The organism is Rothia sp. HMSC068E02 (assembly GCF_001813565.1).
Taxonomy (GTDB): domain Bacteria; phylum Actinomycetota; class Actinomycetes; order Actinomycetales; family Micrococcaceae; genus Rothia.
In genome coordinates, this window is record NZ_KV812882.1 from 446,952 (window position 1) to 501,208 (window position 54,257).

Sequence of the window (54,257 nt, forward strand, 5' to 3'; positions counted from 1 at the left end):
CTTAGCCTTCGAAGACCTTAGCCTTCGAAGACCTGCTTGAGCAGAGCCTCAGCCTCAGCTGCGTGCAGCTTACCGGTACCGGCAGCCGGGGAAGCAGCTGCGGGGCGGGAAGCCAGGCGCATGCGGCGGTCGAGCAGCGGCTGCAGGTTGAGAGCCATGAACGGCCACTGACCCTGGTTAGCAGGCTCGTCCTGAGCCCACACAATGTCGGTAGCGTTCGAGTACAGAGCCAGCTGCTCCTTGATCTCCTGCTCGGGTAGCGGGTACAGCTGCTCCACCGAGACAATAGCGGTCTTGGTGTCGCCGCGGCGCTCGCGCTCAGCTTCCAGATCGTAGTAGAGACGACCGGATACGAAGACCACACGCTCAACCTGAGCCGGGTTGATACCCGAACGGTCACCAATCACCGGCTGGAACGAACCCTCGGTGAAGTCCTCGATGGAGGACGCAGCAGCCTTCAGACGCAGCAGCTGCTTGGGGCTGATCACCACGAGCGGCTTGTACGGACGGTGCTGAGAGTGGCGACGCAACAGGTGGAAGTGCGAAGCCGGGGTCGAGGGGCATGCAACAGTCATGTTGTTCTCAGCGCACAGCTGCAGGTAACGCTCAACACGAGCCGAGGAGTGGTCAGGACCCTGACCCTCGTAGCCGTGAGGAAGCAGCATAACCAGCGAGGAGCGCTGGCCCCACTTCTGCTCGGAGGAAGACACGAACTCATCAATGATGGTCTGAGCGCCGTTTGCGAAGTCACCGAACTGAGCCTCCCACACCACGAGCGAGTCGGGGCGCTCCACCGAGTAGCCGTACTCGAAGCCGAGAACGCCGTACTCAGAGAGGAAGGAGTTGTAGATACGGAACTTGCCCTGGTCCTCAGAGAGGTGCTCCAGCGGCGACCACTCTTCATCAGTGATGTGGTCGTGCAGAACAGCGTGACGCTGAACGAAGGTACCGCGCTGAACATCCTGACCGCTCATACGAACGTCGGTGCCCTCCATCAGCAGCGAACCGAAGGCGAGCAGTTCACCCATACCCCAGTTCACGTTGCCGGTGCGGCCCATCTCAACGCGCTGCTCCATGAGCTTCTTCAGCTTCTTGTGGACGGTGAAGCCCTCGGGCTCCTTACCGAACGCATCAGCGATGTGCTGCAGAGTCTCACGGGAAATTGCAGTCTTACCGCCGTGAACGACCTCGGTGTTCTGCTGGGATGCGGGCAGTTCCAGACCGGAAACGTGCGCGCCAGCAGGAGCCGGTGCCGAAGACTGAGTCTCGACGAAGATAGCGTCCAGCTTCGAGTGGTAGGAGTCCAGAACTTCGTCTGCCTCTTCCTGAGAGACATCGCCGCGACCGACCAGGTCCTGTGCGTACAGGGTGCGGGTCGAGGGCAGGACGTCAATATCCTGGTACATCTTCGGCTGGGTCATCGACGGATCGTCAGCCTCGTTGTGACCGCGGCGGCGGTAGCAAATCAGGTCAATGACAACGTCGCGACCGAAGCGCTCACGGTACTCGAATGCCAGGCGTGCGGCGCGAACCACTGCGTCCGGGTCATCAGCGTTGACGTGGAAGACCGGAGCCTTAGTCATGCGCGCAATGTCGGTAGCGTGGGTTGCGGTGCGGCCGTCGTTCGGCAGGGTGGTGAAGCCAATCTGGTTGTTCACCACAACGTGCACGGTGCCGCCGGTGGTGTACGCCTTCAGGTCAGCCATCTGCAGGGTCTCCATGACGATACCCTGGCCAGCGAACGCTGCGTCACCGTGAATCAGGATCGGCAGAACCGGGTGGCCCTCAACGCCCTGCTCGCGGTAGACGTCCTGCTTAGCGCGGACGATACCCTCGAGCACGGTGTTTGCAGCCTCAAGGTGCGAGGGGTTAGCAGCCACGTAAACCTGGGTCTGCTTACCGGAATCGGAGGTGAAGACACCCTCGGTACCGAGGTGGTACTTCACGTCACCGGAGCCACCCTCGTAGGGTGCTGCGGTGCCGGAGAACTCACGGAAAATCTGAGCGTAGGACTTACCAGCAATGTTGGTCAGCACGTTCAGGCGACCGCGGTGTGCCATACCAATGGCAACGCCCTTCAGGTCGTTGTTAGCTGCCTTGTCCAGAACAGCGTCCAGCAGCGGAATCAGGGACTCGCCGCCCTCCAGGGAGAAACGCTTCTGACCCAGGTACTTGGTCTGCAGGAAGTTCTCGAATGCCTCAGCCTCAACCAGCTTGGAGAGAACACGCAGCTGCTCCTCGCGGGTGGGCTTAGCAACGCCGCGCTCCAGGCGCTCCTGGAACCATGCGCGAACCTCGGGGTCCTCAGAGTACATGTACTCAACGGACAGAGAGCCGGAGTATGCCTCGTGCAGGCGCTCCAGGATGGTGCGCAGCGGCAGACGCTCGGAACCGCCGAAGCCACCGGTCGGGTAGACGCGGTCCAGATCCCACAGGGTCAGGCCGTAGTTCTCCAGCTTCAGGTCCGGGTGCGAACGCATCTTGTAACCAACGGGGTTGGTTGCTGCGGTCAGGTGGCCGTGCACGCGGTACGCGTGAATCAGCTGCTGGATACGTGCAACCTTGGAAATCTCGTGAGCGTCATCGACGTGGTTGTCGCGTGCCCAACGAACCGGCTCGAAAGGAACCTTCAGGTCGCGGAAGATTGCGTCGTAGAAGTCGTCGCCGCCGAGCAGGTAGTGCTCAACCAGCTTCAGGAACTCACCGGAACCTGCACCCTGAATGACGCGGTGGTCGTAAGTGCTGGTCAGGGTGATGATCTTGGACAGACCCTGCTGGGTGATGAGCTTCTCGGACAGACCACGGAACTCAGCCGGGTACTCCAGCGCACCCACACCGATGATGGCTGCCTGGCCCTTGGAGAGGCGGGGCACCGAGTGGACGGTACCAATACCACCGGGGTTGGTCAGCGAAACAGTGGTGCCGCGGAAGTCCTCAATGGTCAGCGCGCCGTTACGGCCACGCTTAACGATGTCGTTGTACGCATCCCAGAACTCGCGGAAGCTCAGCTGCTCAGCACCCTTGAGGTTCGGAACGACCAGGTTACGGGAACCATCGGGGCGGGGCAGGTCAATAGCCAGACCAAAGTTCACGTGTGCGTTGTGGATTGCAACGGGCTTGCCCTTCTCGTCCACACCGTAGGTCACGTTCATCGAAGGCATCGCTGCCACTGCGCGAATTACTGCGTAACCAATCAGGTGGGTGAAGGAGACCTTGCCGCCGCGGGTGCTTGCCAGGTACTTGTTGATGGCAGCACGGTTCTCAATGAGCAGCTTTGCGGGGACCGCACGAACGGTGGTTGCGGTGGGGACAGTCAGCGACTCTTCCATGGTCGTGACAACTGCCTTAGCAGGGCCGCGGAGGGGGACAATCTTGTCTTCAGCAGGTTCCACAGGTTCAGCCTTCTTGGTAGCAGCGGGAGGGGTGGGGTTAGCAGGCGCAGCCGCAGGCTTCGGTGCCGCGGGGGCGGGAGTTGCTACAGGTGCGGCAGGTGCAGCCGGTGCGGCGGGTGCCGCAGCAGGAGCTGCACTAGCGGTACCGGCGCCTCCCAGCGCCTTGTCGATGGTCTCAAAAATGGGCCACCATGAAGGGTCCACGAGGTTCTTGTCCTTCTGGTAACGCTCGTACTGTTCTTCAACGAACCATTCGTTACCGGCAAATTCCTCAGGCACCAGATGTTCTGGCAGATTTGGCACGTTAAACGCCTCTTCCAATTAGTGTGAATTTATCCGTCGCGTCCGGGACTCTCCCCGGCATAGACGACCCGCGTCTTCGAGGGGCGAATCATCACGCTGAGCATGTGCGCATCGCCTAAGATGGTGGCTGTATGTGCGGGGTGTGCACCGTACAAACCTGCCTAGCGTGCCGTGAACGTCGGGGTTCATCCGCTTGCATGGCGGCACACTCATGCTCCTATGTATAAGTGTAAAGAGAAGCACGGTGAACTTTCCAGCTCATCGCGCCATATCCGCAATGCAATTTTTCACTCTTACGGATTAGCAATGAGCCGCGTGTGCAACAAGTGCTGTCTTGTGCTTGTGAGCAGGCACTCTACAGCACTGGGAAGAGACGAAACCTTCGCTAAAATATGGGGTATGGATGACCCTTTGAGTAAGACTCTGACTACTAGCCAGCGCAGAATACTGCCCGCGTACTCTGCACAACACGGCACTGTAACACCCAAAAACACCACCTCCGATGCTCAGCATCTGGACAGCCTGGCTGCGGGGCTACCCCGCCAAGCCCAAGGCGCAGCACACCAGTCGATGGAGGCGGTGGCTGAGTGGATCTAATCCTCCTGCTCATCGGCCTGCTGCTCATCCTGGGAACGGGCTTCTTCGTTGCTGTAGAGTTCTCACTCGTGGCGCTCGAAACCGCCACCGTGCAGCAGGCAAAGGACTCCGGCGATAAAGCAGCCGACGCCGTCCTGCGCTGCCTCAAGACGCTCTCTACTCAGCTCTCCAGCTGCCAGATCGGCATCACCATCACCACGCTGCTGACCGGTTACACCCTCGACGCTGCCATCAAGGCGCTCACCACCGGCGCCATCAGCAGCTTGGGTCTGCCCACCAGCGTGACCGACGTATTCACCCTGGTGCTGGCGATGCTCATCGCGACCCTGCTCTCCATGGTCGTCGGCGAGCTGCTGCCCAAGGGCCTCGCTATCGCCGAACCCTACGATGTGGCGCGTCGAGTCGCCCCCGCGCAGCTCGCCTTCACCCGCGTCATGTCCCCGCTCGTGCGCATCATGAACGGCTCCGCCAACTGGATCCTCGGACGCTTCGGCATGGAAGCCAAAGAAGAACTCTCCGCCGCACGCACCCCCGAAGAGCTCTCCTCCATGGTGCGCCGCTCCGCAGAAGAAGGCACCCTCGACTCCGACGCGGCACGCTTCGTGGACCGCACCCTGCGCTTCTCCGAGCTGACCGCCTCCGAAGTCATGACCCCGCGCGGCCAGGTCGCCATGCTCGAAGACACCGCCCCCGTTGCCGAAGTCATCAAGCTGGCACGCTCCACCGGCCACTCCCGATTCCCGCTCTACAAGAGCGACCACGACAACATCGTGGGCGTCGTACACGTGAAAAAGGCAGTCGGCGTGCCCCCGGAGGTTCGCGAAACCCTCGAAGCCGGCGCCCTCGCAGAAGACGTGCTACAGGTTCCCGAAACCCTGCACCTGGATGCGCTACTCACCCAGCTACGCCAGGGCGCCCTGCAGCTCGCCGTGGTCCTCGACGAATACGGCGGAACCGCCGGCATCGCAACCCTCGAAGACCTCGTCGAAGAAATCGTCGGCGAAGTCTCCGACGAACACGACCGCGGCCGCACCGAACGTCCCCTACGCTACGGCAACGGCGACTGGGTGTTCTCCGGCCTGCGCCGCCCCGACGAAATCAACACCCTCATCCCCGGGCTTGAGGTTGAGGAAAGCCCCGAATACGAAACCGTCGGCGGCTTCATGATGGAACGGCTCGGACGCATCCCCGAAGTAGGCGACAGCGTCCCCGTACCCGGCGGCACCCTGCGCGTTGACACCCTTGAAGGCCGCCGCGTGGACCGCATCCGATTCACCCCCACGCCCGCCACTAGTGCACAGGAACAGACCGAGAAGGGAGGCAACGCATGAACGACTGGGTAGCCATCGCACTGCTCGTCATCCTGCTCGCCGGAAACGCCTTCTTCGTCGCCGGTGAATTCGCCATCATGTCCACCCGACGAGCACAAATCGAACCGCTCGCCGAAGAAGGCAACAAGCGAGCGCAGACCGTCATCTACGCGCTAGAAAACGTCTCGCTCATGCTCGCCACCTGCCAGCTGGGCATCACCATCTGCTCGCTGCTGATTCTGAACGTCTCAGAACCGGCACTGCACCACATGCTGGAGGTGCCCCTGCACCTGGTCGGCCTGCCCCACGCGATCGTGGACGTAATCGCCTTCGGTATCACCCTGATTCTGGTCACCTACTTGCACGTGATTTTCGGCGAGATGGTTCCCAAGAACGCAGCCGTGACCCTCGCCGCCCGCGGCGTGGCTCTCTGGATTGTGCCGCCCCTGGTGACCATCTCCAAGATTTTCGCCCCCGTGGTCGCCCTGCTGAACAACCTGTCCAATAAGCTGCTGGCGCTCATGAAGGTCGAAGCGAAGGACGAAGTCGCCTCCACCTTCACCCTGGGCGAGCTGCAGACCATCGTGGCAACCTCAACCGCGGAAGGCACCGTGGAAGACGACGCCGGCGTGATTGAAAGCGCCCTCGAATTCACCGAGAAGGACGTCTACGAAATCATGGTGCCCGGCGATAAGCTCGTCACCCTGCCCTTCGGCAGCACCCCCGCCGAACTGGAACGCGCTGTGGCACGCAGCGGCTACTCCCGCTTCGTCATTACCGACAGCGACGGAACCTACATGGGCTACCTGCACGTGAAGGATGCCCTCGCCATCGCCCCCGAGCGGTTCGAGGAGCCCTTCCCCTGGTACAAGCTGCGTTCCCTGGACACGCTCACCCCGACCACCGATATTGACGACGCGCTCGCCTCCATGCAGCGCAGTCGAACCCATATCGCGCAGGTTATGGATGAACAAGGCGTAACCCTCGGCGTGGTCTTCCTCGAAGACGTGCTGGAGGAGCTCGTCGGCGAAATCAACGACACCACCCAGGATGCGGTGCGTGAGCGTCTACGCCGCCAGCAGGCGCGCGAAGCCCAGTAGCCGCATGAAGCACAGTAACCGCATCGTGAGATATCCCGAATAAAACGGGAGAATCTTTGAACGCACAGTCCGCCCGGCGCCCTCGTCAAGGAGGGCGCGGGGCGGGCTGTTTTGCGGTCAAAAACGGCTTATGGGTGCTCCCAAGGGGTGGTCTCAGGCGGCGGGATGAAGCGGCAGTATAAAGTAGCGGTGGGGGAGCGCAGTAGGCTGAGCTAACTATCCCTGTTGCATAAGCTACTAACAGGGAAAAGGGTTGCCTAACAGCACCCAAATGACAACAATAAAGAGTTGTTTATACGGGTGTGCGCATGATGTAGTTAAGGAACCTACAGACTAGAACGAACCGAAAGAGAGCCCTCATGTCGCACCCGAAGATCACCCGCAAGCACTTCCTCACCGCAATGGGCTCACTCGCCGCGTCCTCCCTGCTACTGGCAGGCTGCGCAACCGAGAACAGCACCTCCTCCGGTTCGTCCTCCTCGGCTGGCTCCAACAATGGCAAGGTGAAGGTCGTCGCCTCCACCGACGTCTACGCAGACATCGCCAAGCAGGTCGGCGGCGACTACATTGAGGTCACCGCACTCATCGCCTCCACCAGCACCGACCCCCACTCCTACGAAGCCACCAGCGCCGACCGCCTCAAGGCAAAGGACGCTTCCCTGATCGTCATCAACGGCGCAGGCTACGACCTGTTCCTCGAAGACCTCGCCGGCAAGGACAACGCCTCCCAGAAGATCGTGAACGCGGTCAAGGTCAGCGGCAAGCTCACCGACGCCGAATACACCCACCTGGTCGAGGACCACCGCGGCGGCGAACACCACGAAGACGGCGGCGACCACGCCCACGCACACGAGTTCAACGAGCACCTCTGGTACGACTTCGAAACCATGAAGAAGGTCGCCCAGAAGATCGCTGAAGAGCTCGCAGGCCTCGACTCCGCACACGCTGAGACGTTCCGCACCAACGCATCCACCTTCTCCAAGGAACTGGACGCACTGGACACCACCGCCAAGGCAATCGCCGGTGAAGGTAAGAAGTACCTGTCCACCGAGCCCGTGCCGGACTACCTGATTTCCTCCACCGGCGCAGAGAACGCAACCCCCAGCGAATTCGCTGAGGCGGCAGAAGCCGGCAACGACGTCCCCGCACTCGTCCTGAAGGAAACCAAGGACATGGTCACCGAGAAGAAGGTCCAGCTACTCGCCTACAACGAGCAGACCTCCACCTCCCAGACCAACGAGGTGCTGCAGGCAGCTAAGGACGCCTCGGTGAACTACGTATCCTTCACCGAAACCCTGCCGGAAAACACCAACTACCTGGCATGGATGAAGACCAACGTCAGCAACCTCGAAAAGGCGCTCTCCTAAGTGACTGACAACAATAACGGTGCCGCCCCCGCGATTTCCATTCGCGGGGGTAGCCTCGCTTTCGGGGCCCGCACCCTCTGGAAAGATCTAACCCTCGACATTGGCGCAGGCGAATACTTCGCTGTGCTCGGACCCAACGGCTCCGGCAAGTCCACCTTCCTCAAAGTCGTTCTCGGCCTGACCGGACTCAACGCCGGAGACATCTCTGTGCTCGGCAAACCCGCACGTCTGGGCAACGCCGGCGTCGGCTACGTACCGCAGCAGAAGTCCATCCCCACCTCCACCCCGATGCGCGCCCGCGACCTCGTGGGACTTGGCGTGGACGGGCACCGCTGGGGCATCCGCCTGCACGGCCGCAAATACCGCGCCAAGGTTGACGAACTCCTCGAAGCCGTCGGCGCGACCGAATACGCAAATGTGCCGGTGGGGCTGCTCTCCGGCGGTGAGCAGCAGCGCCTGCGTATCGCCCAGGCGCTCGCGAACGACCCGAAGATTCTGCTGGCTGACGAGGCGCTACTCTCCCTGGACCTCAACCACCAGTACGCGGTGGCTGAGCTGATTCACCGGTTCAACCGTGAACGCGGCGTGGCGGTGGTGTTCGTGACCCATGAAATCAACCCCATCATTGAGCATGTGGATCGTGTGCTCTACCTGGCAAACGGTCGTTTCACTGTCGGCTCGGTGGAAGAGGTCATGACCAGTGAGACTCTCACCTCCCTGTACGGAACCCCGGTGAGCGTGCTCAAGTCTAATGGCCGTTACGTGGTGGTGGGTGAGACTCACGCCAGCGACCACTGCCATATTGAGGGCACCGACCAGAACATTCACGGTTCCCACCTGAAGTCTGGTCTCTCCGAACCGCAGCGCACTCTACACCTTCCGGGAGGAACCACACGATGACCATTCTTGCTTCCCTCCCCGCTCTGGCACCGGTTGCCGCCGCGCAGAATGATTTGCTCTCCCGTATCTTCGTTTTTGACCGCTACGGCGAGCTGCTGCAGATGCTGCAGAACTCCATTTTTGCTGGCGCTGTTCTGGGCCTTATCGGTGGTTTCGTCGGTATTTTTGTGATGATGCGCGACCATGCCTTTGCGGTGCACGGCGTCTCTGAAATGTCTTTCGCGGGTGCCGCCCTTGCCCTGTTGCTCGGCTATGACGTGGTGACCGGCTCCATGGTCGGTTCGATTGCCTCGGCTCTGCTGATTGCCTTTCTGGGCTCTAAGGCGAGCAATTCGAACTCGGTCATTGGTGCGCTCATGCCGTTCGGCTTGGGCTTGGGTATTCTCTTCCTCTCCCTGTACCAGGGCCGTAGCGCGAATAAGTTTGGTCTGCTGACCGGTCAGATCGTGTCCGTGGATGCCGACCAGCTGCACACCATGATTATTGGTGCGGTGGTTATTATTTCCCTGCTGGTGATGGTGTGGCGTCCGCTGAGCTTTGCTTCCCTGGACCCGGAGGTCGCGCGCGCTAAGGGCGTGCCGATGCGCTTCCTGTCCCTGGTGTTCATGGTGATTCTGGGTATTGCTGTGGCGCTGTCGGTGCAGGTGGTCGGTTCGCTGCTGGTGCTGGCGCTGCTGATTACTCCGGCGGCTGCGGCGATGCAGGTAACGGCATCTCCGGTACGCACCCTGATTCTGTCGGTGCTGTTTGCGGAGGCGTCTATTGTGGGCGGTATTCTGCTGGCTCTTGCCGGTTCGCTGCCGATTAGCCCCTACGTGACCAGTATTTCCTTCCTGATTTACGTGGTGTGCCGTGTGATTGGTGGCGTGAAGCGCCGCCATAGCGCGTCGGGCCGCCAGCTGGCTGAGAAGGCATAAGACCTATAGAAAGAGCCCCACCTCGGGAATGAGGTGGGGCTCTTTCGTTGTCGTGCTGTGTTAGCGCTACGGGTCATGTACCCGGTGCGCAATGCGGGCTCAACCTGTGTGGCGTTGTGTTGCCTTGTCCTGATGCCCTGTGTGTCGTGCTGTAGCGGCGTCGAAAATCTTTGAAGGCGCCGTATCCTTCGTTGAGAAGGTTTTCCCCGGTGGGGGAGAGCTCCTCAGAATGAGGGGCTTAGAGGTTGCGGCTTAGCCTGCAACGTTAGCGTGCAGCGCCGCCCTGCGATTCTTCCTCGCGACGTGCCAAAGTGCAGTCCGGGCAGTAACCGGTCACTTCAACCACGTGCTCCAGCTCCGAGAAGCCGTGCTGCTTACCCATAGCCAGTGCCCAGTCCTCGAGGGCGGGTGCTTCTAGCTCAATGGCGGTGCCGCATCGGCGGCAGAGCAGGTGGTGGTGGTGATCTTTCACCCGGCAGTGGCGGTACAGGGTCTCACCCTCAACGCCCTTGACCGAGTCGAGCTCACCGGCGTTAGCCAGCGACTGCAGCACGCGGTAGGTGGTTGCGAGAGAGACCTGTTCCTTGCGGTTCGCGAGGGTCAGGTGCAGATCCTGTGCTGAGATGAAATCGCCGAGCTCTTCCATGGTCGCCTTGATGATGCGACGCTGGCGGGTATTTCGGGCTTCGGCGGGCTTCGTAATTCTCCGTACGGGAATATGAGTGTCCATTGCTGAACCTTTCGGGACGGAAATTCGCCTCATTGTGTGGTTGATCTTGTCTTACGACTTTACACCAGAGGCGTTCAAAAGGTGGTTGATTTGCGCTTTATCTCAAAAGTTGAAGCCGCCTCGGGGTAGGTGCGGAGGTTCGCGGTAGACTAAAACTATGAAGATGACGAAGTACACCCACTCATGTATCCGCCTTGAGAATGAGGGGCGCACCCTCGTTCTTGACCCCGGCAACTTTGCCGCAGAAGGCGAACACGCCACCGCGCTGGAAGGCGCCGATTACCTGTTCGTGACTCACGCGCATCCGGACCATTTTGATGGCCCGTCGGTGCTGCCGCTGATTGCTCAGCGCGCCGAGTCGCAGAACCCGTTGAAGATTTGGGCTCCCGAGGCTGTAGCCCAGGTCATCAAGGAGGCTGTGCCTGCTGCCGAGGTTACCGTTGTTTCCTCTGATTCTGAGTTCAGCATCCCCGGTTTTGAGGTGAAGACCTACGGCGGTCAGCACGCCCTGATTCACCCGCTGATTCAGACCATCGCTAACGTTGGTTACCTGATTAACGGTGCCGTGTACCACCCGGGTGACTCGCTGGTGGTTCCTCACCGCGTGCGTGCAAATACCGTCCTGGTGCCGATTCACGCCCCCTGGTCGAAGGTTCAGGAAGTCATCGATTTTGTGATTGCGACCGGCGCGCAGCGTGTGGTTCCGATTCACAACGGCATGATTAATCAGAATGGCACCGGCATTATTGAAGGCCTGGTGACGAACTTCGGTGCGAAGTACGGCACTGAGCTGAAGCACCTGAACCCCGGTGAGAGTATTGAGGTTGAGGCGTAAGCCTGACCGTTGAGCTTCAAACGCGCCGATGACGGCGCATGAAGGAGAGTATTGTGAGCACAATTTTTACCAAGATTATTGATGGCGAAATCCCGGGTCGTTTCGTCTGGAAGGACGATCAATGCGTGGCGTTCATGGACATCATGCCTCTGTCGGAAGGTCACCTGCTGCTCGTTCCCCGCGCTGAGGTCGACCGTTGGCCCGACCTGCCGGCTGAGCTGGCAGCGCACCTGTTCGCTGTGGCGCACAAGATTTCTGGTGCCCTGGATCAGGCGTTTGATAAGGACCGTGTGGCTCTGATGATTGCGGGCTTCGACGTTCCGCACACCCACATCCACCTGTTCCCGGCTGACGGCATGGCTGACTACGATCCCGCTAACGCGAAGAAGGATGCGACCGCCGAAGAGCTGGATGCGGCCGCTGAGAAGGTGCGTGCCGCCCTGCGCGAGCGCGGCCACGGCGAGTTCGTGCCCGAGGCGTAAGCGCCGTTTACAGCGCGTATAAACACGAAGGAGCCGCCCTCTACAGATTTGTAGAGGGCGGCTCCTTCGTTGCTATATCCCGTTGCTATGTTCCGGCGGGAAAGAAGCTTAGTGCTTTTCAGCCTTGGAGATCTGCTCAGCCAGGTCCTCGGGGGAGAGGTTAGCGGAGGAGAACTCGGGGGTCAGCGGCAGGTGCAGCTGCAGGCCGGTACCGGGGCAAATCTCGACCTTTGCCGAGCGCAGCTTGAAGTCGACCACGTGGCCGCCCTGAACGCGCTCATCATCGATAAAGTGGGCGTGGCAGCCGGGCACCGAGATGCCCTGCTCGTAGATCGGGGTGCGGAAGCCAACAATCGTGCCGGTCACGTTATCGAACTGGACAATGTCCTCGTTCTCGGTGGCCGCAACCATCTTCGGGTAGGGCTTCTCCTGCTTGATGACGGTGCGGGTGCGGACCCATTCGAACTCGCCGTAAATCTTGATGGCGTACATGTAGTTCTTGGAGACGGTGAAGTCATCCAGAATCTGCGAGGCAGACTTACGGAGTAGGTTATGCGGTAGTTCGCGCTTAATCATGGGCACGAAGTTGGTGACCACGGCGTAGGGGGTCTGCTGGCGCAGGTCGGGCAGGGATACGGAGCCGTCGTGGCGCACCTGGTAGCAGACGCCGTCGAGGACGACCATTTCGCCGTCGAGGCCGTTGAAGGTACCCACACCGAAGTTGCCGTGGCTCAGGAGCTCACCGATGGTCATCTCGCCATCGTAGATGCCGTCCAGCAGCTGGGACATGAGGCCGGTCTGAAAAACTTCGTTACGGAAAACAGTTTCACCGTTTAGGATGGTCGGCTGATATGCCATGAGATTTCTCCTCGTTACAGTGGATGCGGCGTCAGACGGGTCGGTCGGTCATCGGCGATACTCGCCCTAACTGATGCTAAAAAGGGGAAGGGCGTCGGGGAGAACACGGCGTGTGATGTCGTTTCTCTAGGAATTCGTAGGTGACGCAGGCCGGGCGCACGCACTTTCATTGTACGCCCGTGCAGGAAGAACCCCGGGACTAGCGGGTACAACATCTTATGATGTGGCCTCTAGAGTGCTGAAAGCAGTCAACTGCACAAGGGCATAAAAATAGACTGGCATTCCCTCCGGTTGCACGACAAAAAGGGAGGGAACGCCAGCACCAACAGCTTAGCCCTTAGAGCCGCTCTAAGCGCAACTAAGATACACGAGGCTCAACGAAGCAGAAAAATATTGGACACGTACTGTCGCCAAAAGTGCTACAGCAAGATAGAAATCCGTAGAGATATGCCCGAGCACACAACAACGACCCATACGTTCCCAGAGGAACATATAGGCCGTTGCCTGTTCTCCAGAACGCACCCCCTACAAGGGGCACCGTTCAGGAAGAAAGATTAGACGCCGTAGTACAGCTGGTACTCAAGCGGGTGCGGAACCAGCGAGAGCGGCTCCAGCTCGTTCTTACGCTTGTAGTCAATCCAAGCCTGAATCAGGTCCTCGGTGAAGACGCCGCCCTCGAGCAGGAAGTCGTGGTCAGCCTCCAGAGCCGCCAGAGCTTCCTCCAGGTTAGCCGGAGCCTTCTTGATGTCCTTAGCCTCTTCGGCGGGCAGCTCGTACAGGTCCTTATCGATCGGTGCCGGCGGCTCGATGCGGTTACGGATACCGTCCAGACCAGCCATCAGCTGAGCAGCGAACGCGAAGTAGGGGTTAGCGGAGGGGTCCGGTGCGCGGAACTCCAGGCGCTTAGCCTTCGGGTTGGTGCCGGTAATCGGGATGCGGATACCGGCGGAACGGTTACCCTGCGAGTACACCATGTTGATGGGAGCCTCGTAGCCGGGAACCAGACGCTTGTAAGAGTTCACGGTCGGGTTGGTGAATGCCAGAACAGCAGAGGAGTGCTCAATCAGACCGCCAATGTACCAGCGTGCGGTGTCAGAGAGGTTAGCGTAGCCGCGCTCATCGTAGAAGAGAGGCTCGCCGTCCTGCCACAGCGACTGGTGGCAGTGCATACCGGAGCCATTGTCACCGAACACGGGCTTAGGCATGAAGGTTACGGACTTGCCCCATGCGTCTGCGGTGCCCTTGATGACGTACTTGAATTTCAGCAGGTCGTCAGCAGCCTTGGTGAGGGTGTCGAACTTGTAGTTGATTTCTGCCTGGCCGGCTGCGCCCACCTCGTGGTGGCTACGCTCAACCTCAAGGCCAACCTCGTCCATTGCTACGCACATTGCGTCACGCAGGTCAGCCTGCTTGTCGACGGGGGAGACGGGGAAGTAGCCGCCCTTGACGGGGGTCTTGTTGCCCAGGTTGCCGCCCTCTTCCTTCCGGCCGGTGTTCCAGGGTGCCTCATCGGAGTCGATCTTGTAGAACACGGAGTTCGGCTCGACCTGGTAGCGGACGTCCTCGAAGACGAAGAATTCAGCCTCGGATGCGAAGAATGCGGTGTCTGCAATGCCGGTGGACTGCAGGTACGCCTCGGCACGCTCAGCGACACCGCGGGGGTCACGGTGGTAGGGCTCGCCGGTGCGGGGGTTCACGATGGAGCAGATGATGACCAGGGTCTTCTCAATGCGGAAGGGGTCAACGTACGCGGACTGAACGTCGGGAATCAGCTGCATGTCGGACTCTGCAATGCCCTGGAAGCCGCGAATGGAGGAGCCATCAAAAAGCTGGCCGTTGACGAAGAAATCGTCATCAATCGCCTTAGCGGGCAGGTTGAAGTGCTGCTGCACGCCGGGCATGTCGGTGAATCGGATATCAACGAAGACTACTTCTTCGTTCTTGATAAAGTCGAGAACTTCCTGGGGGCTGGTAAACATGAGGACTGCTCCTTGTTCGACTGACGGTGCAGGAGGGTATCTTCCCTCATCACATTCAGTCTTTGGTTTAGTTTTTGGCCGCGGGCAAAACCCTGTGACATATCAAGCATAGTGGTTATTTTTTGCGCGTGCGTGACTATCGTGTTTCGGTAATGTTACAAATCCTGGAAAGGAGTTACATCTTGGTTGTCTTACGACACACAGCGCCGCGCTACCGCCCTCTAATAAAGCCAATATCAATGCCAGCAGCAGCGCCAACAGAAATGCCGGCAACAGAGCAATAACCGGGCGCAAAAAGGCCCCGACACAAAAGGCACAGACACAAAAGGCTCCGGCCCTCCCCGCACGGGAAGAGCCGGAGCCTTCAAAACCTATATCAGCGCCTCGCTTAGCGGCCGCGCATCGCACGACGGTCAGGACGAGCACGCATCGGGTCAACACCCTTAGGCAGGCCATTCATCGGGTTACGCATAGTGTTCAGAGTGCTCAGGCGACCAGAAACAACCTGCATCTCCTGCTGAGTCAGAGCCTTCGGAAGCTTGTTCATAGTCTTCACAACGTCCTTGAGCTCAACCTGACCCTCATCGTGACCGGTCTCAATCACATGAACCGGCACACCGGGAGCCACACGAGCCAGGTGCTTCTTCTCAGTGTTCACCAGCGAGTTCACGCGGCTGTGAGGGCCCTCGGTCACCAGCACAATACCGGGACGGCCCAGCGCACGGAACACCAGATCCTGGTTGCGGTTCGCAGCAACGGGCTGCTCCTCAACAATCCAACCGCGGCGCACCGAGTTCATCGCTGCACCACTACGACCGGGCTGGTTCTCAATCTGAGCAAAAGCCGCAGTCTGCGCGCGGCGACCCAGCAGAAGCATCGCCACAATAGCGGCAACGCCCAGACCCAGAATCAGGAAAGTAATCCAGTTACCCAGGGCAATACCGATGAGGAGGAAAACCAAAAGGGTACCCAGAGCCGACAGACTCAGAATCCAACCGATATTCGGGTCGGACTTCTTGGTCATCTGGTAGACCTGCTTCATCTGGGCGAAAGTGCCCGGAGTGCGTTCCTTCTTCTTTTTCTTCTCTTCGCGCTTATCTGCCACGATTCTTCCTCGGCTGGTTCTTCCGCGGCCCCGAGAAGCGCCTCAAACGCTCACGGAACCATAGTGACGTAACGATGCAGTGTATGCCTGCAATTTTTCTAGTTTACCCTACCCGCACAAGGGGCGGGGCATAAGGGGAGGCTCCCCGAACACCGGACGAACACCGGGTTCGAGGAGCCTCAACGCTCTCAGAAAGATTCTGAAAAGGCTTAGTAGCCCGCAGCCACCAGGGAGGAGGCTTCCTGCAGGGCTGCACCCTCACCCTCAATGTGGGCAAGGTTCTCAGGGATCGGGTAGCCGTTCTTACGCATTGCACGAGCCCACAGGCGACCTGCACGGTACGAAGAACGAACCATCGGGCCCGCCATAACGCCAGCGAAACCAATCTCCTCAGCCATGTTCGCAAAATCCACGAACTGCTGCGGCTTCACCCAACGCTCAATCGGGTGGAAGAGCGGGCCGGGGCGCAGGTACTGGGTGAGGGTAATGATGTCACAACCAGCATCGTGCAGATCGCACAGCGCCTCGTAAATCTCCTCGTCGGTCTCGCCCATACCCAGAATCAGGTTGGACTTGGTGACCATGCCACCTTCCTTAGCCTGGGTAATAACATCCAGGGAACGCTCGTAACGGAACGCCGGGCGAATCTGACGGAAGATACGGGGGACGGTCTCCAGGTTGTGCGCGAAAACCTCAGGCTTAGCGTCAATCACCTTCTGAACATGCTCGGGAACACCCTTGAAGTCGGGGACGAGCATCTCAACGCCGGTGTTCGGGCACATCTTGTGAATCTGGCGGGTGGTCTCTGCGTACAGCCACGCACCGCCGTCTTCCAGATCGTCACGAGCAACACCGGTCACGGTTGCGTAACGCAGACCCATGACCTTCACGTTCTTAGCAACCTTGAACGGCTCAGCGTAGTCAACAGCAACGGGCTTACCGGTCGCAATATTGCAGAAGTCGCAACGGCGGGTGCACTCGGAACCACCAATCAGGTAGGTTGCCTCACGGTCTTCCCAGCATTCGTAAATATTGGGGCAGCCTGCCTCTTCACACACGGTGTGCAGGCCCTGACCGCGAGCCAGCTCGCGCATCTCGTTGTATTCGGGGCCAACAATAGCCTTGGTCTTAATCCAGTGAGGCTTCTTCTCAATGGGAACCTCAGCGTTGCGGGCCTCCACACGCAGTAGCTTGCGTCCTTCAGGTGCGGTGCTCAAAAGTCTTCTCCTTGGTCTAGATGTGCCCTCTGTGCAGGTGGGCCATCTTCTATTTTACGCCCGCTCAGGCGTAGGTGAAACTGATTTTCGTATATGACGAACAAAGCCGGACGCGTTACGTGTACGGCCCGTTCGATGCTTCTTGACTGCGTCTAACCCTGCGTTTAGTCCTGCGCCGCAATGGGCTCGAAAGACTCCGCCAGGCGGTCCTGGTACTTCAGAAGCTCCGCCTCCAGCGGCTCCAAAATATCGGCGGGGGTGACGGTGCGGCCCAGCTGCTCCGAAATAGTGGTAACACCCGCATCGCTAATGCCGCAGGGAATGAACTGCTGGAAGGGTGCGGTGTCGTTGCAGCAGTTAATCGCAAAGCCGTGCATGGTGGTGTTACGGGAAACGCGCATGCCCAGTGCCGCGATCTTCTTGTCCTGGGTGATGCCGTTGCCCAGAATCCACACGCCGCTACGGCCCTCAACGCGCTCACCCTTAATGCCCAGACCGGCAAGGACGTTAATGATGATTTCCTCGATAATGCGCACATACGCCACCACGTCAATGGGCTCGGGCAGGCGCAGAATCGGGTAGCCGGTCAGCTGGCCGGGGCCGTGCCAGGTCAGCTTGCCGCCGCGGTCAATCTTGACGACGGGGGTGGACTTGTCTGCGGGGTACTCGTGGTCTTCGGTGCGTTTACCGGCAGTAATCACTGCCTCGTGCTCAAGCAGAAGAATCGTATTCTGGCGGGTGCGGTTAGCCACCTCATCGTGGATGCGGTACTGCTCGTCCAGGCACTCAACATAGTTCACATAGTTCGGGGCGAAGCCCACGCGTTCAATCGTCACAGACATACTTTCTACCTTAGTACTGCTGGTGGAGGGAAGAAAATTAGGGCGCCCTGAATCACGTGATGAGCGAACACGTCGGAATATTACGTGAGGGTATGCTCAATGGGAGGAAGGGCGAATAAGCAGATAAATGCCTGAATTCACCTTTGGGGTTCTTTGGGGTATTTGAACTGTTTTAGTGTGCTTAAAGATATTGTTTGATGTAATTTGATAACATGATGGTATGAGAAGCAAAGAAGCACACGTTCTGGAAAGCATCGCCAACCCGGCTCTACCCACCCTGCAGATTGTCGAGTACCGGGGCGAAACCACCGCAAGTGCACCCACCGAGAGCGCACCCGCCGTACGTTCCGTACCCTCCGCGCACCCCGGACGCTACACCCTGCGCACCATTTCTCAGCCTGCCCCGCCTGCTCCCTCCACCCCTGTAGCTCCCTCCACCCAGCTGGCTCCCGCCGCGCCCACTCTGCGCGCGGCAGCCAACGGGTACGGATTCGAGGAAAATACGGATGCATCCGCCCAGAGGCACGTCCAGACCCCGCAGGTAGCCGCCGCTCTACGTAACGCGCCCGGACTCGCCAAGCTCCACGCCGTTACTAGTGAGAGCGCCGATAGCGCCGATCAGCTGTGCCTCTGGTACGAGCCCCTCGATGCGGGCACCCTTGACAAGCTCCTGCGCGCTCGCGCCCTGACACCCGCCGAGCTCATGACCCTGGCACGCACCCTGCACCGGGCGCTCGGCAGCCTCAAAAAGGTGGGGGAGGGGCGCGCCGAACTAAGCGCCGAATACATCGCTCTGAGCGCCGCCGGAGTGCCCAAACTCCTGCTACCTGACGCTGTCTACCGTGAAGCGGCCCCTCAAGATACGGAACAGCTCACCGCCGCTCGGGGCAACTACGCACGCTCCGCAGCAGCCCTGCTCTGGCAAGCCGCCTGCGGGCACGCGCCGGAACCCTCCACCGCCCGCGTACCCCTCTCACTGCGCATGGATTCACAGCGCATGGGAGCGGGCGGTATTGCAACCAATGGGGCGCCCAGTAGCGAGTGGATTGAGCGCCTCGGCAGAGCCCTCGAATACCTGCTGGACGCACCTGCCCAGGAGGCGGCGCTCGCAGGGCTCAGCTCCGTGGTCGCCCTGGCGGAGGAGGTGCCGCCTCGCCCGCTCAACGTCTACCTGAGCTGTTCAGAACGAGCCCGCGCCCTCATTCCCGCAGCTGTGGAGCCCGCGCCGGTACAGAAGCTCTCAAAGGCGCAGAAGGCTCAACGCTACCTGGCAGAGCATCTGCCTCGCGTGAAGAAGCCGGGCGTGAAGAAATCGGGGCGCGCAGCTACCGCAGGTTCTAAGCCGTTGAGCCCCACTGTGAGCCCCACGGCAAGCTTCGCAAAGACTGCGCCGCCCGCTCTAAAGAACGCAGATGCGACGGGCACATCCCGCCTGACGGTGCTACGCGGTGCTTTCGCCCGCCCCTCCGCGCGCCTGGGACTGGCTGCACGCCTGGGACTCGCCGCGCTCGCACTGGGGGCTATTGCGCTGCCTCTCGGGTTCACCCTCTACGGGCAGAACGCCCCGGCAACGGCGCAGCCCGTATCCGCTCAATCTGTGAACGCAGCGGGGGAGCATGAGCCCGGCGGCACGGAAACACAGGATCAGAGCGCGCAGGATACAGCCGCACAGGATAAAAGCGCTCAGGGCGATCAGATTCTACGAGCCCTGATCGACCAGCGAAACCAAGAACGCCGTGCCCGAGGCGGCGCAGAGCTCACTGTCGACACCGCCGAAGAACTCAGCCGCGACAGCGAGAACATCCGCGTTATGGCGGTAGTCTCCGCACCCGGCTACCGCGCCGATAAAACTGAGCAGGATGCCCGTAAACTCAGCGAAGAAAACGGCGTCACCCGCCAGAAAGTCATCTTCGACCTGCACCGCGGTGAGAAAGGCTGGGAGATAGCCCGCGCCGAACCCGTACCGGCATAGCTGACGCCGCGTAACTGACACCATGCAGCTGACGCCGCGTAACTGACACCGTAGAAACGCGGACACAACAAAAGGCGGCGGCCCCACCCACCGAAGTGGATGGAACCGCCGCCTTTTTGCTCACCGTCCGGGAAAACCCGGAGAGCTACGCTCGGTTACCCATCAGGGCACCGCCACAAGGAAACTTCCTTGAATCTATGCAGGTGTCTTAGAGACCCAGCTCAGACTCGAAGTTTGCCTCCTCCAGGCGGGTCTTGAGGGTGTGCAGGAAGCGACCAGCGTCCGCACCGTCGACCACGCGGTGATCGTAGGTGAGGGACAGGTAGCACATGGAGCGGATAGCGATAACGTCGTTACCGTCAACATCCTTAACAACCATGGGGCGCTTCACGATGGAACCGGTACCGAGGATTGCAACGTTCGGCTGGTTGATGATCGGGGTGTCGAACAGTGCACCGAAGGAACCAATGTTGGTGATGGTGAAGGTCGAACCCGACAGCTCCTCGGGGGAGATGTCGCCGGTGCGTGCGCGGCCACCCAGGTCGCCAATAGCCTTTGCCAGGCCAGCAATGCCCAGGTCAGAAGCGTTCTTGATGACGGGAACCAGCAGACCCTTGGGGGTGTCCACAGCAATAGCGATGTTCTCGGAGCCGTGGTAAGTGATCTGCTTGTAGTCTTCGGTCATGGAAGCGTTCAGAGCGGGGTGCTGCTGCAGAGCCTCAGCGGATGCCTGGACGAAGAAGGGCAGGAAGGTCAGCTTAGCGCCCTCACGAGCAGCGAAGCCGTCCTTAGCCTTTGCACGCAGCTGAACGATGCGGGTCACGTCAACCTCGGTGACCTGGGTCAGCTGGGTGGAGATGTCCAGGGACTCACGCATACGCTTTGCAATAACCTGGCGGATACGTGCGGTCTTCTCGACGGTGCCACGCTTGGGGGAAACCTCGAAGGTGTGCGGTGCCTTTGCGGAACCAGCAGCCGGAGCAGCAGCTGCAGCGGGAGCAGCAGCGGCGGGAGCAGCGGAACCCTTAGCAGCGATAGCAGCCTGAACATCCTGCTTGCGGATGCGGCCACCAACACCGGTGCCCTTGACGGTGGACAGGTCGATGCCGTTGTCCTTAGCGAGCTTACGGACCAGCGGGGTCACGTATGCTTCGCCCTCAGCAGCTGCCGGAGCGGCAGGTGCAGCGGGAGCTGCAGGAGCTGCAGGAGCTGCGGGTGCAGCCGGAGCAGCAGCGGGTGCTGCAGGAGCTGCGGGAGCCTCAGCAACCGGAGCGGGAGCAGCCGGTGCAGCAGCAGCGGAAGCGTCGCCGATGATAGCCAGAACCTGGCCAACCTCTGCGTCCTCATCCTCGGGGATGCGGATCTCGAGCAGGGTACCTGCTACGGGGGAGGGAACCTCGGTGTCAACCTTGTCGGTGGAAACCTCAACCAGGGGCTCGTCAACCTCAACCTGCTCGCCAACTTCCTTCAGCCAGCGGGTAACGGTGCCCTCGGTGACGGACTCGCCCAGTGCGGGCAGTACGACCTCGATGCCTGCAGCAGCAGCTGCGGGAGCAGCCTGAGCAGCAGCGGGTGCAGCGGGAGCCTCAGCAACCGGAGCGGGAGCTGCGGGAGCCTCAGCAGCTGCGGGAGCAGCCGGAGCAGCAGCGCCGGAACCGTCGCCAATGATAGCCAGAGCAGCGCCAACCTCGACGTCCTCGTCCTCGGGGACGAGAATCTGCTCAACAACGCCTGCTACGGGGGAGGGAACCTCGGTGTCAACCTTGTCGGTGGAAACCTCAACCAGGGGTGCGTCAACCTCAATGGTGTCGCCGACCTCAACGAGCCAGCGGGTAACGGTACCCTCGGTCACGGACTCGCCCAGTGCGGGCAGTACTACGGTGTGGGACATAATCTTTCCCGTTCTCCTTGTGAATGCTTGAACTAGAAAAATGTGAGCGGCGACCCGGATGCGCGCCGTATGCGTCAAAGCACGTCGACGCGCATCCAGATAGGGGCGTTGTTCAGCGGACACGCCCGGCAACCGCTAACGACCAACGGTCGTCAATACTAAGCTGACGCGCTAACGCCAGTCAGCAAAATTTATGCGCTGTGCAGCGGGGTGCCGTTCAGGACCATTGCAGCCTCACCCAGGGACTCGTTCTGAGTCGGGTGTGCGTGGACGAACTTAGCGACGTCCTCGGGGAATGCTTCCCAAGCAACCCACATCTGAGCCTCACCAATCTGCTCACCCATGCGCTTACCAATAGCGTGAACACCAACGATGGGGCCGTCCTTCTGGCGGACAACCTTCACGATACCGGTAGCACCGAGGATAGCGGACTTGCCGTTACCAGCCAGGTTGTACTCAGCGGTCTCAACGTTCTCAGCGCCGAACTTCTCCTTAGCCTTGGGCTCGGAGTAACCAACGGAAGCAATCTCCGGGTCACAGAAGGTGACCTTGGGGATGTTGATGTCCTCAACAACGGTGGGGTTCAGGCCAGCGATTTCCTCAGCAACGAAGATACCCTGCTGGTAACCGCGGTGAGCCAGCTGAACGCCGGGGACGATGTCGCCAACAGCGTAGATGTTGCCCACACCGGTGTGCAGACGCTCGTTAGCCAGGACGAAGCCGCGATCCATGGGGATGCCCTGCTCCTCGTAGCCCATGTTTGCAGTGTTCGGGCCACGACCAACAGCAACCAGAACGATCTCTGCCTCGAAGACCTTGCCGTCAGCCAGAGTGACCTTAGCACCGTTAGCGTCCTGCTCAACCTTCTCGAAGAGGGTGCCGGTGTTGAACTTGATGCCGCGCTTCTTGAACGCACGCTCCAGAACCTTGATGATAGCCGGGTCCTCGTTGGGAACCAGGTTCGGCAGGCCCTCGATGATGGTGACGTCAACGCCCATAGCGTTCCACATGGATGCGAACTCGCAACCAATCACGCCGCCACCGAGCACGATAGCGCTCTTGGGCAGGTAGTCCATCTCCAGTGCCTCGGTGGAGGTCAGAACGCGACCCTCAATGGGCAGACCGAAGGTCTTGGAGACCGAGCCGGATGCCAGGATAATGTTCTTACCCTTGTACTCAACACCACCGACGGTGATGGTGTCCTGAGCGGTCAGCTTACCCTCGCCGGGGATAACCTCTACGCCCTTCATCTTCAGCAGGCCTGCAAGACCCTTGAACTTACCGGAGACGATGCCGTCCTTGTAATCGCGAACCTTGCCCATTTCGATGGACTGCAGCACAGCGTTAACGCCAACCTTGGACGCCTCGCGTGCCTCTTCTGCCAGCTCAGCAGCGTGCAGGTACGCCTTGGTGGGGATACAGCCAGTGTGCAGGCAGGTGCCGCCGACCTTTTCCTTCTCGATCAGGCCGACGGTGAAGCCTAGCTGGCGTGCGCGAATAGCTGCAGAGTAGCCAGCGGAACCGCCGCCGAGGATGAGGATGTCGAATTCTTGAGCCACGATATTGCTCCCTTGCATAGTTGTGGGGGCTAAAGACCCCTGCAATGAGTTCTTTACCAATTTATTGGTAGGTTCCTCAGCATGCGCGAAAGGCCCGCGAGCTCGAAAAGTCGCGCGCCCCTCCGCGTACGCAGAAAAACACTTAATACAACAATACCCCCGTTGAAGGTCGTTTAAGTTCACTCAGGGCGGTTTTAGCCGATTAATCGCCCAAACACCGCAAATTTTTCACAACTCAAGAAAAGGCACGCGTCATAGAACAGCCAGATAACAGCCCCACCGCAGCGGTCGTACAGAACGCACCCTCGAAAAGACGCAGAGGAGGGCTCCCCGGTAGAAGTACCGGAAAGCCCTCCTCAGATCAGCTCTATGCTCTATGCTATGCGGCCGCACACCAGATAAGGGGCACCAGTTAGGATGCTCCAGTTAGGGCGCGCGCCCAGCCAAGCAGACTACTTAGCGTACGACTCGATGAAGTTCACCAGGGTAGCGGTACCGAAGCCGGTACCTTCCTTCGGGGTGAAGCCGTACGGGGACTCCTCATTGAACGCGGGGCCCGCAATATCCAGGTGAGCCCAGGGGATGCCCTCGCCCACGAACTCCTTCAGGAACAGGCCCGCAGTCAGCGCGCCACCGTAGCGGGAACCAATGTTCTTAATGTCAGCAACGGGGGACTCCAGGCTCTTACGCAGGTAGGACTCCAGCGGCATCGGCCAGTACGCCTCACCCGCAGCAGCACCGGCTGCAATCACACGGTCACGAATCTCCTCGTCACCGAGCAGAGCCGCGGTGCGCAGACCCAGAGCAGCCATAGCGGCACCGGTCAAGGTAGCGATATCCAAGATGACGTCCGGGTTCGACTCAGAAGCCAGAGCAATACCATCAGCCATGACCAGGCGGCCCTCAGCGTCAGTATTCAGCACCTCAACGGTACGGCCATCACGCATGGTGATAATGTCTTCCGGGCGCAGTGCGTGACCACCGGGCATGTTCTCAGCCAGGCACAGGTAACCGGTCACAGCAACCGGCACATCCAGCTCAGCAGAAGCAACCACAGCGTTCAGCACGGATGCGGCACCCGCCATATCGCACTTCATGGTCATCATCGAAGCGGCAGGCTTCAGCGAGTTACCACCGGTATCGAAAGTAATGCCCTTACCGACCAGAGCAACGTGAGCCTTCGGGTTCTCCGGGGTGTACTTCACAACGGCAAGAACCGGCTTGCGAGGCGAACCCTGACCAACACCGGAAATGCCGCCGAAGCCCTCCTCAGCCAGGCGATCGTGGTGGAACAGCTCAATCTCAATATTTGCGTAATCCTCAGCGACCTCAGCAGCGAACTCAGCGAAAGTCTCCGGGTACAGGTGCGACGGAGGCAGGTTCACCAGGCGGCGAGCATCCTTAGCGGTCTCACCCAGAACCAGGGCGTGAACCAGAGCCTCCTCAGCCTCTTCCTGGTCAATCGAGGAAACAATCAGAATGGAATCGATCTCTTCCTTAATCGAGTCCTGAGTCTTGCCGCGCAGGCCCTCCTCAACGAAGTTACCCAGCACGGCGCCGTGAGCAATAGCCTCAATTTCCTCTACCGAAGAAACACCGAAATCGAAAGCAATCTCCTCAGCAGAACCAACCAGCTGACGAGCCGCAGAACCAGCCGCGTAACGCAGAGCGTCCAGACGCTCCTGACCCTCAGCAGTATCAGAGCCCAGACCTGCCAGCGCCACAATGCCGGCACCGGTGTCCTCAAGGCCGGGCAGACGCAGCAGCTGATCGGGGGCACCCGAGGCGCCCAGCGCCTCCAGCAGCTCGTTAATACCCTCAACAGAGTCCTCAGACAGGGAGCTCGGCGCCAGGTACGCACCGTCCGAACCCTTCAAAACGCCCAGAACCAGAACGTCAGCTTCGAGCGCTTCAAGGTCGGTGCTGTGAATAGACAGAGACAGAGACATCGTTACTCCTTTGCGTATGTCTTCTCAAAATAGCCGGGGCACATCCTCGCGCCCGAAAAACTCAACTGTAGGCCCTCGAAGAGTGAGGATGAATACCGCCGCGCAAAGCCGCGCGGACTACTGCTTCTACTCTACACGGATATGTAAGAGGGCGTGAGGTTCAGCTCTCACCCCCCCCCAAACAGCTTGCGGGGCAGAAAAACACACAAGAAGCCGAGCTGTAGCGTCTTAAGAACGTCGACGAGACACCAAACAAGTTCACCTACTGCGAGAAAAGCCCGCACACTGTCGAGACAGGGCAGTAGTGGCATAAAATGAAAGACTACGGAAAGCGTCAGATAACAGAAGACGCCCCTTCGCCCCAACACCTCGGGTACCGGCAGAAAACACTAAGCCCACCCGAACGCGACGCGAACCAGACAGAAGTGAGGAGGCGTAATGCTCAACCCCGAAGATCTCTACTTAGCCAACACCAAAATATTGGACGACCCCAGGATGCACGGGCTAACCCTCGTCATCGCCCTCTCCAGCCCGCAAGACGCAGGCTCCACCGCAGGGCAGCTCGGGCAGGTGCTGCTCAGCGAACTCAAAAATATTGAAATCGTCGAGTTCGACAGCGACCAGCTGCACGACTACCGTGCCCGCCGCCCCTTCATCCGCTACGAACAAGACCACTTCGAAAAGCCGCAATACCCGCAGCTGAAGCTCTACGCCGTAGAAGACAGCCTTGACAAGCCGTTCCTGCTACTCACCGGTGCCGAACCGGACCTGCAGTGGCAGCGCTTCGAAAAGGCGGTGCTGACCATCGCCCAGCGGGTCAAGCCCTCCCTGGTTGTGCTGGTCTCCGCATTCCCCATGCCGGTGCCGCACACCCGCCCCTTCCCGATTACCGCGCACGGCTCCCGCAAGGACCTGATTCGCGGTATCTCCCCGTGGAAGCCCAGCGCGGACGTGCACGCAACCGTCACCAACCTGCTGGAAGTGCTCTTCACCGAAAACGGAATCGACACCGTCGGCTTCGGCGTGAACATTCCCCAGTACATTTCGGAGGCGGACCTGCCGCAGGGCACCCTCACCGCCCTCGAACACGTGGGTATGGCAGCGCACCTCTCCCTACCCACCGAGAACCTGCGCGAAGCCGCACGCCACGTGCACAGCCAGATCAACGATCAGGTCAAGCAGAACCCCGAAATTGGTCGCATGATTACGACCATGGAGGAGAACTACGACGAGAACTTCCGCACCTCCGACATTGCGGTTCCCCTCTCGCGACGCGACGCGCACAACGTGCCCAGCCGCGACGAGATTGGTGCGCTCTTCGAGCGGTTCCTCGACGAACAATAGATGTGGGCGAACAATAGGTGCGCGCAATAGGGGATACCGTCCGTCGGATACCGCCCGCCAGATAGTGCGTGCCAGATAGTGCGTGCCAGATAGTGCGTGACAAATTATGACGCGGCACCCCGCGCCGCTGTGGACAAACCTCGGCGCACAAACGAACAATACGAATAAATCTGTGGAACCAACGGACACATGAACCGAAGTATCCACAGATTTATTTGTTTAACCCCGTACCCCGCGCAAACCATGCCACCGTGAAGGCATGAACGCAAACAATACCTCCAACGGCAATACCCCCAACAGCGACCACTTCCACAACGAACACTTCCACAGCGGCTACGACACGCCCCCGCCCATCCGCAACGAATACGACGTGCTCAGCTGCGCCCTCCACCAGCACGGCTACTGGCCCGACCACTCACTCATCATCCTCACCGCAACCGATGACACCCTCGGCCCCAGCCTGCGCGTCAACCTACCCGACGAACCCTGCACCCACAGCGAACGTGCCGACTTCCTGCACGAAACCTTCACCAAACTCCCCACCCGTCACAACGGCGAAACCCTCACCCGCTTCTACGCCATCATCATCGACGGCGACAACACCGTACGCCAACGCCAACTCAACCCCGACACCGCGCAACTGGCCGCCATCGAAGAAATCCAACAGGACGTCGACACCCAAATCCCCATCAACGCATGGCTCCACCTGCTCCACGACCCGCGCATCGTCAGCGAACTACGCTGCGAAGATGTCATCTACGCAGGCGGCGCCAGCATCTGGGCGCTCAACCCCGAACAGCAAGCGCTCACCCTCCTCGCACCCATCGAAGAAATCCGCCACAGCAGCTACTACACCTGGCTCACCCGCCACGGCGACACCATCGCCGACACCGCCCAACACAACTACGCCCACAGCCCCTGGGACACCGACCCCACAGCCAACCCCGAAACCCGCCACGACTGGGAAAACGCCGTAGAACTCTGGGACCACACCCACACCACCCGCCACGACGAAGCCCGCCAGAGCGTCCGCACCATCTACCGCCAAGCCCAAATCGACCTCTGCTACTGGGACGCCGCCATCAACGCCGCCGCGCACCTGCTCACCACCCACCCGGTCGATAACGCGGGCAACCCCATCACCGGTGACGCGCCCACCATCGGCGACGCACTCCGCGAACTCATCCCCGCCGAAATCGCCGGGCACCTACGCGCCTCCATCGCACCCGCAACCCTCAACCCCATCACCGCCGAAATGCTCACCTACCTCGCCGGCTACGGGCTCAACCACGCCCAAAAAGCGCTCGCCTACCTGCACTACTCCGCCCAATACACCTACCACGCCTTCGGCGGCGAATACCCCAGCCCCGACCGCGCGCCGCTCGAACCACCCCGCTACGGCACCCGCATCACCCGCAAAACCTACATCCCCGCCAGCTTCACCCACGCACTCAGCGCCACACCCGGTACCGAACAGGCACACGTACGCGCCGTGCCCGAAAAATGCGTGCAATGGCAAGACTGGATCCGCCGCACCCACCGCACCATTCAGCAGAGCCGCAGCATTCAACAGAACCGCAGCAACCAGCACACCAACCTCAACGGCTGGGCACTCGAAAACCTCACCCCCGCCGACCTCGCCAGCGCCGCCGAACTCAACACCATCAGCCGCGACCTGCTCCCACGCCTCGAGGAACACCCCAAAGACCACAACGCCCACAACAAACTCGAAAACCTCAAACAACGAATCGACGAAAGCTGCACCAACAGCGAATACCTCACCAAACACCACGCCGTCTACACCCACTACCTCAACGCCCTCAAAGGAAAACTAGACAGCCCCCACTGGGCACGCCTCAACGCACTCGAACTACTCACCAGCCTGCTCACACCCCACAGCACCGACGGAGAATACGCCGAACTACGCAACACCCAAGCCTGGGCCAACTGGTACAAGGGCTACAGCACCTACGCCCGCATGCTCCGCCAAGAAGCCCACCGCCACACATTCGGAAAGGACCTCAACATCCTCGATGTACACCTCAACGCAGGCAACCTACCCGCCTGGATCAAATACACCATCTGCGGCGAACCCGGAACACACCGCGAACCCATCAGCACCCTCAAACCCCGAAAACCTTAAAAGCCCGGCACCTAAAACCGGCACCTAAAAGCGAGGTACAAAACGAGGGAGGGGCGCGCCACCGGGCACGCCCCTCCCGCACACAGCCGCACTCACCCAAAACCAGGCCCACAAGCCACCCAAACAGCGCGTCAAGTTGAAAGCAACCAAAAATCTGCAATACTTATATATTGACCCCGTACAGTCAATGCGCTATAACGCGCCCTCAAACCGCTCCACACAACGAGCAACGGAACCCTGCAAACCGCCCAACGCACGCGGAATAAAACCCGCCCCCACAGCGTTAAACCGGATAAACGCAGCAAACACCCCGACCGAGGACGCCAGCACAGACTTGACAGGGTCTTAGGTGTTTTGCAAACAAAACACCCCACCACAAGCCAGAAAGGGTTCTAGTGGCACCTGCAACCAGCAAGAAGACCGTGACCGGCGACGCAACCGAAGAAACCGTCGCAAAAACCACCACCAAGACCACCCGCACCAAGAAGGCAACCACCAAAGCCGCAGCGGCAACCGAAGACACCACCGGCGCAACCGCCGAAACCGGTGCTGAAACCACTGCCGAAACTACTGCCGAAACCGAGGCAGACAAGCCCAAGCGCACCCGCAAAACCACCACCACCACCAAAACCGCAACCAAGCGCAAGACCGGTGGCCGCCGCAAAAAGAGCGACGACGAATTCGACCTCGGACTCGACGAAGAACTCGAAACCACCGACGGCGAAGACGAAACCGACGAAGAAGACGAAGAAACCGCAGCCAAAATAGAAGAAAAGAAGGCCGCAGAAGCAGTAGCAGCCAAGGGCTCCGGCTTCGTCCTCACCGCAAACGACGACGACGACGCACCCGCACAGCGCGTCGTCACCCCCGGCGCAACCGCCGACCCCGTCAAGGACTACCTCAAGCAAATCGGCAAAGTCTCCCTGCTCAACGCACAGCAGGAAGTCGACCTCGCCAAGCGCATCGAAGCAGGCCTCTACGCCGAACACAAGCTCGCTGAAAACCCCGACATGGACAAAGACCTCAAGAAAGCCCTGCGTTGGGTCGTCCACGACGGCAAGCGAGCCAAAAACCACCTGCTCGAAGCCAACCTGCGACTCGTAGTCTCCCTCGCCAAGCGCTACACCGGCCGCGGCATGCTCTTCCTCGACCTCATCCAGGAAGGCAACCTCGGCCTCATCCGCGCCGTCGAAAAGTTCGACTACTCCAAGGGCTTCAAGTTCTCCACCTACGCAACCTGGTGGATCCGCCAGGCCATCACCCGCGCAATGGCAGACCAGGCCCGCACCATCCGCATCCCCGTGCACATGGTAGAAGTCATCAACAAGCTCGCCCGCGTGCAGCGCCAGATGCTCCAGGACCTCGGCCGCGAACCCACCCCCGAAGAACTCGGCAAGGAACTCGACATGACCCCCGAAAAGGTCATCGAAGTCCAGAAGTACGGCCGCGAACCCATCTCCCTGCACACCCCCCTCGGTGAAGACGGCGACTCCGAATTCGGCGACCTCATCGAAGACTCCGAAGCAGTCGTCCCCGCAGACGCAGTGTCCTTCACCCTTCTGCAGGAACAGCTCCACTCCGTGCTCGACACCCTCTCCGAGCGTGAAGCCGGCGTGGTCGCAATGCGCTTCGGCATGACCGACGGTCAGCCCAAGACCCTCGACGAAATCGGCAAGGTCTACGGCGTGACCCGCGAACGCATCCGCCAGATTGAGTCGAAGACCATGTCGAAGCTCCGTCACCCCTCGCGTTCGCAGGTACTGCGCGACTACCTGGACTAGTACTCCGACTACCAACAACGGCGCACCGGTTCCCGCTCGCGGGGGAGTGCCCCCTCTGCGGCGCCGGGGCGCCTTGAGGACGGAGCCCCCGCTACGCGTGACCGGCTACGCCGTAAGGTTTAGTTTCGCTAGTTCTAGCACATACAGAAAAGGCTCTCCGACATACCGGAGAGCCTTTTCTGCTACTTATATGCGGTTGGAGCGACGGCTTGTGGACGATGCTCGCGGGGGAGTGCCCCCTCTGCGGCGCCGGGGCGCCTTGAGGACGGAGCCCCCGCTACGCATGTCCGTTGCGCCGTCAAAGTTCAGTTCCACAAGGGCTGAGTATGTCAAGTTGGCTTTGCGGGCGATGCACGTTATGCAGTTCCGTACAGTCGGCTCGCGGACGATGCTCGCGGGGGAGTGCCCCCTCTGCGGCGCCCCAATAAGTAAATGAGCCAGCCGCCTTGAGGATGGGGCCTCCGCTACGCATCGCCGCTGCGCCGGGTACTGCTACAGTCCCAGCTGGCGCAGATAGCGTTCCGCCACCGCCTCCACCTGATCCAAACCGCGCACACGCCCCAGCGCCTCTGACCAAGCATCAGCCTCATCGCCACCCACCGGGAAACCAGCCGCCGCCCACAACGCCGCCGTCATCGCACCCACCGAATCCGAATCCGAATCCACCGACACCGCACGGCACAACCCCTCAAACAGGGCACCACGCACCGTCGCATCATCAGCATCAGCCGGCAGACTCTTCACAGCATCCGCCGCGCACCAGAGAGCCACACCCAACAGCTCAGGCGCCGTCCAACCCGTACCAAAATGCTCCGCCACAGCCTCCGGCACCGGCACCGTACCGCCCTCCAGCAGCTCGACGGCACGACTCAGCGCCGCCGCCGTACGCGAAGCATCACCCGGAATCGAATCATCCGCCGCCACCGAACCACACCACGACAGCACACGCCGCGCCGCCTCTAACAATGCATCAAACGAGCCAGCCGGAGACGCCAACAAATCACGAACCAACAACGCATACGCCGCCGCCGAAGCCAACGCCTCCGGATGCCCATGCGTCAACGCCGCCGCACGCACCGCCAACAAAACCACCGTACGCTCCTGCGCTACCGGCAACACACCCAACGCCGCCGAACGCACCAACGCACCACTACCCAAAGCATCAGGATTCAACGACTTCGACACCAACTGCATCTCACCCGAACCCAACGCCCGCAACGTCGCCGCACCCGGACCACGACGAGCCGTCAACTCCGACGAACCATCAATCTCACGATCCAACGAAAACGGCGCAGACTCCGGCAGAACCTCACCAATACCGCGGAACCACCGCAAATACGCCAACCACAAACACGCCAACTCATCCGCCGCCGCGCCCTCATTATTCCACTCCAAAACCTCAGTCAAAGCGTCCAGCGTGAAACACGTCAGCTGCGTATCATCACTGACCAGCAGCTCACCAAACGCCGAATCCCACGGCTTAGGGGCACTCTCCGCAATCTGCTCAGCCGACAACAACTCCAACGGATAACCCAGCGCATCACCCAACGCAGACGCACGCAACAAACTGCGCACCCTGCCCGCAAACTCAGCCGAAACCTCAGGTGCACGTGTGAACTCAACAGAAGAAAAACTCATAGGGCGATTATCCCATGTGCGTTCAGGATGCGCGGGGGATGTATCGGGCGGCTTCGTGCTCATGCTTGCGGGAGGGGAGATGTAGCAGGCGGCTTCGTGCTCATGCTCGCGGGGGAGTGCCCCCTCTGCGGCGCTGGGGCGCCTTGAGGACGGAGCCCCCGCTCCGCATGAGCACCTACGCAGTGGTGGGTTCCGACCCCTGAATGACGAACTGCGAGGCGCAAAACATGACGCAGTGCCATACTGAAACCATGAAGATTCTGCACACCTCCGACTGGCACCTCGGCCGCACCTTCCACCGCAGCCCCCTCACCCGCGAACACCAGCAGTTCATCGACGAACTGCTCGAATACGTGCACGCCGAAGGCATCGATACTCTCCTCATCAGCGGCGACGTCTACGACAGCACCATCCCCACCGCCGAAAGCACCACCCTGCTCGACCAAGCACTCACCCGCCTCATGCGCGCCGGCGTGCGAGTCATCCTCAGCTCCGGCAACCACGACTCCTTCCGCCGCCTCAGCTACGGCGCCGCCTTCTTCGAAGCCTCCGGCGTGCACCTGCGCACCAGCCTCGAAGACGCTACCCGCCCCGTCGAACTCACCGACGGCACCTTGCGCGTACACGTCTACGCCATCCCCTACCTCGCGCCGCGCCTCCACGCCACCGCCCTCGGCGTAGACCCCACCCACCACGCCGTCCTCGGCGCCGTCACCGACGCCATCCGCGCCGACGCCGCAGAACGTCACGCCCGAGGCGAAGGTGCCGACCGCATCATCGTCATGAGCCACGCAACCGTCAGCGACACCACCGGCAGTGACATCGCCGCCAGCGCAGACACCACACCCCGCAGCGACTCCGAACGCGACATCAGCGTCGGCGGTATCGACTGGGTACCCGCCTCCCTCTTCGACGGCTTCGACTACGTAGCCCTCGGCCACATCCACAAGCGCTACCCCGTCACTCACACCATCCGCTACAGCGGCTCCCCGCTCGGCTTCTCATTCAGCGAAGAACACAACCGCAACGGTGCCTACCTCATCGAACTCAACCCCGGCGAAGAGCCCGCCATCAGCAGCCACGAATGGGCAACCCGCGTACACATGAAAACCCTGCGCGGCACCATGGAGCAGCTACTCAACAGCCCCGAACACACCGACTACGAACACGGCTACTACTGCCGCATCGAACTCACCGACGAAACCCTACCCGTCGGCGCCGTCGACCGCCTGCGCAGCCGCTACGAAACCATCTCCCACTTCAGCTACCGCAGCACCCAACCCGCCGCCGAAAAACCCGTCGCCGTGCCCCTCACTCGCGACGCCGACCCCGTCGACACCTTCGACCAATTCCACCAATACGTACGCAACCGCCCCCTCACCAGCGAAGAACGCGACGTCATCACCACCCTCAGCGACCACATCAAAAGCCACAAGGACAACGCATGATCCTGCACACCCTCGAATTCGAAGCCTTCATGGCATACCCCAAGCGCCAAGAAATCAACTTCGACACCCTCAACAGCGCCGGCGTATTCCTGCTCAACGGCCCCACCGGCGCCGGCAAAACCACCATCCTCGACGCCATCTGCTACGCCCTCTACGGCGAAACCAGCAGCGACCGCGAATCCGCCAAACTGCACTCCACCTACGCGGCACACAGCGGCACCAAACCGCGCGTGCTGCTCGACGTGACCCTCCACGGCAAGCGCCTGCGCATCGACCGCACCCCCGCCTACAACAAGCCCATCACCCGCGGCGCCCGCAAAGGCCAGATGCGCGAAGAAAGCGCCAAAGCAACCCTCGCCGAACTCGCACCCGGCGCCGACCCCGCCGACGAAAAAGCCTGGACCCCCATCTCCAGCAGCGTCGCCGAAGTCAACCGCACCATCGCCGAACGTACCCACCTGACCAAAGAACAATTCCTCAAAGTCGTACTCCTGCCGCAGGGTCAGTTCGCGCAATTCCTCAAGTCCAAGCCCAAAGAACGCAAAGAACTGCTCAAAAAGATGTTCCCCGTCGAACACTACGAACAGCTCTTCGCCGCACTCACCGAAGAAGCGAAAACCGCCCAGCAGGAAGTCGCCCAGGACGAAAACACCCAGCGCGGCTACCTTGAACGTGCCCGCGTAGAAATGCTCGCCCTGCAGTCGCTACTGGACGCTGTGGATTCGGATGCTGAGGAAGCTGCGGAGGCGGGCGAGGAGACTTCCGAAAACCTCACCACTGAGAACGTCACTGCCGAGAATGTCACTGCCGAAACCCTCGACGCATGGGTCGCCGGCGGAGTAGAACGCGCCCGCGAAACCTCCGCACGCGAAAAGCAGGAGCAGCAGCGCCTCACCGACGAAGCCGACCGGAACACTCGCCTACTCGCCGAACGCGCCCAGCTGCAGGCCGACTGGCGCGAATACGAGCAGCTCTGCGAGCGCCGTACCCGCCTGACCGAACGCGCCGATGAGCATAAGGCGCAGCGTGAAGAGCTGGCGCAGGCGCGTGCTGCCGCGCCCCTGCACGCGCAGTACGCGCAGGTCCATGCCGAATCGCAGGCGCTCGCCGCCCGGGAACAGGAACATTCGGCGTGTGCTTCCGCGCTGGAGGAGAACGGCCGCGCCCTGCTTGCGGCGCTCCGCGATGAGGAAACCGCGGAAGACGTCACCTTCCCCGAAGAGACGACCTTCGCCGCGCTCCCGGATCTCGAACCCGCCGAGCAGGAAGCCCAGCTCGAAGCGCTCCTCGACACCCTGCGCGCCCTGCAGAAGAAGGACGCACAGCTTACCGACGAGGAAGCTGCCGTTGCCGCCCTGCTGAAGCAGGCTAATGCCCTCGAGCAGGACAAGGCGCGTGCCGAAAAGACCCTGAGCGACCTGACCGCCGCCGCCGAGCAGCTTGCCGAAGAACTCGCCGGCTACAGCACCGCCGACGAGGAGCGTACCCTCGCCGCGCACCTGGTCACCGAGGCGCAGCAGAAGCACGATGCAGCCCAGCAGATGCAGCAGAAGCTGGATGCCGCCTCCGCCGCGGTTGCTGCGGCCCAGAAGCAGAGCAAGCGCACCGCCACCGCCGAGCAGAAGGCACAGGAAAAGTGGCAGGCTTCGGCTCAGCAGGCGCTCGCCGCTACGGAGGAGTTCAAGAACCTGCAGGTGCTGCGCCTCGCCCAGGCGTCCTCCCTGCTGGCGCGCGAGCTCAAGGACGGTGAACCCTGCCCGGTCTGCGGTTCAGTGGAGCACCCCGCTCCGGCGCGGATTGCCGAGGGCGAGCAGCTGGTTGAGCGTGCCGACCTGGACGCCGCCAAGGAGCGTGAAGACAAGGCACACAAGCAGGCGCGTACCCACGAACTGGCTAAGGATCGGGCAACCAAGGCACACCAGGAAGCTTCCGAGGCGCTTGCCGCCGTCCGCACCCAGTACGAGACCCTGGCTGCCCAGGGCGAATGCGATGTTGAGCAGACTGCCGCCCAGCTGCAGGAGGCGCAGACCCGCCTCACGCAGGCTCAGTCGCGCGTGACGGCGCGTGACGGCGTGCAGGCGAAGGCTGAGCGGGTGCGGGTTGAGCTGCAGAAGGCTCAGGAGGCGCTACGCACCATCGAGGGCGCGGCGGTTGAGGCTCAGACTCGTCACCGTGACGCTGCGGCGCGCTGTGAGGCGGCTGCGGCGCAGTTGGCGCCTGCGCGTGCGGCGGTGGGTTTTGCGCAGCGTGTTGAGGCTGTGGAGGGCTACCGTGCGGCGCATCAGCGTCTTGCTCGTGCGGTGTTGCTGTTGGGGCAGGCGCGTGAGCGTCATGCTCTGGCGGCGGCGCAGGCTGAGCGTTTGCTGGCTGAGTCTTCGTTTGAGAGCGCCGAGCTGATTCATGCGGCGGTGCGCACCCCTGAGCGCGTCGACGCCCTGGAACAGGCTGTTGCCGCGTATGAGTTGGAGCATGCCCGCCTCCTTGAGGGCTTTGGTCGTGAGGCGATTGTTGCGGTGGCGGCTCGTGCCGCCGCTGGTGAGCAGGCACCGGATGACCTGCAGGGCGTGCGTGAGCAGGTTGAGCAGTTGCGCGCGGCGGTTCACCGTTTGACTCTTCGTGAGGGTGAGCGGGAGAGCATGCTGCGTTCTTTGCATGTGCTGCGTGGCGAGTATGCGGCGTTCCGTGCGAAGACGGCGCAGCGTTATGACCGTGCGCAGATGTTGGCGAACCTGGCGGCGGCTGCCCGCGGTGACACGCTGGGCGGCTATGAGCACCAGGTTGACCTGGTGAGTTACGTGCTGGGTGCCGAGTTTGAGCGGATTCTGCACTCGGCGTCACTGCACCTGGATCGCATGAGTGAGGGCCGCTACGGCATGGTGTTCAGCGATCACCGTGCGAAGGGTAGCCGTTCCGGCGGCGGCCTGAACCTGGAGATTACTGACACCTGGACGGGCGAGCCGCGTGAGGCGTCGTCGCTGTCCGGCGGCGAGTCGTTCTTGGCGTCGCTGTCGTTGGCGTTAGGTCTGGCGGAGGTCGTACAGGCGAATAACGGCGGCATCGAGCTGGACACCCTGTTCATTGATGAGGGCTTCGGCACGTTGGACGCTGAAACTCTGGACATGGTGATGGGCACGATTGAATCTCTGCGTGATAGCGGCCGCACTATTGGCCTGATTTCGCATGTGGAGGAGATGAAGAACCGTATTCCCGCCCAGATTGTGGTTGAAAAGGGTCAGAACGGCTCGTCGGTGAGGGTAAACTCCTAGTAGGCATAAATTCGCTTCCGGGCTGCTGTTGTGGCATGTCCGGCGGCTTATTCGTGAAAGAGATGATGACCTCGACACCTCAGGACAGGGACCCGAACTCAACGTATCGTGTGGAACCTTCGGCTGATGCGCGCGCTAACGCATCCGCGCCGGAGGTTCCTCCGCGCACCATGAAGGTGGCACCCGCCTCCGATTCGCCGGATAAGTCGTGTGCTTCGGGCACGGGTATTCCAACGGTTCCGGGTACGTCCTTGACGGATGTGGTGCGCAGTAACGACCACGTGTTGCAGGAGTTGCCGCCGCGACCGGTTCCTACTGCGGATGAGGTTAATACGAACGCCTCGGTGCCGGATATTTTGCGTCAGCATTGGGCGTTGTTCCTGCGTAACGGTAAGGAGCAGCGTTACCATCTGCGCGGTGTGCTCCGTGATGAGGGCTTTGCCCGTAATGTGTTGACGATTCTGTTCCATATTCCGGCGGCTTCTTCGGCGTTTGCGCTGTATATTCTGTTGGCGAGCCACCTGGGTAGTGTGCATGATGGCGGCTATGCGGTGGCGGCGTTTGCTGGCGCGTATTCGGTGCAGATTATGCTCGGCCCGATGCTGGTGCGTGCCCTGGGTTTGAGGGCGTTGCTGGCGATTACGTCGGTGCTGAATATTGCTGCGGTGCTGAATATGCTGGTCATTGGTTGGCGTTTGACGGTTGACCCGAATAACGTGAGTACGACATACCATGCGCTCTCTTGCGTGGCGATGGGTTTTACGACTCCGCCGTGGACGCCGTTTGCGTTGGAGTCGCTGTACCGCCGCAACTATAAGTACAGTGATGTTCGCTTGTCGACAGCTGTTTCTTGGGGGACGACGGCGAACCTGTCGATGTACCCGCTGGCTGCTCTGCTGGTGCGGCTGGGCGATGCGTACCTCACCCCGAATCATGAGTATGCGGGCTTCTGGATCACGATGATTCTGGATGCGCTACTGTTCATTGTGGTTCTGGCCGCGCCGATGTGGCTGCCGGATATTTCGCGTATTCGCATGTCTCCGCCGAAGAATCTGGTCCGTCCGAATAAGCAGACGGTGGTGTTGATTCTTGGTCTGGTGCTGCTGGGTGCGTGTATGGGCGCGGTCGGTTCGGGTCTGCTGGGCTTCTCGCTGATTCACGGTTCGATGAACCTGTTCATGGCGATGGTTGCGACCGGTACCGGCGCGATGGTGCTTGTGTCTTTCCCCGTGGTTTTGGGTGCCCGTTCGGTGAACCCGTGGCATGGTTGGTTGGTGAGCGGCGTTCTGCTGATTATGGGTGCCCTGTATTTGCCGGCGAGTGATGATACGTCCACGATTTTCTATGCGTTGGTGCTGTGTGGTGCGGTGCTGGGTGTGGCGTTTGGCGGTCATGAGCTGTGGCTGAACCGTTCGCTCAAGCATATTCCTGATGCGCAGGCGAGCTTCTTTACCCGCTCGATGCTGGGTATTGGTCTTGCGATGGGTAGTATGTGGGGCGGCTATATGGGTGACGCTCCGTATTACCGTAATGCGTTTATGGTCCCGGTGATTATTGCGACTCTGTATTTTGCGTTGGGTCATTTGTACGGCTACCTGTGGCGTGAGGAGCATGAGGAGCAGCTGACTCCTCTGTCTGAGACGGCACGTAGCTAGTTCGGCGTGTGGCTAATTCAGTGCACTGCTAATTCGGTGCGCGGCTCGACCGAACGCATCTGAGCTTGAGCGTTGTGAGCGCATACTAAAGGCGGATGCCCCGCCACCTTCTGCAGGTGGTGGGGCATCCGCCTTTTTGTGTACCGGTTTTTACGCCTCAGCGAGGCTGCCGGTTTAGTGACCGCGCTTGATCCATGCAGGAAGCTCGGGCGCCTCCAGACCGATGCCGGTGCTGTCACCGTGGCCGGTGAGGACCGCGGTGGACGCGGGCAGGGTCAGCAGGCGGGTCGAGATTGACTCGATGATGGTGTCGAAGTCGCTGTAGGAGCGTCCGGTTGCGCCGGGGCCGCCGTTGAAGAGGGTGTCGCCGGAGAAGACGACGCCTTCGCTGTTTTCCCAGCTGAGGGTGGGTGCGTAGAAGCACACGGAGCCGGGGGAATGGCCGGGGGTGGCGAGGACCTTCAGTTCGGTGTCGCCGATGCGCAGTACATCGCCGTCAGCGAGTTCGTGGTCGAAGTCCCAGGAAGGGTACACCATTTCCCAGAGCACACGGTCTGCGGGGTTCAGGTAGACGGGTGCGCCGAAGCGTTCTGCCGCCTCCTTGGCGCTGCGGATGTGGTCGTCGTGGGCGTGGGTCAGCAGAATCTTCTCCACGGTGCGGCCTGCGACGGTGCGGGAGATCTTGTCGACGTCGTGGGCGGGGTCAATGATGATCACGGAGGAGTCATTGCCGATGATCCAGACGTTGTTGTCGACGTCCCAGCAGCCGCCGTCCAGCGAGAAGGTGCCGGAGGTGACGACTCGTTCAATACGTTCGCTCACGCTACGCTCCTAGAGTTCCACGACCGAGCGCAGCACGCGGCCGGTCTTCATGGTTTCGAATGCTTCGTTGACGTCTTCGAGGCGGATGCGCTCGGAGACGAAGCTGTCCAGGTCGAGGCGGCCGAGCAGGTACTGGTCCACGAACTCGGGGAAGTCGCGGGAGGGCAGGGTGTCGCCGTACCATGCGCTCTTGATGGAGCCGCCGCGGCCGAAGACCTCATCCAGCGGGATGTCCCAGGTGGCGCCGGGTGCGGGCACGCCGACGAGGACGACGCGGCCTGCCAGGTCGCGTGCTTCGAATGCCTGCTTGAAGGTGGGGGCGACGCCGACAGCGTCAATGACGAGGTCTGCACCGAAGCCGCCGGTGAGTTCCTTGATAGCCTCAACGGGGTCGACCTTGGAGGAGTTCACGGTGTGGGTTGCGCCGTGCTCGCGTGCGCGTGCCAGCTTCTCTTCGTCGACGTCGACGGCGATGATGGTGGTTGCGCCACCGAGCTGTGCGCCTGCGATTGCTGCGGTGCCGACGCCGCCGCAGCCGATGACTGCGACGGATTCGCCGCGCTTGAGTTCACCGGTGTTCAGCACAGCGCCCAGACCTGCGGTGACGCCGCAACCGAGCAGACCGATGGCTGCGTACTGTTCGGGGCTGATGTCAGCGGTGATCTTGGTGCACTGGCCGGCTGCGACGAGGGTCTTCTCCGCGAAGGAGCCGATACCCAGTGCGGGAGTGAGTTCGGTGCCGTCCTCGAGGGTCATCTTCTGGGTTGCGTTGTGGGTTGCGAAGCAGTACTGCGGCTGGCCCTTGCGGCATGCGCGGCATTCGCCGCAGACTGCACGCCAGTTGAGGATGACCAGGTCGCCGGGGGCGATGTCGGTGACGTCATCGCCGACAGCCTCGACGATACCTGCGGACTCGTGGCCGAGCAGGTAGGGGAAGTCCTGGCCGACGCCGCCGGTGACGTAGTGGTGGTCGGTCTGGCAGACGCCGCAGGTGAGGACCTTGACGAGTGCTTCGCCCTTGCCGGGGTCGGGTACGTTGATGGTGGTGACGGTGACGGGTGCGTCCTGGGCGAGGGCTACGACAGCCTTAACCTTGTGCATGGTGCTCCTTTGCTGAGGCACGGTTGAGGTTCAACCGCAGATAAAGGTTTTTTGATACGTTCCCATTCTAAGAGCTAAGGCATACCTGATGCACCCCGGGGCTGAGCGTGAAGCCCCCAGGTGAATGTGACGTTTTATGACGTTGTAACTCAACCCGCCCGGAACCCGCGTAGCCTGCGGCTACTTACTCTGCCGCCTCCACCTCTGCCGCAAAGGCGAGCGCACCGCGTCGGAACGCGCCCGAGGTCAGTGCGTTCACGTGATCGCGGCCGGGCAGGGAGATGAAGCGGTTAAGCGGATTGTTGCCGCGCACCATGTCGTAGAGTTCCGCTCCGTCGGCGGCGATGGTGTCCGCGTCACCGAGTACCACCGCAACGGGTACGCGCGGATGCGCGCCCGGGTGACCGGCAGGTAGGTTCGGGGATCCGGCACGCAGGGCGGGCACGTCGAAGAACGGGCCGAAGGGAATCCGCACGAACTTCAGCAGTGCGTCGGGCTGAATGGGGGAGTTGTCAATAATCGAGGTGAAGGAGGCAATCGCCTCGTCGGTGGAGTCCGCCGCCGGGGTTTCACTATCCGCCGTGACGCTGGTTCCCTCGTGCGCTTCGAGCATGGAACGCAGGGTGATGAGGTGGTCGTGTAGGGGCAGGCCGCCCAGGGTGAGGGATGCGACCGCCTCCGGGTGGGTGAGGGCGAGTTCCCAGCCGACGCGCGCGCCGAAGGAGAAGCCGATAACGTGCGCGCGGGGCTCCAGCTCAACGCCGAGGTCGTTCTCGGTGGCGACGGTGCGCAGCAGTTGGGCGAGCAGATTGGTGAACAGGTGCATGGGGGTCAGCGGCTGACCCGCCGCATCGACAGGGGGCACCGAATCGAACGGGATTGTGCGGCTGCGCACGCCCGTGTTGTTGGGGAGCTTGCAGTCGATGGCGTGCATGGACTCGGGGTCTTTGAGGTATTCGTCTGAGTGGTAGGGTAGGGTAACGATCAGCACGGGGTATCCGGCTCGCAGGTATTGGCGGATCCAGCTGGTGCCGCCGTAGAGCTGCTCGCCGCGGGTGGCGAAGCCGTGAATCATGAGGGCGGGGACGCGGCTTTTGAGTTGCTGCGGCTGGTAGAGGGTGTACTCGAGGTCGGGCATGGTAGTGCCGGGTACAACAGCATTTGGTACGGCAAAGGGCGCGGGAGAGAATTCTGCACTGGTCATAGTTCTATCTTAGTGACCAGCGCAGGGTTTCTGTCCTGCGCCCTTAATCAGGTTGAAGCGGTACGCGCTCAGCTGAGCTGCCGTTTAGTTCTTCTTCGCCGCACCGTTCGAACTATCGGTGCTCAGGTCGAAGAGCGCATCCTGCTGAGAGTCAGCCTTTGCGTTCGCATCTGCCTTTGCCGCGGTTGCCTCAGAAGCCTGAGCCCCAGAAGCCTGAGCCTCGGCGGTATCAGCCTTCGCCTGCTTCTTCTGCAACTGTTCCTTGCCGTTGTCGAGTCGTTCCTTGCCGTCGGCAATGAACGTGCGAATCATGGTGGTGTTAGTGTCCACCGCCTTCTGCACGCGATCCGCAATGGAGGGGCCCTTCGGCTTGGGGAGCATGCCCTGGCCTGCCGCCTGCTGCTGCAATTCGCGTCCGGCGGACATGAGGCGTTCCTGGCGTGCCTTCAGTGCACGCGATGCGGAGGTGCTGCGCGGCTGCACCTTCAGGTGGCCGTGGTCGTCATCGCCAGCGATAATCTGGCGCATGAGCATGATTTCGGCGTCCAGATGCGCGCCGAAGAGAAGCATATTGTTCATGATCCAGATGAACAGCAGCATCACAATCACACCACCGATCAGGCCGTAGGTGGCGTTGTACTTGCTGAAGTTGTTGGCGTAGAGGGTGAAGCCGAATGCGCCCAGACCCATGCCGAAGAGGGCGAGTGCCGCACCGGGGGAGAGCCTCCATGCCTTGTAACGGCGCACGTTCGGGGTGGCGGCGTAGAGTAGAGTGATCAGGGCGATTGCCATGAACAGAATCAGCACCCAGCGGCCGTTCAGCCAGATGAGCTTGATGAGCTCCATATCCACGGTTTCGGGTACATACCGACCGACCATGTCCAGGACGGTTACACCCAGCAGCATCATGAGCATCATGAGTACCACGAGGATGATAATCACGGCGGTGACGAAGACGTTCAGCGGCTTGAGAATCCAGCCGGGGCGGCCTTCACGCACGTTGTAGACCGTGTTGAGAGCTCGGCCGAAGGATCCGGTGTACCCGGAGGCGGACCAGAGCGCACTGAGGATACCGGTCAACAGCACCAGGCCTGCGCCATGGTCGCCGGTAATCTGCTTGATGGGGTCTTCCATAATGGCGTACATCTGGGCGGGCGCGTTGTCCTTGAGGAAGGCGAGGATGACCGCGGCGCTTTCCTCACCGTGACCGAATACGCCCAGTAGGGAGACGATTGCCAGCAGGGCGGGGAAGATGGACAGCACGGTGAAGTAGGTGAGTGCTGCCGCCATGTCGGTGCCGCCGTTTGCGCCGAATTTGTAGATGGCACGGCGCAGAATGTAGAGGATGCTGCCCTTGGGGAAGTCGCGCAGCTTGACGCTGACGTACTTGGGGTCAGCGGGCTTCTGCTTGCGGGAGAAGAGTCCGCGTCGAGCTCCGGCGGGTACCTGGGTTGAGGAGGTGTCCGTGGAAGAGCCGGTGTGTGCAGCCAATGGGGCTCCTTGAATGATGGGGTGTACACAGTGGTGCGCCTATGAGCTTCAGTGTGTGGGCGCACAGAAGGGGCGAGGAGAACAATGAGCTGTCCTTCCCGCCCCTGCGGTGACATTATAGGGTTTTCTAACCCTCCCGCATTTTTCTGCGAGTGCAGATAGCTGACCTGTCGGTCAGTTAGAGAGGGTAACCGCCCCGAAAAGCCTCAAAAAAGGCTTGTCAGCTAGGGTATAAAGCTACCTGCTGAGCCTAACTGAAAACTAGTTGTGAATACCCAGAACCTTAGCGGTGTGAGCCATCAGCTCATCAGCCAGGTCGTGGTTATCGTTGAGCTTCACACCGTAACCGGGGATGAGCTCCTTCAGGCGAGGCTCCCAACCGGCAATCTTGGAGGGGAAGCACTTAGCCAGCAGGTTCAGCATAATCGGAGCCGCGGTGGAAGCACCGGGGGATGCACCCAGCAAAGCCGCGATGGAGCCGTCCGCTGCGGAGACAACCTCGGTACCGAACTGCAGGATGCCGCCCTTCTTCGCGTCCTTCTTCATAATCTGAACGCGCTGGCCAGCCTCGATGAGCTCCCACTCGCCGCCAACAGCCTCGGGATAGTACTGGTACAGCGACTCGAGGCGTGCGTTCTTGTCCTTGACCAGCTCGGAGAGCAGGTACTTAACCAGGGACAGGTTGTCGATGCCTGCGCGGGTCATCGGGTAGATGTTGTGCGGGCGCAGGGACAGCGGCAGATCCAGCAGGGAGCCCTGCTTCAGGAAGTTGGTCTTGAAACCTGCGTAGGGGCCGAACATGAGGGCGCGCTTGCCGTCCACGTAGCGGGTGTCCAGGTGCGGCACGGACATGGGAGGTGCGCCCACCGAAGCCTGACCGTACACCTTAGCGTTGTGCTGGTTTGCGGTTGCCTCGTGGGTGTTGCGCAGGAACAGGCCGGAGACGGGGAAGCCGCCGTAGCCCTTACCCTCTTCAATGCCGGACTTCTGCAGCAGGTGCAGAGCGCCACCGCCGGCACCCAGGAAGACGAACTTCGCGTTGATGGTCAGCGGCTCTTCCTTGTTGATGCGGTTGATAGCGTCAATGGTCCAGGAGCCGTTGGACTCGCGGTTCAGGTTGGTGACCTGGTAGCCGTAGCGAACCTCAACGCCCTTGGTCTGCAGGTGGTCAATCATCTGCTGGGTGAGGGCGCCGAAGTCAACGTCGGTACCTTCGGGGGACCAGGTCGCAGCAATGGGGTCGTTACCCTTGCGACCGTTGACGGTCAGCGGAGCCCACTCAGCGATCTTGCCGCGGTCGGTGGAGAATTCCATGCGCTCGAAGAGCTTCTCCTTGCGGAAGGAGTCGTAGCGTGCTGCCAGGTACTTGGAGTGGTCCTCACCGAAGACCAGGGACATGTGGGGGACCGGGTTAATGAAGTCTGCGTTGCCCAGAATCTTCTCTTCAACCAGGGATGCCCAGAACTGGCGGGAAATCTGGAACTGCTCGTTAATGTTCAGCGCCTTAGCTGCCGAGACGGTGCCGTCGGGGCCAGCGGGTGCGTAGTTGAGTTCGCACAGTGCCGAGTGGCCGGTACCTGCGTTATTCCAGGGGTTGGAGGATTCCTGAGCGGCCTTGTCGAGGCGTTCGAGCAGGACGATGTTCCAGGTCGGTTCGAGTTCCTTGAGGAACACGCCGAGGGTGGCGCTCATGATGCCGCCGCCGACCAGGACGACGTCGGTTCGTTCAGTACGTGCTACCACTGAATTCTCCCTTAGGGGTGCGGGTGCCCGGCCTGGGCACAGTGAATGTGGGGTACATCATCTAGCCTACTCCTTTTAGTGGGGGAGGCATAGCTAGAATCAGCAAATAACAGGAGAGTGTTGCAGTTCACACGTTAGCTTCCCCGGAGGGTAGAAACCCTCCAGGGCACGCCAAACACACACGCAACGCAACACTCAAACCTGAACTGCCTACAACTTACGCAGCTTACCGAACAGCTCAATCGCATTCTGCTCCGTCTGATAGCCCTGAACCTCACGGCTCACCGCCACCTTCGACGTCACATTCAGCAACGGAACCGCCGGCATGAACTGACCCAGCTGAGACACAACCTTCGCATACAACTCGCGCTGCGAATCCACCGAATCGGCAGAATCCGCGGTACGAATCGCCTCCAAAATCTCCGTAAAACGAGGCGACGGCGCAACCGCCACAGCAGTAGGCTGCGGCGAAGGCGACGCCGACGGGCTCGGCGAAGCAGAAGCCGAAGCCTCCTCCTCAGGCGTCAACGGGTCCGGCGAATAACTCGGCTGCGGGCTCGGAGTCGCAGAAATCCGCACATTCGAATTCGCACCACCCGACGACGGCACATCAGAACTCTTCTTCGTCAAACCAGTCGTCATATCCGACGGCGCATTCGCAATCAACGAACGCACCTGATGCTCAGCAATCAGCGGCGCCAACACCGGGCCAAAGAATGCGTACGGGTCACGGTACATGCCGTAGAAACCGGCCAGCGTAATACCGCGTTCAGAAGAAACCTCGCGGCTCTTCGGCAGATACTCAGCCCACGGCAGAGGCACCGGCTTAATATTCAAACCCACCTCAATCAGCGAAGCCACCATCTCCGAATACACCTTCTGAGGAGTATCCATCCACGGCAGAGAAACGTCAGCAGGGTAGTAGCACTCAATCACCTGATTGTCGTACCCAGCCGTCGCCAGCAGCGAGCGCGCCATATCCTGATTGCGGTCCGTGTAATCCTTCGCGTCATCAGCCTTAATGCGGAACGACGGCGAAATCAGCGTCTGCGCATCCGAGGTGCCCTGCGGGTAATACTGACGCAGCGCGCCACGATCCACCGCATGCGAAATAGCGCGACGCACCGAAATATTCTTCAACACCGGATGCGCCGTATTCAGGCTCAAATACACCAGCGAGAACGGGTCACGGCCCGGCGTCTGATAACCATCACGCGCCAACTGACCCAGATCAGAAGAATTCACCTGATCACACGCATCAATATGACCCTCCATCAGCGCAAAATAACGCTTATCCGACGACGTGAGGGTCGAAATCTGAATCTCATCCAGCTCAGGCGCCTGACCGTCAAAATGAGTATTCTTCAGCAGACGCACCGTGCCGTCCTTGAAAGAATCCACAAGGAACGCACCCGTACCCACCGGGTTACCCGTCAACTTCTGATCAGAACCAAACAGCGACGGGTCAATAATGCCGAACGCCTGCTGCGTCAAGATACGCGGGAACGCCAACGAAGGACGCGACAGCGTCACCACCACAGAGTTATCCTTCGCCACCACCGACGAAACCAGCGGCAAGAACGACTGCACCGCAGACGACTGAGCATCCGCCTTCTTGCTGGTCTTCTTATCATCCGGCTGAGTAGCAGCATGAGCGCTCGCAGAAGCCGATGCAGAAGCAGACGCGCTCGGGGTCGCAGCCTCAGAAGCAGTAGCAGACGGGGAGGCGCTCGCAGAAGCACTCGCAGAAGCAGACGGGGAAGCACTTGCTGACGGAGTCGTCGCACCCGACGGAGACGCCTGAACAGGCGCAGGCTCCACCGCCGAAGGATCAATAGAACCCGGCTTCGGCACACCAAAACCCCACGCAAACAAAGGCTGAGCAGGCACCGCATGAGCTGCAGTACCCTCACCCGTAGCCAACGCCTGCCACCTCTGGAAATTCTGCACCACAGCATCCGCAGTCAACGCAGAACCGTTACTAAAATGCGCCTCACGCAACACAAACGTATGCACCAAACGGTCATCAGAAACCGTCCACGCACTACACAAAGAATCCTGAACCTCAGGATCACCCGTGTAATGATTCGCCACCAACAACGTCTGCAAAACCTGCGCCGTCACCTGATACGTACTCGCCACAGGAAACAACGCCGGATCCAAACCCAACGGCGCCGCACCCTGCGCAAAACGGAACACACGACGCGCATCAGCAGACGACGCACTCGCCGAAGACCCAGCAGACGAACCAGCAGAAGACTGACCAGAACACGCAGAAAGCGCCAAACCAGCACTAAAAAGTGCGCCAAAACGCAAAACGGCGCGTCGACTCAAGCCACTCGAGCCGACAGTGGCTCGAAGCAGCGCATCAGAATTGCCAACAGCTGACGATGCATAAGGCTGATGCTGCACGGGAGGGTCCTCTCTTCCGTCGCGGATGCTTATCTCTCAGGATAACGGTTCAACACCCAACCGGGCGAGACACACCCACCCCGGTAAGGCACATACAAGAAAACCCGCCGCCACGAAAACCGTGACGGCGGGCCCAATGTAAATGTGTGTGCGCGAGGGGGGACTTGAACCCCCACGCCATAAGGCACAGGAACCTAAATCCTGCGTGTCTGCCAATTTCACCACTCGCGCGCAGTGTCACCCCACATCCGAAGATGCATGCGTCTGAGGCAACAAGAAATTAGTGTACACCAGGAACCAAGGTTCTCCAAGCCTTAAAAGAAGCGCCCATAGGGCAAAAAGCCCGCAAACACGCCGAACAACAGCCCCACACACGGAGGTGCTACACAGCGCCGCCGCCCCTCGCGCTACCCGAGCACAGAAAACACGACCCTACTTCGGGTCAATACCCAAATCACGACGCAGCTTCGCCACATGACCCGTCGCACGCACATTGTACTGAGCCACAGAAATAACACCCTGCTCATCAATCACAAACGTCGAACGAATCAGGCCCTCATACACCTTGCCGTAATTCTTCTTCTCACCCCACGCACCATACGCCTCAGCCACCGCATGATCAGCATCAGACAGCAGCGGGAACGTCAACGACTCCTTCTCTACAAAACGCGCAATAGCCGCCGGCGAGTCCGGAGAAACACCCAACACCACGTAACCCAACGACTTCAACGACGCCAAATTATCGCGGAAATCGCACGCCTCCTTAGTACAACCCGGAGTCGACGCCTTCGGATAAAAATACAAAATCACCTTACTGCCCGCATAATCACTCAAACTATGAGTAACACCAGCCGAATCAACCAGCGAAAAAGCAGGCGCCGGAACACCCGGCTCAAGACGAACACTCATCAATAACTCCTCAAAACAACAATAGGTATCAAGAAAAGGGGAGGGACGCGGGCGCGCCCCGTGCAATACACACAGTCTAGTGTCCCACACACCCCACCCAAATAATGTGTCCAGGCTCACCCTGAATCAACTTGCGCACACCATGAAAACTCGCGTATAGTATTTTTCTGTTGCAAGGGAAACCTTGAAAAACAAATAAGCGCCTCTAGCTCAATTGGCAGAGCAATTGACTCTTAATCAATGGGTTCTGGGTTCGAGTCCCAGGGGGCGCACTTCAAAGAAAATCCCGCTGATTCTTCGGAATCGGCGGGATTTTTGCGTTCCCCGAATAAATACAGTTTTTGGGTTTGAGGAGCTTGTGTCCGGCTTTGTTTCAGATGACGCGCGCCGCATGTTTCCTCCGCGCCTACGCAGGGGCACCCGTCACCCGGACGCTCCGCTCCTCCTTGCTTCGCTGCGGAGAGCGTCCGTATGACACCCTGAGGGCGCATCCGGAAAACGCGGCGCGCTACCGATGTGCCGCCCCGCTCCTCTTTACGTCCTGTGGTTCAGGGGTTCGTGGAATCCCGCCGGTTCGTTGGGTTGCGCGGTGGTTCAGTGTGTGCGCCCCGTGCCTAGCGAACTGGGGCGGGGGGAGGGCTGTCGCCTTTTAGTGTGTTGCTTGGTGGTTTGGTGTTTTGTGTGTGGGGCGGGGGAGGGCTGTCGCCTTTCAGGCTTTTGCGAGATAGCTAGTCTGGTGCGCGCAGAGGCGCCGGTGCCGTCCGTAGCGACATCAGGGTGCCCGAAGCGAAGCGAGGGCGGGTGCCCCTGTAGGAGCGAGGACGTGCACCGCCCCTCAAGCCAGCAACGTGGCAGACTTAAGGCACACGAAAGCCCGCCACCGTCATACAACAGCAGCGGGCAATCATTTCAAAAAGTCATAAAGCTACAGGACCGGCCAAATCCGCGTCACAAACTCACGGAAATCCTCCACGTCCTTACCCTGCTCCAACAGGCCAGTACCAAGGTGAGTTGCAACCTCAGCATTATCCTCAAACGACAAATAAAACGAGCTACCATTCACCGACTCAAGCGTCACTGCATCATCACCCACACGATACGCATGCAGAGCATTCGTATTATCAATCGTCGTAGCCGTACCCGCAGGCGTCAACGCCGGCAAATTCACCGGAGCAATAATCACCTCATCAGGCGCATCCTGATACCCAACAATAAAATGCTGCTGATCAGGATACTGATGCAACGCCAAATCAGGATTACGGTAAACCGCACGGCCCGTCGCATACACCAAATTGTATGCACCGTAATTAATAATCTGCTCGTCAAAAACCGGGTGCAGAACTCGGATAAGTTCCTCACCCGTCAAAAACACGTCACTCTCAACAGAGTTACGGGGGTCAACAACCTCTGCGTACTTACTTGCTTCGGTCAGCTCATCAGCGACCGGGATGATCGGTTCGGTCATAGCTTCAGTCTACCGGGGCAACCAACGAAGGTCACGAGTATTCGCGCATATTACGCGCCATGACGTCCAAAAATGCGAGTTTTTCTCACCTGTTCAAATGAACACGTGGGAATGTGTAAACAAGTGCAATGTGTCCACATCATGAAAGAAAGTATCTGACCTGCGCCTTTATGAACAAAAACGGGCGTGTTGCTCGATAGAGATTTGACTCACCCCTTCTTGGGGCGCACCATAGAAGGGTGAAGACAGCAATGTTCCAGCGAATTCTACGCCTTGTCGACGTCGCCTAGGGCGCGTGGCAGGGTCTATTCACTGCGACTGAGCGCCCCTACCGCTACCACCAACAGCGAGGGGCATTTTTTATAGCTTGGTACCCCCGGGCATAGGATGCGTGAGGATCACACAAACCCCACGCAGAACATTGAGTACAACGAAGAACCATTAAGACACGAGGCATTTCCATGACCATGGGATTTTCCACTTCTGATGACGCGGCAAACGCTCCCGCAGAACGCATGACCGGTTCTCAGGCAATCGTCCGCACCCTCGAAGACCTGGGTGTGACTGACGTATTCGGCCTGCCTGGCGGCGCAATTCTGCCGACCTATGACCCCCTGTACGATTCCAAGAAGGTCCGCCACATCCTGGTCCGCCACGAGCAGGGCGCAGGCCACGCAGCTCAGGGCTACGCAGTGTCCAGTGGTAAGACCGGCGTGTGCATCGCAACCTCCGGCCCCGGCGCAACCAACCTGCTGACCGCAATCGCTGACGCAAACATGGACTCCATCCCCCTGGTCGCAATCACCGGCCAGGTGTCCACCAAGCTGCTGGGCTCCGACGCATTCCAGGAAGCTGACATCGTCGGCATGGCAATGCCCATCTCCAAGCACTCCTTCATGATCACCGACCCGCAGGACATCCCCCGCGCGCTCGCAGCAGCATTCCACATTGCATCCACCGGTCGCCCCGGCCCCGTGCTCGTGGACGTCACCAAGGACGCACAGGTTGGCATGATGGAATACCGCGGCATTCCTGAGGATCTGGAGCTGCGCGGTTACACCCCCGTCACCCGTGGCCACTCCAAGCAGATTCACGAAGCAGCTAAGTTCATCACCGAATCCAAGCGCCCCGTCTTCTACGTCGGCGGTGGCCTGGTCCGCGCAGGTGCTTCCGAAGAGTTCCACAAGCTGGCTAAGCTCATCGGCGCACCCGTCGTCACCACCCTGAACGCTATCGGTGCATTCCCCGACTCTGACCCCCAGAACCTCGGCATGCCCGGCATGCACGGCACCGTCCCCGCCGTCGCCGCAATGCAGAAGTCTGACCTGCTGATTACCCTCGGTGCACGCTTCGACGACCGCGTCACCGGTAAGCTCGACTCCTTCGCACCCGAGGCTAAGGTCATCCACATTGATGTTGACCCGGCAGAAATCTCGAAGATTCGCTTCGCAGACGTGCCGATTGTTGGCGACCTCAAGTACGTACTGCCCGAGCTGACCGACCTGCTCTCCACCGAGTTCGCAGACCAGCTGCCGAACCTCACCGAATGGTGGAACGAGCTCAACGCAATCCGCAAGGACTACCCGCTCGGCTACGAGAAGCCCAACGATGGCCTCGGCTCCCCCGAATACGTCCTCGAGCGCATCAGCGCCCTCACCGGCCCCGACGCATACTACGTCACCGGCGTTGGCCAGCACCAGATGTGGGGTGCACACTACATTCAGCAGGAGAGCCCCCGTCACTTCATTAGCTCCGCAGGCCTCGGCACCATGGGCTACGGCGTTCCCGCCGGCATGGGTGCAAAGGTTGCACACCCCGAATCCACCGTGTGGATCATCGACGGTGACGGCTGCTTCCAGATGACCAACCAGGAACTGGTCACCTGCGCACAGAACAACATCCCCGTCAAGGTCGCTATCATCAACAACTCCTCCCTCGGTATGGTGCGCCAGTGGCAGACTCTGTTCTACAATGAGCGCTACTCCAACACCGATCTGAAGGACGGTCACGGCACTGCACGCATCCCCGACTTCGTGAAGCTCGGCGACGCATACGGTTGCGCCACCTTCCGTTGCGAGCGCGACGAAGACGTGGACGCCACCATTAAGGCTGCCCTGGAAATCAACGACCGCCCCGTGGTCATTGACTTCACCGTCAGCCCCCACGCACTGGTCTGGCCCATGGTCCCGGCAGGCGTTTCTAATGACAAGATTTGGATTGCGAAGAACACTTCGCCCGAGTTCGATCGTGAGGGAGAGAACTAATGTCTCAGCACACTCTGTCCGTTCTGGTAGAAGATAAGCCGGGCGTTCTCACCCGCGTCTCCGGTCTGTTCTCCCGCCGCCTGTTCAACATCCTCTCCCTGGCTGTGGGCCCCACCGAAAACCCCGGTGTTTCCCGCATCACCGTCGTAACCGAAGGTGACGCTCACACCATCGAGCAGATTACTAAGCAGCTGAACAAGCTGGTTCACGTGCTGAAGGTCGTCGAGCTTCCCGCCGACTCCTCCACCCAGCGCGGCCACATCCTGATTAAGGTCAAGGCCGACGCAGTTGCTCGCCTGCAGATCGTTCAGGCAGCTGACCTGTTCCGCGCATCTGTGATTGACGTTTCCCCTGAGTCTGTTGTCATCGAGGCAACCGGTTCTGAGGAGAAGCTCAACGCACTGCTGGATGTTCTGGAGCCTTACGGTGTTCGCGAAATTGTTCGCGCAGGCACCATCGGCCTGGCACGTGGCCCCCGCGCCATGAGCGAGCGCATCTAGCACAAAATACCTGACGCTACATTCCCGTAGCAGTTCTCCCGCCCGCACAACCGAAACACACGTATTCGCAGTGCGGGCGGGGGAGCATCAGGTACTCTCTATTTCTTTCTCTACTAGGTGATTTCTCTACCTAGGCACCCCAATACCAAAGAAATAGATGCAGTACCCCATAAACTCTGCAGGTTATAAAATCTTGAGCCACAATCTGAGAAGTGCTCTCGTAAACCTGCACCCCAAAAGCTATCAAGTAGAATAGTCAATGTTGAGCCCAGCCTGGGCCGCATACCAAACTTACTGAGGAGAAGAAATGGCAGCAACCATTTTCTACAACGACGACGCAGACCTCTCCCTGATCCAGGGTCGCACCGTAGCAGTTATCGGCTACGGCTCCCAGGGCCACGCACACGCACTGAACCTGCGTGACTCCGGCGTGAAGGTCATCGTCGGTCTGTCCGAGGGCTCCAAGTCCCGTGCCAAGGCTGAGGCAGAAGGCCTGCGCGTCGCAACCGTTGCAGAAGCAGCAGCAGAAGCAGACGTCATCATGATCCTGACCCCGGACCAGGTCCAGGCAAAGGTCTACGCAGAGAGCATCGAACCCCACCTGAAGCCCGGCAACGCACTGTTCTTCGCACACGGCTTCAACATCCGCTTCGGCTACATCACCGCACCCGAGGGTGTCGACGTGGCAATGGTCGCCCCCAAGGGCCCCGGCCACACCGTCCGCCGCGAATTCGAAGCAGGCCGCGGCGTTCCCGCCCTGGTCGCAGTTGAGAAGGACGCATCCGGCGAAGCACTCGCACTGGCACTGTCCTACGCAAAGGGCCTCGGCGCAACCCGCGCAGGCGTCATCAAGACCACCTTCACCGAAGAGACCGAGTCCGACCTGTTCGGTGAGCAGGCAGTCCTCTGCGGCTCCACCTCCCAGCTCGTCCAGTACGGCTTCGAGGTTCTGACCGAAGCTGGCTACCAGCCCGAGATTGCTTACTTCGAGGTCCTTCACGAGCTCAAGCTCATCGTTGACCTGATGATCGAGGGCGGCATCGCTAAGCAGCGTTGGTCCATCTCCGACACCGCAGAGTACGGCGACTACGTCTCCGGCCCCCGCGTGATCTCCCCCGAGGTCAAGGAGAACATGAAGGCTGTCCTGGCAGACATCCAGAACGGCAACTTCGCAAAGCGCTTCATGGAAGACCAGGCTGCAGGCGCACCCGAGTTCAAGGAACTGCGCGCAAAGGGCGAGGCACACCCCATCGAGGCAACCGGCCGCAAGCTGCGCGAGCTGTTCTCCTGGAACTCCGTTGACGACGACTACACCGAAGGTTCCGTCGCTCGCTAAACGGTAGCTCAGCAATAGCTTTCTAAGAATCCGGCGTTCCACCCACACCCCGCTACAGGGGGAGAGGTGGGGCGCCGGATTCTTGCTGTTTCAAGCTGAACAGCAGCACTTAACAGGTATGTGATGCAGTTCATGCTCACTTGAGTTGCGGGTGTCTATAAAATGCCGTATAGTATTTACTTGTTGCAGGGGAAACCCTGAAAAACAAATAAGCGCCTCTAGCTCAATTGGCAGAGCAATTGACTCTTAATCAATGGGTTCTGGGTTCGAGTCCCAGGGGGCGCACTTCAAAGAAAATCCCGCTGATTCTTCGGAATCGGCGGGATTTTTGCGTTCCCTCTGAAAAAGATTTTGCTGGGCTTGAGGTATAGATATTTCCCCTTGCTCCTACAGGGGACCCGTCCTCGCTTCGCTTCGGACACCCTGATGT

General features: G+C 60.3%; 37 protein-coding genes and 3 tRNA genes. 20 read left to right on the forward strand and 20 right to left on the reverse strand.

Annotated features, from left to right (window positions below; all coding sequences use genetic code 11):
* Positions 1 to 17: 17 nt before the first annotated feature.
* Positions 18 to 3,695, reverse strand: a complete 3,678-nt coding sequence (locus HMPREF2919_RS03550; protein ID WP_070666777.1) for a multifunctional oxoglutarate decarboxylase/oxoglutarate dehydrogenase thiamine pyrophosphate-binding subunit/dihydrolipoyllysine-residue succinyltransferase subunit — start codon at positions 3,693 to 3,695, stop codon at positions 18 to 20.
* Positions 3,696 to 4,106: 411 nt separating this feature from the next.
* Between HMPREF2919_RS03550 and HMPREF2919_RS09120 the strand changes: the two genes are divergently transcribed.
* From HMPREF2919_RS09120 to HMPREF2919_RS03580, 6 genes are all read left to right on the forward strand, one after another.
* The gene (locus HMPREF2919_RS09120; protein WP_141747370.1) at positions 4,107 to 4,292 is read left to right on the forward strand and encodes a hypothetical protein; all 186 of its coding nucleotides are present in this window, start codon (positions 4,107 to 4,109) and stop codon (positions 4,290 to 4,292) included.
* Positions 4,283 to 5,623 (forward strand): hemolysin family protein, encoded by a 1,341-nt coding sequence (locus HMPREF2919_RS03560; protein ID WP_070666246.1) that lies wholly within the window; start codon positions 4,283 to 4,285, stop codon positions 5,621 to 5,623. Before HMPREF2919_RS09120 ends, HMPREF2919_RS03560 begins: the two co-directional genes overlap by 10 nt.
* Positions 5,620 to 6,702 carry a hemolysin family protein gene (locus HMPREF2919_RS03565; protein WP_049349526.1) on the forward strand — a complete coding sequence of 361 codons (1,083 nt, stop codon included), beginning with the start codon at positions 5,620 to 5,622 and terminating at the stop codon, positions 6,700 to 6,702. The genes HMPREF2919_RS03560 and HMPREF2919_RS03565 overlap by 4 nt, the downstream gene beginning before the upstream one ends.
* A 359-nt stretch (positions 6,703 to 7,061) precedes the next feature.
* The gene (locus HMPREF2919_RS03570; RefSeq protein WP_005505451.1) at positions 7,062 to 8,069 is read left to right on the forward strand and encodes a metal ABC transporter solute-binding protein, Zn/Mn family; all 1,008 of its coding nucleotides are present in this window, start codon (positions 7,062 to 7,064) and stop codon (positions 8,067 to 8,069) included.
* Positions 8,070 to 8,969, forward strand: a complete 900-nt coding sequence (locus HMPREF2919_RS03575; protein ID WP_005505452.1) for a metal ABC transporter ATP-binding protein — start codon at positions 8,070 to 8,072, stop codon at positions 8,967 to 8,969.
* Complete coding sequence (locus HMPREF2919_RS03580; RefSeq protein WP_005505453.1) at positions 8,966 to 9,886, forward strand: metal ABC transporter permease; 921 nt, start codon at positions 8,966 to 8,968, stop codon at positions 9,884 to 9,886. Before HMPREF2919_RS03575 ends, HMPREF2919_RS03580 begins: the two co-directional genes overlap by 4 nt.
* Positions 9,887 to 10,151: 265 nt before the next feature.
* Here HMPREF2919_RS03580 and HMPREF2919_RS03585 read toward each other — a convergent pair whose 3' ends face one another.
* The gene (locus tag HMPREF2919_RS03585; RefSeq protein ID WP_005505454.1) at positions 10,152 to 10,616 is read right to left on the reverse strand and encodes a Fur family transcriptional regulator; all 465 of its coding nucleotides are present in this window, start codon (positions 10,614 to 10,616) and stop codon (positions 10,152 to 10,154) included.
* Between the two features lie 157 nt (positions 10,617 to 10,773).
* Between HMPREF2919_RS03585 and HMPREF2919_RS03590 the strand changes: the two genes are divergently transcribed.
* Positions 10,774 to 11,451 carry an MBL fold metallo-hydrolase gene (locus HMPREF2919_RS03590; protein WP_049349528.1) on the forward strand — a complete coding sequence of 226 codons (678 nt, stop codon included), beginning with the start codon at positions 10,774 to 10,776 and terminating at the stop codon, positions 11,449 to 11,451.
* A gap of 53 nt (positions 11,452 to 11,504) precedes the next feature.
* Positions 11,505 to 11,933 carry an HIT family protein gene (locus tag HMPREF2919_RS03595; protein WP_070634775.1) on the forward strand — a complete coding sequence of 143 codons (429 nt, stop codon included), beginning with the start codon at positions 11,505 to 11,507 and terminating at the stop codon, positions 11,931 to 11,933.
* Between the two features lie 108 nt (positions 11,934 to 12,041).
* Here HMPREF2919_RS03595 and budA read toward each other — a convergent pair whose 3' ends face one another.
* The 5 genes from budA to lipB form a co-directional block, all read right to left on the reverse strand.
* Positions 12,042 to 12,791 carry an acetolactate decarboxylase gene (budA, locus tag HMPREF2919_RS03600; protein ID WP_005505457.1) on the reverse strand — a complete coding sequence of 250 codons (750 nt, stop codon included), beginning with the start codon at positions 12,789 to 12,791 and terminating at the stop codon, positions 12,042 to 12,044.
* A 554-nt stretch (positions 12,792 to 13,345) separates the two neighbouring features.
* On the reverse strand, positions 13,346 to 14,770 hold the full coding sequence (glnA, locus tag HMPREF2919_RS03605; RefSeq protein ID WP_005508615.1) for a type I glutamate--ammonia ligase: 1,425 nt from the start codon (positions 14,768 to 14,770) through the stop codon (positions 13,346 to 13,348).
* 388 nt (positions 14,771 to 15,158) lie between these two features.
* Entirely contained in the window at positions 15,159 to 15,875 is a 717-nt protein-coding gene (locus HMPREF2919_RS03610) for a DUF4191 domain-containing protein (protein ID WP_005505470.1), read from the reverse strand.
* Positions 15,876 to 16,084: 209 nt separating this feature from the next.
* Positions 16,085 to 17,092 carry a lipoyl synthase gene (gene lipA / locus HMPREF2919_RS03615; protein ID WP_049347251.1) on the reverse strand — a complete coding sequence of 336 codons (1,008 nt, stop codon included), beginning with the start codon at positions 17,090 to 17,092 and terminating at the stop codon, positions 16,085 to 16,087.
* A 164-nt stretch (positions 17,093 to 17,256) separates the two neighbouring features.
* Complete coding sequence (gene lipB, locus HMPREF2919_RS03620) at positions 17,257 to 18,015, reverse strand: lipoyl(octanoyl) transferase LipB (protein ID WP_256370608.1); 759 nt, start codon at positions 18,013 to 18,015, stop codon at positions 17,257 to 17,259.
* Between the two features lie 139 nt (positions 18,016 to 18,154).
* Here lipB and HMPREF2919_RS03625 point away from each other — a divergent pair, with 139 nt between their 5' ends.
* A complete protein-coding gene (locus HMPREF2919_RS03625; RefSeq protein WP_070666248.1) occupies positions 18,155 to 19,906 on the forward strand; it encodes a peptidase in 1,752 nt (583 codons plus the stop codon).
* A 208-nt stretch (positions 19,907 to 20,114) separates the two neighbouring features.
* Here HMPREF2919_RS03625 and sucB read toward each other — a convergent pair whose 3' ends face one another.
* The 3 genes from sucB to HMPREF2919_RS03640 form a co-directional block, all read right to left on the reverse strand.
* A complete protein-coding gene (sucB, locus tag HMPREF2919_RS03630) occupies positions 20,115 to 21,797 on the reverse strand; it encodes a 2-oxoglutarate dehydrogenase, E2 component, dihydrolipoamide succinyltransferase (protein WP_070666251.1) in 1,683 nt (560 codons plus the stop codon).
* A gap of 191 nt (positions 21,798 to 21,988) precedes the next feature.
* Positions 21,989 to 23,374 (reverse strand): dihydrolipoyl dehydrogenase, encoded by a 1,386-nt coding sequence (lpdA, locus tag HMPREF2919_RS03635; protein WP_070666253.1) that lies wholly within the window; start codon positions 23,372 to 23,374, stop codon positions 21,989 to 21,991.
* Positions 23,375 to 23,808: 434 nt separating this feature from the next.
* Entirely contained in the window at positions 23,809 to 25,305 is a 1,497-nt protein-coding gene (locus HMPREF2919_RS03640) for a leucyl aminopeptidase (RefSeq protein ID WP_070666256.1), read from the reverse strand.
* Positions 25,306 to 25,743: 438 nt separating this feature from the next.
* Between HMPREF2919_RS03640 and HMPREF2919_RS03645 the strand changes: the two genes are divergently transcribed.
* From HMPREF2919_RS03645 to HMPREF2919_RS03655, 3 genes are all read left to right on the forward strand, one after another.
* Positions 25,744 to 26,649 (forward strand): PAC2 family protein, encoded by a 906-nt coding sequence (locus tag HMPREF2919_RS03645; protein WP_070666259.1) that lies wholly within the window; start codon positions 25,744 to 25,746, stop codon positions 26,647 to 26,649.
* Between the two features lie 259 nt (positions 26,650 to 26,908).
* The gene (locus HMPREF2919_RS03650) at positions 26,909 to 28,792 is read left to right on the forward strand and encodes a metal-dependent hydrolase (RefSeq protein WP_070666262.1); all 1,884 of its coding nucleotides are present in this window, start codon (positions 26,909 to 26,911) and stop codon (positions 28,790 to 28,792) included.
* A gap of 395 nt (positions 28,793 to 29,187) precedes the next feature.
* The gene (locus HMPREF2919_RS03655) at positions 29,188 to 30,573 is read left to right on the forward strand and encodes an RNA polymerase sigma factor (RefSeq protein ID WP_049349549.1); all 1,386 of its coding nucleotides are present in this window, start codon (positions 29,188 to 29,190) and stop codon (positions 30,571 to 30,573) included.
* Between the two features lie 492 nt (positions 30,574 to 31,065).
* Here HMPREF2919_RS03655 and HMPREF2919_RS03660 read toward each other — a convergent pair whose 3' ends face one another.
* Positions 31,066 to 32,211, reverse strand: a complete 1,146-nt coding sequence (locus HMPREF2919_RS03660; protein WP_070666267.1) for an ADP-ribosylglycohydrolase family protein — start codon at positions 32,209 to 32,211, stop codon at positions 31,066 to 31,068.
* 227 nt (positions 32,212 to 32,438) lie between these two features.
* Between HMPREF2919_RS03660 and HMPREF2919_RS03665 the strand changes: the two genes are divergently transcribed.
* The 3 genes from HMPREF2919_RS03665 (at position 32,439) to HMPREF2919_RS03675 (ending at position 38,580) form a co-directional block, all read left to right on the forward strand.
* A complete protein-coding gene (locus HMPREF2919_RS03665) occupies positions 32,439 to 33,659 on the forward strand; it encodes an exonuclease SbcCD subunit D (protein WP_246824044.1) in 1,221 nt (406 codons plus the stop codon).
* A complete protein-coding gene (locus tag HMPREF2919_RS03670; protein WP_070666269.1) occupies positions 33,656 to 36,925 on the forward strand; it encodes an AAA family ATPase in 3,270 nt (1,089 codons plus the stop codon). Before HMPREF2919_RS03665 ends, HMPREF2919_RS03670 begins: the two co-directional genes overlap by 4 nt.
* A 65-nt stretch (positions 36,926 to 36,990) precedes the next feature.
* On the forward strand, positions 36,991 to 38,580 hold the full coding sequence (locus tag HMPREF2919_RS03675; protein ID WP_246824045.1) for an MFS transporter: 1,590 nt from the start codon (positions 36,991 to 36,993) through the stop codon (positions 38,578 to 38,580).
* 174 nt (positions 38,581 to 38,754) lie between these two features.
* On the opposite strand, the gene HMPREF2919_RS03680 is transcribed toward HMPREF2919_RS03675, so the two are convergent.
* From HMPREF2919_RS03680 to bcp, 8 genes are all read right to left on the reverse strand, one after another.
* Entirely contained in the window at positions 38,755 to 39,402 is a 648-nt protein-coding gene (locus HMPREF2919_RS03680; protein ID WP_005505505.1) for an MBL fold metallo-hydrolase, read from the reverse strand.
* Between the two features lie 9 nt (positions 39,403 to 39,411).
* Complete coding sequence (locus HMPREF2919_RS03685) at positions 39,412 to 40,503, reverse strand: S-(hydroxymethyl)mycothiol dehydrogenase (RefSeq protein WP_049342155.1); 1,092 nt, start codon at positions 40,501 to 40,503, stop codon at positions 39,412 to 39,414.
* A 184-nt stretch (positions 40,504 to 40,687) separates the two neighbouring features.
* Positions 40,688 to 41,707, reverse strand: a complete 1,020-nt coding sequence (locus tag HMPREF2919_RS03690; protein WP_070666272.1) for an alpha/beta hydrolase — start codon at positions 41,705 to 41,707, stop codon at positions 40,688 to 40,690.
* 84 nt (positions 41,708 to 41,791) lie between these two features.
* The gene (locus HMPREF2919_RS03695; RefSeq protein ID WP_070666275.1) at positions 41,792 to 43,198 is read right to left on the reverse strand and encodes a YihY/virulence factor BrkB family protein; all 1,407 of its coding nucleotides are present in this window, start codon (positions 43,196 to 43,198) and stop codon (positions 41,792 to 41,794) included.
* A gap of 261 nt (positions 43,199 to 43,459) precedes the next feature.
* Positions 43,460 to 44,941 (reverse strand): malate:quinone oxidoreductase, encoded by a 1,482-nt coding sequence (locus tag HMPREF2919_RS03700; RefSeq protein WP_070593906.1) that lies wholly within the window; start codon positions 44,939 to 44,941, stop codon positions 43,460 to 43,462.
* Between the two features lie 210 nt (positions 44,942 to 45,151).
* Positions 45,152 to 47,353, reverse strand: a complete 2,202-nt coding sequence (locus tag HMPREF2919_RS03705; protein ID WP_070666278.1) for an ABC transporter substrate-binding protein — start codon at positions 47,351 to 47,353, stop codon at positions 45,152 to 45,154.
* A 149-nt stretch (positions 47,354 to 47,502) separates the two neighbouring features.
* Positions 47,503 to 47,584: transfer RNA gene (locus tag HMPREF2919_RS03710), tRNA-Leu, on the reverse strand.
* A 201-nt stretch (positions 47,585 to 47,785) separates the two neighbouring features.
* On the reverse strand, positions 47,786 to 48,262 hold the full coding sequence (gene bcp / locus HMPREF2919_RS03715; RefSeq protein ID WP_049342150.1) for a thioredoxin-dependent thiol peroxidase: 477 nt from the start codon (positions 48,260 to 48,262) through the stop codon (positions 47,786 to 47,788).
* 199 nt (positions 48,263 to 48,461) lie between these two features.
* Between bcp and HMPREF2919_RS03720 the strand changes: the two genes are divergently transcribed.
* Positions 48,462 to 48,534: transfer RNA gene (locus HMPREF2919_RS03720), tRNA-Lys, on the forward strand.
* Positions 48,535 to 49,187: 653 nt separating this feature from the next.
* On the opposite strand, the gene HMPREF2919_RS03725 is transcribed toward HMPREF2919_RS03720, so the two are convergent.
* Positions 49,188 to 49,727, reverse strand: coding sequence for a hypothetical protein (locus HMPREF2919_RS03725; protein ID WP_005508644.1), 540 nt, complete (start codon positions 49,725 to 49,727; stop codon positions 49,188 to 49,190).
* Positions 49,728 to 50,188: 461 nt separating this feature from the next.
* Between HMPREF2919_RS03725 and HMPREF2919_RS03730 the strand changes: the two genes are divergently transcribed.
* From HMPREF2919_RS03730 to HMPREF2919_RS03745, 4 genes are all read left to right on the forward strand, one after another.
* Positions 50,189 to 51,991 (forward strand): acetolactate synthase large subunit, encoded by a 1,803-nt coding sequence (locus HMPREF2919_RS03730; protein WP_070666281.1) that lies wholly within the window; start codon positions 50,189 to 50,191, stop codon positions 51,989 to 51,991.
* Positions 51,991 to 52,491: an acetolactate synthase small subunit gene (ilvN, locus tag HMPREF2919_RS03735; RefSeq protein WP_005505523.1), complete on the forward strand. Its 501-nt coding sequence runs from the start codon at positions 51,991 to 51,993 to the stop codon at positions 52,489 to 52,491. The genes HMPREF2919_RS03730 and ilvN overlap by 1 nt, the downstream gene beginning before the upstream one ends.
* A 307-nt stretch (positions 52,492 to 52,798) precedes the next feature.
* Positions 52,799 to 53,827 carry a ketol-acid reductoisomerase gene (gene ilvC, locus HMPREF2919_RS03740; RefSeq protein WP_005508646.1) on the forward strand — a complete coding sequence of 343 codons (1,029 nt, stop codon included), beginning with the start codon at positions 52,799 to 52,801 and terminating at the stop codon, positions 53,825 to 53,827.
* A 212-nt stretch (positions 53,828 to 54,039) separates the two neighbouring features.
* Positions 54,040 to 54,112: transfer RNA gene (locus HMPREF2919_RS03745), tRNA-Lys, on the forward strand.
* Positions 54,113 to 54,257 lie beyond the last annotated feature (145 nt).

Bases quoted from the DNA above. Each gene is read 5' to 3' on its own strand.
- HMPREF2919_RS03565 (WP_049349526.1), top strand. From the start codon at position 5,620: ATGAACGACTGGGTAGCCATCGCACTGCTCGTCATCCTGCTCGCCGGA.
- HMPREF2919_RS03570 (WP_005505451.1), top strand. From the start codon at position 7,062: ATGTCGCACCCGAAGATCACCCGCAAGCACTTCCTCACCGCAATGGGC.
- HMPREF2919_RS03580 (WP_005505453.1), top strand. From the start codon at position 8,966: ATGACCATTCTTGCTTCCCTCCCCGCTCTGGCACCGGTTGCCGCCGCG.
- HMPREF2919_RS03585 (WP_005505454.1), bottom strand. From the start codon at position 10,616: ATGGACACTCATATTCCCGTACGGAGAATTACGAAGCCCGCCGAAGCC.
- HMPREF2919_RS03590 (WP_049349528.1), top strand. From the start codon at position 10,774: ATGAAGATGACGAAGTACACCCACTCATGTATCCGCCTTGAGAATGAG.
- budA (WP_005505457.1), bottom strand. From the start codon at position 12,791: ATGGCATATCAGCCGACCATCCTAAACGGTGAAACTGTTTTCCGTAAC.
- glnA (WP_005508615.1), bottom strand. From the start codon at position 14,770: ATGTTTACCAGCCCCCAGGAAGTTCTCGACTTTATCAAGAACGAAGAA.
- HMPREF2919_RS03625 (WP_070666248.1), top strand. From the start codon at position 18,155: ATGAGAAGCAAAGAAGCACACGTTCTGGAAAGCATCGCCAACCCGGCT.
- sucB (WP_070666251.1), bottom strand. From the start codon at position 21,797: ATGTCCCACACCGTAGTACTGCCCGCACTGGGCGAGTCCGTGACCGAG.
- lpdA (WP_070666253.1), bottom strand. From the start codon at position 23,374: ATGCAAGGGAGCAATATCGTGGCTCAAGAATTCGACATCCTCATCCTC.
- HMPREF2919_RS03640 (WP_070666256.1), bottom strand. From the start codon at position 25,305: ATGTCTCTGTCTCTGTCTATTCACAGCACCGACCTTGAAGCGCTCGAA.
- HMPREF2919_RS03645 (WP_070666259.1), top strand. From the start codon at position 25,744: ATGCTCAACCCCGAAGATCTCTACTTAGCCAACACCAAAATATTGGAC.
- HMPREF2919_RS03650 (WP_070666262.1), top strand. From the start codon at position 26,909: ATGAACGCAAACAATACCTCCAACGGCAATACCCCCAACAGCGACCAC.
- HMPREF2919_RS03660 (WP_070666267.1), bottom strand. From the start codon at position 32,211: ATGAGTTTTTCTTCTGTTGAGTTCACACGTGCACCTGAGGTTTCGGCT.
- HMPREF2919_RS03665 (WP_246824044.1), top strand. From the start codon at position 32,439: ATGACGCAGTGCCATACTGAAACCATGAAGATTCTGCACACCTCCGAC.
- HMPREF2919_RS03670 (WP_070666269.1), top strand. From the start codon at position 33,656: ATGATCCTGCACACCCTCGAATTCGAAGCCTTCATGGCATACCCCAAG.
- HMPREF2919_RS03675 (WP_246824045.1), top strand. From the start codon at position 36,991: ATGACCTCGACACCTCAGGACAGGGACCCGAACTCAACGTATCGTGTG.
- HMPREF2919_RS03685 (WP_049342155.1), bottom strand. From the start codon at position 40,503: ATGCACAAGGTTAAGGCTGTCGTAGCCCTCGCCCAGGACGCACCCGTC.
- HMPREF2919_RS03690 (WP_070666272.1), bottom strand. From the start codon at position 41,707: ATGACCAGTGCAGAATTCTCTCCCGCGCCCTTTGCCGTACCAAATGCT.
- bcp (WP_049342150.1), bottom strand. From the start codon at position 48,262: ATGAGTGTTCGTCTTGAGCCGGGTGTTCCGGCGCCTGCTTTTTCGCTG.
- HMPREF2919_RS03725 (WP_005508644.1), bottom strand. From the start codon at position 49,727: ATGACCGAACCGATCATCCCGGTCGCTGATGAGCTGACCGAAGCAAGT.
- HMPREF2919_RS03730 (WP_070666281.1), top strand. From the start codon at position 50,189: ATGACCATGGGATTTTCCACTTCTGATGACGCGGCAAACGCTCCCGCA.
- ilvN (WP_005505523.1), top strand. From the start codon at position 51,991: ATGTCTCAGCACACTCTGTCCGTTCTGGTAGAAGATAAGCCGGGCGTT.
- ilvC (WP_005508646.1), top strand. From the start codon at position 52,799: ATGGCAGCAACCATTTTCTACAACGACGACGCAGACCTCTCCCTGATC.